The sequence below is a fragment of the Nocardioides pelophilus genome (genome assembly GCF_014180685.1).
Lineage (GTDB): Bacteria > Actinomycetota > Actinomycetes > Propionibacteriales > Nocardioidaceae > Nocardioides > Nocardioides pelophilus.
This window is the reverse complement of the sequence record NZ_JACEHF010000003.1, coordinates 55,814-103,120: the sequence shown is the minus strand read 5'-3', so window position 1 is coordinate 103,120 and position 47,307 is coordinate 55,814. Positions and strand designations below refer to the sequence as shown.

Sequence of the window (47,307 nt, the reverse complement as noted above, 5' to 3'; positions counted from 1 at the left end):
GGGAACCCCCCGCCCCCGCCGGGGGACGCGCCGTACGGCGTCTGCGGCGGCGGGTAGCCGGGCTGCTGCGGATAGCCGGGCTGCTGCGGGGGAGTGCCGCCGCCGGGCGCAACCTGGGTGGGAGGGAGATCGCCGGGCTGGCCGGGGTACGGGTTGCTCACGACAGGGAGCGTACGGCGCGCACACCCCCGCCGTGGTTGATTTCGGCGTGAACCGTCCTCAGGGATGAACGGACTGCGCACGGCGCCGCGGCCACAGCGAGACGCCGAGCAGCACCGCCGCGACCGCCACACTGCCGACGAGCGCACCGCGCGCCGCGTCGTCGAGCGTGGAGACCACCACCTCGATCACGAGCCGGGCCAGGTCCTGGTTGTCGGGGTCGGCCTGCTCGACGACCACGTCCGTCGCCGTACCGGTGGACAGCAGCACCAGGCCGCCGCCGATCGCCACGCCGATCGCGCACGCCGCGCCGGCCCGGAGCCGGCCGCGCCACCCGCGGGCCGCGAGCACGGCGACCAGGACCAGCCCGCCCCAGAGCAGCGGGACCCAGAGCGCGAGCGCGTCCAGCAGCTGGTAGGCGCCGCGGCCCTCCTCCAGCTTGGACTCGGGCAGGACCGGGACCGGCAACGGGGTCGACGGCACGAACCGGGCGGGGATGCCGAACTGCTCCACGAAGTCGGCGAGCACCTGGTCGAGCAGCGGTTGGAGGTCGACCACGACCCAGCCGTCGGCGACGACGTCCTCGTCGCGCTCGTGGACGATCGCGAGGAACTCGCGGTGCAGCTTGGCGTTGGCGTCGCGCCAGAACTCCGGGAACCCGGGGCTCTCGACGACGTCCTGGGTCGACCGGCGCACCACCGTGTCCAGCGACGACGGCAGGCCGACCGGCACGTTGCTCTGCAGGGCCGCGACCGCGGCGGTGGCCACCTCGTCGGCGAGCCGGTCGCGCAGCTCCTCGTCGTCAGCGAGCGGCTCGACCGTGTCGACGTACGCCGGCGTGCTGTCGACGCGCAACGACAGCCAGCTCGCGGTGATGCCGATCGGGACCAGCACGGTCGACAGCACCACCGCGAACGCTGCCAGGGCAAGCCGGCTCACGGAGCGGGAGGTCAGAAGATGCCGACGTTGTCGGACTTATCGGCGTCGACCTTCCACTCGCCGTCCTCCTTGACGAGGTAGATCGTGCCCTCGGTCTCCTCGGCGTCGTCGTAGTAGTCGGCGATGTCGTCGTCGTCGCCCTTGTACTCGGTGGTGCTGGTGAACTCGACCTCGGCGGTCTTGTCCTTCTCCTTGACGTCACCGATCTCGAACTCGGTCTCGAAGTCGTCGGCGTACTCGTCGAACTCCTCACCGTCGAAGTCCGGGTCGTCCTCGATCGCGTCGTTGACGTCGCCGCAGTCGTCGATGTCGTACTCGTCGAACGCCTCTTCGCGGTCGTCCTCGCTGACCAGCTCGCACAACCGCTCGAAGTCGAACTCCGCGGACGCCTCGAGGTAGTCGCTCGCCACGTCCTCGGGCCCGCCTCCGAGCACGACCCGGAACAGCACGAACAGCAAGATCACGATCAGGAGCACCGCACCGACGGCGCCGCCGATGATCGCGATGACCTTGCCCTTGCCACCGCCGGACCCGCCGGTGCCGCCGGTGCCGCCGGTGCCGCCGGCGTATCCCCCACCGAACGGCTGCTGGCCGAAGCCGGGCTGACCGACCGGCTGGCCGTAGCCAGCGGGGGCGCCGTAGACGCCCTGTTGGGGAGTGCCGGGCTGCTGGGGAGTTCCGGGCTGCTGAGCGGCCGGCTGGCCGTAGTCGGCTGCGCGGTTGGGGGCGACCTGCGTCGGCAGGTCACCGCCGGGTGCCGACGGGGCCGACGGTGCCGACGGGGCCGCAGGGGCTGCCGGAGCGGCAGGTGCCGCGGGCGTCCCGCCGCCCGCCGGAGGCTGGGTGTGCTCAGTCCACTGGCTGCCGTCCCACCAGCGCTGCCCGCCCTGGCCGTCGGGGTACCACCCGGGAGGGGTGGAGGGCTGGTTCGGGTCGGACATGCGCGCTCCTGGCAGTCGGTTCAGCCCGCGAGGTCAGCGGGCAGCAATGGCGGGAATCATTGCATGGTCGCGTTCGCGTCAAACGCCAACCGGGCGATGAAGTCCAGCTTGTCCAGCACCGGCTCGGGGATGACGAACGGATAGAGGTCGTCCTTGCCCATGCTCCGGTTGATCTGGTTGAGCGCGAGCGACAACGGGATCCACACCTGGCGGACCAGGTCGCGGAACGGGCCGTCCGCGGGGGGTGTGGTCGACAGCAGTCCCTGGGCCGCGGCGGTCTCGCAGGTGTCGGAGATGTGGAGGTAGTGGGCGAAGGTCTCGGCGAAGTCCTCGAACGGGTGGGTCGTGGCGTACGACGAGATGTACGACGTCCACCACCCCGCCGGCGGCCCCTGGGCGTAGTGGCGGGAGACCGCCGCCTGGTAGTCCTCGCGCTCGTCGCCGAACAGCTGCCGGGCCCGGTCGAGCCGCTCGCCGCCGGTCACCAGCCGAAGCTGCATGAAGTGGCCGACCTCGTGCCGCAGGTGGCCGAGCATCGTGCGGTAGGGCTCACCGAGCTCCTCCCGGATCTGCTCCCTGCGCGCGCCGTCGGCCTCGGCGAGGTCGATCGTGATCACGCCGCCGGCGTGGCCGATCGTGACGTCCTCGCTCGTGCTGGAGAGCATGTCGAACACCAGCCCGTCGGTCGAGAAGCCGCGGGCGTCCAGCTCGACCAGCAGGTGCCGCTTGGCCGCCTCCGCCTTGGGGAACTGGGCGAGCCCGGCGGAGTCGTCGTCGGACGGGCGGGTCCGGGTCAGGTCGCAGGCCATGCACTGGCCGCCTTCGAGCCGGGCCAGCCAGGTGCAACCGGACAGGTTCAGGTTGCGGCAGACGTGCCACTCCAGGCCGGCCCGGTCGATGTACCGCCCGCTCCCGTCGACGGGAACCAGCGCCCGCTCCTCACGGGAGAAGCCGAGGCCGGTGCCGCAGGTGAGGCACACCGAGTTCTCGAAGAACAGCTGGCTGGAGCAGTTCCGGCAGGAGAAGGACCTCATCCCCGCAGGATGTCACCCGGGTGGCTAGGGCTCAGTTGACCTTGCTGATGATGAGGACGAGGACCACGAAGCCGATCAGCGCGAAGGTGGTCAGCAGACCCATCAGCAAGCCGATCGTCCGCTTCGCGCTCGGCGGCGGAGGCGGGAGCGACGGACCGTACGAACCGGCCGGCGGCGCGCCACCGGGGGCACCGCCCTGGAGGTAGCCGGGCGGACCACCGGCCTGCTGCGGCGGATAGCCAGGAGCCGGCGGGTAGCCAGGAGCGGCCGGATAGCCCGGCTGCGGGGCCGCCGGCTGTCCCGGATAGGGCTGCGGCTGTCCTGGTTGGGGCGGCGGGGCACCGTACGGCGGCTGGCTCATGGCACTAAGCCTCTTGAGCCCAGCGGGTTCTGTCCACCGATTCGCGGGAATTGCCCCGAAGGGACGATGCTCTCGGCCGGCTCTCGGCCGGCTCTCGGCCGGCTCAGAGCGGCTGCACGTCGACGGACACGTCGAGGTTGGAGTGGCGCGCCTCGGTGAAGATCACGCCCTTGACGGGCGGGACGTCGCCGTAGTCGCGGCCCCAGGCGAGCGTCACGTAGCGGTCGTTCTGCCACTGCTCGTTGGTGGGATCGACGGCCAGCCACTCGTCGTCGCCGAGCCACACCGCGGCCCAGGCGTGCGAGGCGTCGGCGCCGACCACCCGGTCCCGGCCCTCGGGGGGCTCGGTGGCGAGGTAGCCGCTGACGTAGCGGGCCGCGAGGCCGTGCGAGCGCAGGCAGGAGAGCGTGAGGTGGGCGAAGTCCTGGCAGACCCCGGCCCGCTGGGCGAGGATCTCCGGCACCGTCGAGGTGACGGTGGTCGCCGTGTGGTCGTACTCGAAGTCGCGATGGATCCGGTGGATCAGGTCGGAGACGGCGTCGCCGACCGGACGGCCCGGCAGCAGCGACGCGGCGGCGTACTCCTTCGCACCGGGGTGGATCGGCACCGCCGGGCTGGCCAGTGCGAGATCGGTCGCCAGCCAGGCTCCGGGAAGCTGCGGCTGTTCCAGCGGGAGTACACCGTCCCAGGGCCGGTCCAGCCGCGCCGGGTCGACCACCGGGGCCACGACCTCGACCTCGCCGGTCCCGACGATGACCAGCGTCCGGTGCGGCTCGACGACCTGGAAGTAGGACAGGTGGTTGCCGTAGTAGTCGGCGTCGGTCGCGGTGTCGGTCGGGACGGGCGTGATGTCGACCCGGTAGTCGCCGACCTGCTGCCAGGGCAGCTCCCGCGGCACCAGGTAGGCGATGCCGAGGCTGTCGGTGACGTCGTCGTCGTAGGAGTACGTCGTGCGGTGCTCGATCCGGTACCTCATGGGACGGGCTCCAGCTCGGGGAGGGAGCCGAACGACCGTGGCGCCGGACCGGTCGCGAAGTGCAGGTCGGCGACGGCCGCGGCGAGCCGGTCCAGCTCGGCACCGGTGGTCGCCAGGAAGGAGACCAGGTTGGGCCGGTCGGCACCGCCGATCGCCACCAGGCCGGCCACCTTGGTCTCCTCGACCTGGCTCCCGAGGGCGGCCAGCAGCCGCTCCGGCCGGGTGGAGCCGGTCGAGGCGGGCAGCGCCGCGAGGTGCTCGGAGGCGCGGGCGACGCTGAACGCCAGCGAGCGCGGGTTCTCGGGGTCCTTCAGGAGCAGGTCGAGCACTCCGGCGGGGCGGACGAAGTCGCGGTAGCGACGGCGGTGCGTCACCGAGCTCTCGGCCGCGGCGAGCACCGAGGCGAGGATCTCGCGGTCCACGTCGAGACCGTGGCGCTCGGTCACGGCGGTCAGCAGGTGGCCGACCTGCTGGCTGCGCTCGAGGTAGCGGCCGACGCTGATCATGTGCCAGCCCGGGTCGCGGATCATGTTCGCCGTCACCCCCGCCAGCGACAGCACACCGGTGAGCATCCGGCCCGCCGACTCGGCGACCTGGTGGCTGTCGGGGTTGCCGGCCAGGGTCGCCTGGGCGCGGTCGACCACACCGAAGATCCGCCAGACGTCCGAGGACCACTGGTCGCGCACCCCCGACAGCGCGTCGCGCATCGCCTCCAGGGACTGGGCGACGGACCCGGCGCGGTCCTGGTCCAGGAGCAGGGAGCGGAAGTCCTCGTCGTAGTCGTCGGAGACCCGGCCGGCCAGCCGGGTGATCAGCCCGGTGACGACCGAGAGGCTGAGCCCGCCGCTGGTGCGGGGCCGGCTGCGGAAGTCCTCGACCAGCACGTGGGCCGCGAGCACCAGCCGCAGCAGGTCCTCGGCCCGCTCGGCGTAGCGGCCGACCCAGAACATGTCCTCCAGGACCCGCGGCACCGTCGCCGGCAGCGACCGGCCGCTGGTCACCGGCATCACCTCCGCCAGCCCCTGGTCCGGCTCCCCGGTCTCCGCCTTGAGCACCCAGACGTCCTTGCTGGCGACGGTCCGGCCGTCGCGCATGACGTTGCCCAGGCCGCCGAGCAGGGTCCGGTACGACGAGCCGTAGCGGACCGTGAACGCCCGCAGGGTCACCGGCCGCGGTTCCGCCCGGCCGCTGCCGGTGCCGAGCAGCGAGCGGCGCGGCTCGGTCCACGTCGGCGACTGCGAGAGCGGGAGCCGCTCCTGCGCGACGAACCGGTGCGGGGCGGCCTCGATCCGCCGGGCGAGGGCCTCGGGCCCGACGTCGAGCACCGCGCCGGGGACGGTGTCGACCATCCGCACCGACAAGGACTCCAGGTTGGCCAGCACGTGCGCCCGCGCGTCCGGGTCGCCGCACCACCAGGTGGCGACGGTCGGCAGCCGCAGCGACTCCCCGAGCAGGTGCTCGCAGATCGCGGGCGCATAGGCCAGCAGGGCGGGGTTCTCGAGCACCCCGGCGCCGAGCCCGTTGACGACCCGAACCCGCTCGCGTCGTACCGCCTCGGCCAGGCCGGCGACACCGAGCTGCGAGTCGCCGCGCAGCTCGAGCGGGTCGCAGAACGACGCGTCGACCCGGCGCAGGATCACGTCGACCCGCTCCAGCCGGCCGAGCGACTTCAGCAGCACCCAGCCGTCGCGCACCACGAGGTCGCTCCCCTGCACCAGCGGGAAGCCGAGGCTGGTCGCGAGCGCCGCCTGGTCGTACGCCGTCTCCGAGTGGGTGCCCGGCGTCAGCACGACCACCCGCGGGTCGGGCAGCTCGCCGTGGGCGGACTGCAGCAGCGCGGAGCGGAACGCCCAGAGGTACGGCGCCATCCGGTGCAGGTCCGCCTCGCGGTAGAGCTCCGGCAGCACCCGGCTCAGCACCTTGCGGTTCTCCAGCGCGTAGCCGAGGCCCGACGGTGCCTGGGTCCGGTCGCCCAGCACCCGCCAGGCGCCCGACGCGTCGCGGCCGATGTCGGTCGCGGTGGTCACCAGGGGGCGGGGGTCGTTGCGCGACCCGTAGGCCATGATCCGCGTGAAGCCGGGGTGCGCGAGCACCGCGGCCGCCGGCACGATGCCGTCGCGCAGCAGCGTGCGCCCGCCGTACAGGTCGACGAGCACGGCGTTGAGCAGCTCGGCGCGCTGCGCGAGCCCGACCTCCAGCTCCCGCCAGGAGGCGGCGTCGACCACCATCGGCACCGGGTCGAGCCGCCACGCCGTCGGTCGCCGACCGGCGCGGGAGTAGGTGACGCCGTCGTCGGCGAGGAACCGGACGATCTGCTCGTCGATCCGGCGGAGGTCGCTCGCACCGAGGCCGGACGCGACCGCGGCCAGCCGCTTCCACGACGGACGCAGGAGGCCGTCGGGACCGACCACCTCGTCGTACCGGGTCGGCCCGCCACCCAGCATCGGCTGGGTGAGTGCGGCGACGTACTCCTTCAACACCACGGCAAAATCCTCCCATGCGCCCGGGTTTGGCCGCGGCGCGCTCTGGACAGCCTCCGACCCATGGCTCTCGGCGGCGACCCGGACGATCTCCGGGCACTGGCCTCACGGTTGCGCACCCGCGCCGACACCCTCGACGACAGGGCGACGACGATGCGCACCCGGCTCGAGGACGTGCACTGGTCCAGCAACGCGGCACGGAGCTATCGCCGCCGGCTCGGCGAGGACGCGGCCGCGGTGACCGCGGTCGCCGACCGGCTCGACGAGCTGGCCCGCGACTTCGACGACCTCGCCGACACCCTCGAGCACCGTCAGCGGCTGGTCGGACTCCTCGTCGAGGCCGGGATCGAGAGCGCGCAGGAGGCCGCGGAGGCCGTCGCCGACGGGCTGCACGACTTCGCCGACTCCGCCGAGGACGTGCTCAAGGACATGGGCGAGAAGGGCAGGAAGCTGCTGGAAGGCCTGGGCGACGTCGTCTCGGCAGTGGTGCCCGGGCTATGACGACCACCCTCGAGCGCCGGCCGGGAGCGCTGCGCGCCGAACTGACCGAGCCGGAGTGGCGCGCGCTGGCCGGCTCCGCGGACCAGCTGCCCCCGCCGCTCCGGCCCCTGGCCGGCCTGTCCGTCGTGTCCGGGCGGGTGGCGGACCCGGCGGCGGCGCTGACCCAGGCGGTCGGGCTGCTGACGACTCCCCAGCCGTTCCGCGCAGTGGTCTCGTCGACGGTGACCGACGGTTCGTCGTACGGCCTGCTCGCTGCGATCGCGGCCGACGCGGCTGCGGGCGCGGCCGTCGTGCGGGCGCTGGTGCCGAGCCAGAGCGTTGCGGACCTCTCCGGCGACGGCCCCGTCGCCGCGGTCGAGGGGGTGCAGGTGCGGGCGTTCCGGCCGGACCGGCTGGTCGCCGAGACGCTGCGGCTGTTCCCGCCGGACCCCCCGATCGCGACTGCCGGCGCCGGAGCGGCGGACGACCGGCCGCGCTCCCCCGTCGTGTCGATCGCAGCGCCCGACGTCCGCGCGCTCGCCCGGGCCGTCGCCGACGACGACCACGCCCTGCTCGCGGGGGTCGCCGACCTCAACGGCTGGGACGAGGTCCCTCCCCTGCTGGTCGCGCTGGCCGAGCGGGTCCGGGCCACGGTCACCCTCTCGCTGCAGCAGGTGGGTCGACCGACGCTGCACGCGACCTGGCTCCAGTGCGACCTCGGGTGGGCGCACACCAGCGTGCGGGCCGGCCGGGTGCGGCACCAGCTGCGCACCCGCACCGAGATCGGTGACGACCTGACCTCGCTCTACGCCGGCGCCTACACCCTTGCCGCCCGAGCCGCGGGGGGCGTCTGATGGGCGACGAGGACCTCGGGCTCAGCGGCGGGAGCGGGAGCATCCAGGCCACCACCGACGACATCCGCGGCTACGCCGGCCAGATCGACGACGCCGGGGACGACCTCACCGACGCCGCCACGCAGCTCGCCGGGCTCCTGATCAGCGGCGACCTGGCCCAGGCCATCGTGCTCGCGCCGGTCGAGGTGGCGCGGCTCGAGGGCGACCTGACCGCCGCGTCGGTCAGCCCGAGCGGACCGGGCGCGACCGCGCTCCGGATGGAGGTCTCGGCGCGCCTGTGGCGGCTCGCGGCCGAGGGCTACGACCTGGTCGACGCGACCCAGCAGGTCGCAGCCGACCTCATCGACGCCGGGATCGACGTGCTCGCGTTCGTCGCCGGACCGGAGCTGCTGGCCGGCGCGCTGCTCGTCGCCGCCGCCAAGAACCCGGACCTGGTGGCCGCCCTGGCCAGCGGCGACAAGGACGCGATCCTCGCCGAGCTCAACGAGACCGCGTTCGAGGAGCCGTGGCTGCAGGAGCTGCTCACCCGGACCGCGGGCGGCACCGTCCAGGGCCTCGCCTTCCGGCTCGAGGCCCTGGTGCCGTTCGTCCCGCCCGGGACGCTGACCCTGCTCACCGGCGGCAGCTGGCCCTCGCTCGACTACGAGGACCAGGTCGCGGGGATCATCGCGCTCGGCAACCTGTTCGGCGCGTTCGAGGACTCCGGCGAGTTCGAGGTCGCTCCGTCCGGCGACGAGCCGATCGGCCTCGACGGTCGGCTGACCGAGGACCACTTCCTCGAGGACCTGCTGACCCTCCAGGGGCGGGTCAGCGACGTCGACCAACGGGTCGGCGTGATCCGCAGGTACGACGACGCGGGCAACGTCGTTGGCTACATCGTCCAGATCCCCGGAACCCAGGCCTGGGGCCCGGTCCGCGGCGACAACCCCGTCGACCTCACGTCGAACCTGCTGCTCGAGGCAGGCCAGTCGACCCAGACCCAGGCGCTCGTCATGGAGGCCTTGCGGCAGGCGATGGCCGCCGACGGCTACACCCCGGGACAGGACGGCCTGCCTCCGGTGATGGTGGGAGGTCACAGCCAGGGAGGGATCACGGCGGCCGCGATCGCGAGCAACCCCGACTACCAGGAGGACTTCAACATCACCAGCGTCTACACGGCGGGCTCGCCGATCGCGCGGTTCGACCTGCCCGAGGACGTGTCCGTGCTGTCGCTGGAGTACGAGGAGGACGTCGTACCCAAGCTCGACGCGCGGGACAACCCCAGCCGCTCCCACTGGCTCACCGTCACCGACTCCCTCGGCGACGAGGGCGTGCCGCCCGACGTCGGTGCCGCGCACACCGACTACTACGACGACCTGGGCGCCGACCTCGACGCGTCGAGCGCCGAGGAGCTGGAGCGCTGGCGCCGCGAGAACTCCGTATTCTTCGGCAGCGCCGAGAATGGCGGCGACGGTGGAGCCGACAGCACCTACTACGAGATCGTTCCGAAGTGAGGCAGGAAGCATGGGCACGAGGTTGACCGGCACCCTGCTCGTGGTGGCGATCGCGGTCGCGCTGATGACCGGCTGCCTGCCGGGCGGCGAGGACGACGACGCCGGTTACGAGCCCGTGCCGGACGAGGAGCTCTACGCGGAGATCGCCGCCCTCGAGGGCGTGCAGGAGGTCGACATCCGGTTCGTGGAGGGCTTCGGGCGCACCAACAACTACGGCGGCGAGCTCACCGTCGCCGATCCCGATCGGGCCCTCGAGCTGCTCGACCGCGCGATCGCGATCCTGTGGCAGGGCCGCGAAGGAGCGCTGGCGGACCTGCTGGTCCTCGGCCCGGACCGCCAGCTGCTCCACTACACGAGCGACCTCGGTCTGCGGAAGCCCGCCGACTACGAGGACCGCTACGGCCCCCAGCCGGGCACCGGCGAGCCGCCGGAGGGGTCGGTCGGCGAACCGCGCTGACCCTCCGGGCGGCCCAGGTGCGTCAGGGAGTGACCGTGAAGAAGTCGGAGAACTCCGAGAAGTAGTCGGACAGGTACGACTCGATCTCCGACGGGTCGGTCGGGAAGTCCGTGGGGAAGTCGGTCGGGAAGTCGGTCGGGAAGTCCGTCGGCAGATCCGTCGGGAGGTCGGTCGGCAGATCCGTCGGCAGATCCGTCGGAAGGTCGGTCGGCACCTCCGGCTCCTGGATCTCGTCGATCTTCCACTCGTCGTCCTCGATGACCATGTCGAGCGTGATCGTGGCGGCGTCGCCGCCGAAGGTGAGCGCGACCGGCACCGTCGCGGTTCCGGCCTCGTCGTCGATCGTGGCGGGCGCCACCGTGTGGGTGAAGTCGACCGGCATCTCCTCGACCTCGCAGGCGCCCTCCTCCTCGAGCAGCCGCTCGGTCACGAGCTCCTCGGCCGTCTCGCAGTCGTTGGCCTTCACGGCGAGCATGAACTGGTCGGCGACGTCCTCGGGAGAGGTGTCCGGCAGGCCGTCCTCGCCACCGGTCTCGCTGCTGTCGTCACCGCCCTTGTCGTTGTACTTCTTGTCGTCGTCGCCGCGGAGGAACACGGCCCACGACCCGACCGCGAGGACCGCGATCAGCACGACGGCTCCGACCACGCCGAGCACGATCAGCAGGCCCTTGTTGCCGCCGCCGCTGGACGAGGGGGGCGGGAAGCCGGGACCGCCCGGACCGCCCGGGCCTCCGGGGAACGACGGCTGCGGGACGGCGCCGTACGGCGAACCGGGCGCACCCGACGGCGCACCCGACGGGGGCGGGCTCGACGGAGGCGTGGCCGCCGGCCACCCGGACGGCTCGTTCGACTGCACGGGGAACTGCGCCGTCGGCGTCGGCCCGGAGGGGCTGACCTGGGTGGCTTCCGCGCCGATCCCACCGGATCCGGGCTGGACGTGGTCGGTCCACGACGCGCCGTCGAACCAACGCATCGTGCCGCTCTGGTCGGCGTACCAGCCGGGCTGGCTGGGGGTCTCTCCGGGCACCGCTACTCCTCGAGGCGTCAGGCAAAGTTGGGCCAACCGTAGCCATCCGCGGCGCTGCGGTCGATGGTCAGGCCGGCGGCCGGATGCTCTCGAGGATCCCGACCAACCGGTCGGTGGCCTCCGGCTCGCCGACGCTGACCCGCAGGCCCTCCCCCGCGAACGGGCGGACCGCGAGGCCGGCGTCACCGAAGGTGGCGGCCAGCTCGGCGGTCCGGTCCCCCACGTCGAACCACACGAAGTTGCCCTGCGGCTCGGGGACCGACCAGCCCGCGGCGGTGATCCCGGCGACCAGCCGGTCCCGCTCCGCGACGAGCGAGTCGACCCGCGCGAACAGCTCGTCGACGGCGGCCAGGGACGCCACCGCAGCCGCCTGGGCGACCGACGAGACGCCGAACGGCAGCGAGACCGCGCGCAGGGCGCCCGCCACATCGGCGTCGGCGACGGCGTACCCGACCCGCAGCCCGGCCAGGCCGTAGGCCTTGGAGAAGGTGCGCAGCAGCACGACGTTGGGGTGGCTGCGGAGCAGAGCGAGCCCGTCGACCGGGTCGGCCATCCGCACGAACTCGAGGTAGGCCTCGTCGACGACGACGAGCACGTCGTGGCTCACCCCGTCGACGAAGGCGGCCACCTCGGCGTGGGTGAGCGCCGGGCCGGTCGGGTTGTTGGGCGTGCAGAGCAGGACCACGCGCGTGCGCTCGGTGACCGCCGCCGCCATCGCCGCCAGGTCGTGGCGACCGTCGGCCGTGACCGGCACCTTCACCCCGGTCGCCCCCGACGCCGTGATCGCGATGGGGTAGGCCTCGAACGAGCGCCAGGCATGGACGACCTCGTCACCGGGCCCGCAGTAGGCGGAGAGCAGGTGGTAGATCAGCGCCACCGAGCCGGTCGCCGCGGCGAGCTGGTCGGTGCCGACCCCGAGCTTGGTGGCGAGCGCGTCGTAGAGCGCGACGCATCCCATGTCGGGATAGCGGTTCATCGCCGCGGCCGCCTGCTCGGCCGTGGCCAGCACCCCGGCCAGCGGCGGGTAGGGGTTCTCGTTCGACGAGAGCTTGTACGTCGTCAGCCCGGGTCGGGCCACCGGCAGCTTGCCCGGGACGTACGGCGGGATCTCCCGCACATGAGGCAGCGGTTCGACCATCACACCCTCCGTTGGTTGAGGAAGTCGCTCTGCGACTGTCTCGAAACCTACGCCGCCGGGTTCTCCCGTTCCGAGGGCGCCGCGACCACCCGGCCACCGATCACCGGCTCGAGCTCGCGCCCGAGCGTGATGTCGAGCGGGTTGGTCAGGCAGCGCACCGAGCCGCCGCCGAGGTGGAACTCCGACACGTCGACGAGCACGACCTCGTAGCCCCACTCCTCCAGCTGGGCGCGGACGCGCGGCGGGCAGGCCGGCATCACGACCGTCTGACCGACGACGACCGAGTTGGCGCCGAGGGTCCCGATCGCCTCCTCCTCGGTGATCAGGAGCGGCTCGGGCACCAGCGCGAGCAGCGCCTCGGCCGACGCCGGCTCGAGGGCGTCGGGGCAGACGATCGCGCGGCGGTCGTCGAGCGGGCAGAAGGCCAGGTCGAGGTGGTACATGCCCGGGTGGGTGATCCGCACGCCGCGGACCGTCACGCCGAGGTCGGCCGCGAGGTGCTTGAGCGCGAGCTCGTCGGTGCGCGGGCCGATGCCGACCACCAGGTCGCCGGCGTACGGGAAGGCGTCGCCGGCCTCGAAGTGAGCGCCGACGCCGTCGCGCCCGACGTACGACGTCGCGAACCCCTGGGTCTCGAACCAGCGCTGGGCGCTCGGGGTCTCGTTGCGCCGCTGCGCGAACCGCATGTGCGACATCACGACCGACCGGCGCCCGGGGCCCTCCCACTCGGGGCGCAGGACGGCCAGGCCCAGATTCATCGCGTAGACCATGTCGGGGCTGTCGGCCCGGCCCGGGATGACGTCGACGGTCGCACCCGCGCTGCGCAGCGTGTCGACCAGCGTGTGCCACTGGGCCTCGGCGCGTTCGGGGTGGGGCTGGACGGCCGGGTTCATGAACGGATTGATGGCGTACTCGATCCGAAACTGCGACGGCTCGACCATCGCGTAGTGCCGACCCCAACCCAGCGTCATCCTTGTTCCTCCCGACCGCAGATAGATTGTCAGACAATCTGACAATGAGACAGCATACAGCCACGGAGCCGATGCGTGACAATGGGTGGATGCCGACCAGCCAGCCCCGGTTCGAGACGCTCAGCGTCGAGCACGCCTCGACCGTCGAGCGGGTGACCGCCGAGCTGCGCCGCGCCGTCTTCGAGGGCGAGGTCGAGAGCGGAACGCCGCTCCGCGAGATCGCGCTCGCCGAGTCGCTCGGCGTCTCGCGGCCCACGGTGCGCGAGGCGCTGATGGCGCTGGTCGCCGAGGGGCTCGCGACCCGCGAACCCAACCGCGGCGTCAGCGTCGCCACGCCGCGGGCCGAGTCGGTGCGCGACGTCTGCGCCGCCCGATGGGTGCTCGAGGGCGCCGGCGTGCGCGCCTGGCCGACCGCGAGCGACGCGACCCGCAAGCGGGTGCGGCAGACCCTGGAGGCCTACACCAGCGCGGTCCGCAGCGGGAAGGCGTCGTACGAAGAGCTCAACGAGCGCCACCTCGCCTTCCACGTCTCCCTGGTGGAGCTCACCGGCAGCCCGCGGATGGTGCAGATGGCCGAGAGCCTGATGGACGAGCTGAAGCTCGCACTCGCCCAGGTCGACCGGGTGCGGCGCAACGCCCACGACCAGGCCGAGTCGCACGAGCCGCTGGTCCGCCTGCTCGAGGACGACGACCTCGACGGCGCCTACGAGTTCCTGCGCCGCCACATCGACGACGCGGCCGAGGAGATCGTCGAAGCACTCGCGCTGACCTGACCGCTCGCCGCTGGTTGAGGTGCGAGCGGAGCGAGCCGCCGCCGCTGGTTGAGGTGCGAGCGGAGCGAGCCTCGAAACCAAGGCGCCTTGGTTTCGAGGCTCGTCGCTAGCGCTCCTCGCACCTCAACCAGCGGCGACGGCCTGTAACACTGTCCGCATGGTCGCGTTCCTCGCCCGCTGGGCGATCACGGCAGTCGCCCTCTCCCTCGCAGCCCAGGTCATGGACGGCATCTGGTTCAGCGGCCCCGACCAGGGCCAGGCCGAGCTCGAGGAGAAGCTGCTCCCCCTGCTCGGAGTGGCGTTGATCCTCAGCCTGGTGACGGCGTTCGTGAAGCCGGTGCTCACGATCCTCTCGATCCCGTTCATCCTGCTGACGCTCGGCCTCTTCCTGCTCGCGATCAACGCGTTCCTGCTGGTGCTGACCGACTGGATCGCCGACCTGTTCGACGTCGGCTTCCACGTCGACGGGTTCTGGTCCGCGGTCGGGGGCGCGATCATCATCAGCATCACCACCTGGGTCCTCGACGCGCTGGTCGGCGTCGACGAGGACGAGTGAGCGTGGCGGTCCGCCTGCCCGCCCCGCGCGAGCCCGGGCGCTACCGGATCGCCCTGGTCTGCCTCGGCAACATCTGTCGCTCGCCGATGGCCCACGTCGTGCTCGCATCGCGGGTCGCCGACGCCGGCCTCGACGACCGGGTGAGCGTGGTCAGCTCCGGCACCGGCGACTGGCACGTCGGCCACCCCATAGACCGGCGGGCGGCGGCACTCCTCACCAGCGAGGGGTACCCGGCCGACGCAACCTCGGCCCACCGCGCCCAGCAGGTGCGTCGCTCGTGGCTGACCGAGCACGACCTGCTGCTGGCGATGGACTCCCAGAACCTGACCGACCTCCGCGCGCTCGGCGGCGACCGAGTCGACGGCGACCGGGTCCGCCTGTTCGGCGACTTCGACCCCCTCGACCCCGGCGCCGAGGTCCCCGACCCCTACTACGGCGGAGCCGACGGATTCGGCGTCGTCCTCGCGATGGTCGAGCGCACCTCCGACGCGATCACGGCTGCGCTGCGCGCGGAGCTGGGGTAGTCCCGAGGGCGGGTCGCGCCTCGACCAGAGCGGGGCCGTACCAGGTGAGGAGGCGGCCGGGGACGAGCCGGGTCGGGGTCCGCGCGAAGGCCTCCGGGCCGTCCTCGGCGGTGAAGAGGTAGGGCTCGTCCGGGAGCAGGACCAGGTCGAGGTCATCGCGGTCGAGGTCGGCGAGGTCGACCTTCGGGTAGCGCTCGACGCTCCCCGCGAAGGCGTTCTCCCAGCCGAGCCGCCGCACCAGGTCGCCGGTGAAGGTGCGGGCGCCGACCACCATCCAGGGGTCGCGCCAGATCGCCACCGCGACCCGCTGGGTCACCGCGGGCGGCGGTCCGTCCCAGAGCGCGCGGGCGCGGCCCAGCCACTCCGGGCGCGGCCAGCCGAGCGCCACCTCGTACAGCCGCTCCAGCGAGTCGAGCGCCTGCGGCACGGTCTCGATGTCGGTCACCCAGACCCGTACGCCGGCCTCCCGGAGCCGGCGTACGTCGAGCTCGCGGTTCTCCTCCTTGTTGGCGACGACCAGGTCCGGGGCCAGCGCTCGCACGGCCGCCAGGTCCGGGTTCTTGGTGCCGCGGACCCGGGGCACGTCCAGGTCGGAGGGGTGCGTGCACCAGTCGGTGGCGCCGACCAGCGCCTCCGGGCGGTCGGTCGCCAGCGCCTCGGTGATCGACGGCACCAGCGACACCACCCGCGCGGCGACGCGCGGGCCGTCGTACGGCGTGCCGAGGTCGTCCACCCTCATGGCGAGGACGTTACCCACCGGTCCGTCGGGAATTTAGTAGGACGTCCTAGCAATGAGATACTAGGACGTCCTACTATTGCGGTGGAGACCCCCGACGAAGGAGATCAGCGGTGCCTGACCTGCACAAGCCGACCAACCCGGTGCGCCTGGTGACCGCGTCGAGCCTGTTCGACGGGCACGACGCGGCGATCAACATCATGCGGCGCATCTTCCAGAGCCAGGGCTGCGAGGTCATCCACCTCGGGCACAACCGATCGGTCGCCGAGGTGGTCGAGGCGGCGCTGGAGGAGGACGCGCAGGGCGTCGCGGTGTCGTCGTACCAGGGCGGCCACGTGGAGTACTTCGAGTACCTCGTCGAGCAGCTGCGCAGCCGCGGGGCCGGGCACGTCAAGGTCGTCGGCGGTGGCGGCGGCGTGATCGTGCACGACGAGATCGACCGGCTCCGGAGGTCGGGCGTCACCATCTTCTCCCCCGAGGACGGCCAGCGGATGGGCCTGCCGGGGATGATCAACTCCGTCGTCCGCGAGTGCGACATCGACCTGCTGACGGTGCGCGGGGTGAGCGCCGACGAGGTGCTCTCCGGGGAGCGGGGCGCCGTCGCCCGCGCGATCACCGCCGCGGAGTCCGGCCGTCTCGACGAGGAGGTCCTGACCCGCCTGCGCAGCGCCGCCGAGGGCCGCAAGGTCCCGGTGCTCGGCATCACCGGCACCGGCGGCAGCGGCAAGAGCTCGCTCACCGACGAGCTGGTACGCCGGCTGCGGATCGACCAGCACGACAAGATCCGGGTCGCCGTGCTCGCCGTCGACCCGACCCGCCGCAAGGGCGGAGGCGCCCTGCTCGGCGACCGGATCCGGATGAACAGCCTCGACCTCAACGGCCCCGGCCTGGACCGCGACCGGGTGTTCTTCCGCAGCCTCGCCACCCGCGGCGCGCACGAGCTGCCCGACCACCTCGGCGACGTGCTCACGGTGCTGAAGGCGGCCAGCTTCGACCTGGTGATCGTCGAGACGCCCGGCATCGGCCAGGGCGACGCCGCCGTCGTCCCGTTCGTCGACACCAGCCTCTACGTCATGACGCCGGAGTACGGCGCCGCCTCCCAGCTCGAGAAGATCGACATGCTCGACTTCGCCGACGCGGTGGCGATCAACAAGTTCGAGCGCCGCGGCGCCGCCGACGCGATGCGCGACGTCGCCCGCCAGTTGGTGCGCAACCGCGAGGCGTTCGGCTCCTCCCCCGACGACATGCCCGTCTTCGGCACCTCCGCGGCGACCTTCGACGACGACGGGGTCACCGCGCTCTACCAGTTCCTCCGCGGGCTGCTGGCCGAGCACGACCTCGCGGTCGGTGCCGGCGAGCTCGCGCCGGTGACCACCAAGAGCTCGACCCGGATCCAGTCGGTCCTGCCTGCCGACCGGACCCGCTACCTGGCCGACATCTCCCAGACCGTCCGCGCCTACCACCAGCAGACCGAGTTGCTCGCCGAAGCGGCGCGGCGTGCCCAGCGGCTGGCCGAGGTCGCCGAAGAGATCGCGGGGTCTCGTGACGGTCGCAGAGCGACCTCCTCGACCAACGACGGGAGCGACGCGGGGTCTCGTGACGGTCGCAGAGCGACCTCCTCGACCAACGACGGGGGCGACGCGGGGTCTCGTGACGGTCGCAGAGCGACCTCCTCGACCAACGACGGGGGCGACGCGGGGTCTCGTGACGGTCGCAGAGCGACCTCCTCGACCTCCGACTCGACCTCCGACTCGACCGACGTCTCGACCGACGTCTCGTTGGTCGAGGAGCTTGCGCAGCAAGCGTCACGAGACCTGCCGGCCGAGCTGCGCAGCCAGCTCGACGCGTGGCCGGGGATCGTCGAGTCCTACACCGGCGACGAGCAGGTCGTGACGATCCGGGGCAAGGAGATCCACACGACGCTGACGAAGGAGTCGCTCAGCGGCAGCCACATCCCGCGGGTCGCCGTACCCACCTTCGTCGACCACGGCGAGCTGGTGCGGTTCTGGCGTAGGGAGAACCTCCCGGGCTTCTTCCCCTTCACCGCCGGCGTCTTCCCGTTCAAGCGCGACAACGAGGACCCGGCGCGGATGTTCGCCGGCGAGGGCGACCCGCTCCGCACCAACCGCCGGTTCAAGCTGCTCTCCGAGGGCCAGCCCGCCACCCGGCTGTCGACGGCGTTCGACTCGGTGACGCTCTACGGCCGCGACCCCGGCGAGCGCCCCGACATCTACGGCAAGATCGGCACGTCCGGCGTCAGCGTCGCGACGCTCGACGACATGAAGACGCTCTACGACGGCTTCGACCTGTGCTCGCCCACGACGTCGGTCTCGATGACCATCAACGGCCCGGCGCCGACGGTGCTCGCCTTCTTCCTCAACACGGCGATCGACCAGCAGGTCGACAAGTTCCGGGAGCGCGAGGGCCGCGAGCCGTCGGCAGCGGAGCGGGAGGAGCTGGCGGCGTACGCCGTCTCGACCGTCCGCGGCACCGTGCAGGCCGACATCCTCAAGGAGGACCAGGGCCAGAACACCTGCCTGTTCTCCACCGAGTTCTCGCTGCGGTGCATGGCCGACATCCAGGAGTGGTTCATCGAGCACGGGGTGCGGAACTTCTACTCCGTCTCTATCTCCGGCTACCACATCGCCGAGGCCGGGGCGAACCCGATCAGCCAGCTCGCCTTCACCCTGGCCAACGGCTTCACCTACGTCGAGTCCTACCTCGCGCGGGGCATGGACATCGACGACTTCGCGCCCAACCTGTCGTTCTTCTTCTCCAACGGCATGGACCCGGAGTACACCGTGATCGGCCGGGTCGCGCGCCGGATCTGGGCGGTCGCGATGAAGGAGCGGTACGGCGCCAACGAGCGCTCGCAGAAGCTGAAGTACCACGTGCAGACCTCGGGCCGCTCGCTGCACGCGCAGGAGATGGCGTTCAACGACATCCGCACCACCCTGCAGGCGCTGTGCGCGATCTACGACAACGCCAACTCGCTGCACACCAACGCCTACGACGAGGCCGTCACCACCCCCACCGACGAGTCGGTACGCCGCGCCCTCGCTATCCAGATGATCATCAACCGCGAGTGGGGGCTGGCCATGAACGAGAACCCGCTCCAGGGGTCGTTCATCGTCGACCAGCTCACCGACCTGGTCGAGGCGGCCGTGCTCGCCGAGTTCGACCGGATCTCCGAGCGGGGCGGCGTGCTCGGCGCGATGGAGACCGGCTACCAGCGCGGTCGGATCCAGGACGAGTCGATGGTCTACGAGCACCGCAAGCACGACGGGACGCTGCCGATCATCGGGGTCAACACCTTCCGCAGCCCGACCGCCGACGACGGCACGCCCGACCACGTCGAGCTCGCCCGCGCCACCGAGGACGAGAAGCGCGCCCAGCTCGAGCGGGTCGAGGCGTTCCGCGCGACGCACGTCGACGACGCCGAGGCCGCGATCACCCGGCTCAAGGAGGCCGCGACCAACGGCGACAACGTGTTCGCCGTACTCATGGACGCGGCCCGGGTGTGCTCGCTCGGCCAGATCACCGATGCGTTCTTCGAGGTCGGCGGCCAGTACCGCCGGAATGTCTGAGGCCAGCCGACAGCGAGGAACGAGCTGTCGGCGTCGGCCGAAGAGGTTGAGGGCGCGCGCGCCTGCGAGCTTGTGAGCAGGGGCGACCGCGCGTCTCGAAACCTAGGAGGCCAGCCGACAGCGAGGAGCGAGCTGTCGGCGTCGGCCGAAGAGGTTGAGGGCGCGCGCGCCTGCGAGCTTGCGAGCAGGGGCGACCGCGCGTCTCGAAACCTAGGAGGCCAGCCGACAGCGAGGAACGAGCTGTCACTGCCGACCCGGCTCGAACTCAGGCCCCAAACCCGCCGGCCCGGCTCCAACTTGGAGCCGGGTCGGCGGGTTTTCGAGACGAGTTGGAGCCGGGTCGCTAGTAGGTCGACTCGCTCAGCAGGTAGATGAAGCCGGCGCAGATGCCGCCGAGGACGATCATCGTCAGCGCGGCGCCGATCAGGGTGCCGACGCCCCACGGCCGGGTGTTGCGGTGGAAGAGGAACGGCACCGGGATGAGGAGCGGCGCGACGAGCCCGGCGATCAGGCCGATCGCGAAGGGCGTGTCGCTGTACTCGTCGCCGTAGGACGACGCGGTGCCACCGATCCAGATGCCGACGACCGGGCAGAGGACGGCCAGGGCCGGGCCGATCACGAGGCCACCGAGGACGTAGCCGAGCGTCTTGTTCGTCTTGTTGGACGAGCCGGTCGGGTCGCTCATGTCGTCTCCTTCATCGGATCCACCACCACGTCCCGGCGACCAGGCCGACCAGGAGCAGCACCGCCAGGGCCGTCGCCGTGATCCGCGTCCGGCACCAGTAGCGGTGCGCGCACACATCGCCCTCGGCGTCGTACGCCGGCGCCCGCTGGGGCTGGACCTGCCGGGGATCGCTCATCGGCCGGTCGCCGTCGACAGCCGGGTGCGCGCCAGCGGCACCCAGGCCTGCAGGGCGCAGAACGGCGCGCACTGGTGGGCGCCGGACTCCTCGTTGACGGTGGCGACGTGCACGCAGCACTGCGTGAGCCGCTCCTCGATCATCGTGTTCATGTCCATGAACGGCTTCACGGTGACCCGCAGCACCCGCTCGGCGAGCAGCGCGCGCAGCCGTTGCCGCTGCCCCGGGAGCCTGGACGCGGCCAGCGTGGCGAGGGTCCCGATGCCGAGGTCGCAGTGCTGGCAGACGTCGCGCCAGATCGACGCCATCGACGGATGGCTCAGGCTCGACTGCTCCGACAGCAGGTCGAGCAGCGAGTCCTTCACGATGGTGCGCATCGCGGCCGGGATCGTGTCGTCGGCGATCCGGTTGGCGAGCAGGTCGGGCTCGAGGTCGAGCCACTGCTTGAGGCGGTCGTGGCCGATGAGCGACACCAGCGATCGCCAGCTGCCGGCGTCGTCCTTGAGCAGGTAGCCGACCGAGCAGCAGTGCGGGTGGCTGCACGGCAGGGCGGTGAGGTCGCGCCAGGTCACCAGTCCGCCGGTCTGGTCCTCGAGCCGGGCCAGCACGCCGGTGTGGGTGAGCCGGTCGAGCGGGTCGATGCCGCTGCCGCGCCCGCTGCCGAACACCGGCTGGATGGTGACGCCGCCGACGTACGGCGTGTCCAGCGCCCGCTTGAGCACGAACCCGATCTCGTCGTCGTTGACCCCGAGGGCCGCCGTCATGGTCAACGTGGTGAAGATGCCGCGGGAGGACAGCCGCTCGATCGCGTCCTCCTTGAAGCGGCGGATGTCCGCGCCGCGGTGGTGCGTCGACGCCTCGGCGGAGTGGCCGTCGTACTGGAGGTAGACCTCGACCCGCTCCCGGTGCAGCGTCAGCAGGTCGAGCAGCGCGTCGTCGCGGGCCACCAGCAGGCCGTTGGTGTTGATCAGGATCCGCACCACGGGGCGGCGGGTGACCTCGTCGAGCAGCTCGGCCAGGTGGGGATAGAGGGTCGGCTCGCCTCCGGAGAGCATGAGTACGTCGATCCGCCCGTTCTCGCGCGCGAGGCGGGCGTCGATCGACGCGAGCACCTGGTCGAGCGGCGCCACGCTCGCCAGGGCAGGCGACGACTCGGCGAAGCAGGTCGGGCACTTCAGGTTGCAGTGGTCGAGGAGGTCCTCGAGCAGGATGCAGGTGTGCTGCGACTGCATCTCGGGCAGCCCGTCCTCGTAGGCCGCCGGCACCGGCTTGAAGTTCCCGATCCGGTCAGGGGTGTGCACCTTGGTGGGCGCGGTCCACTGCTCGAGGTAGGTGAGGATCTCGGGCGACTCGTCGTAGAGGGTGCGCACCAGGCCGTGCACCGCGCAGCCGCGCTCGAGCCACACCCGGTCGGCGTGGACCGACAGCCAGCCGGAGAGGCGCGGCACCTCGGCGAGCGGACGGTCGGGCTGCTCCTCGTGGCACAACGGGCAGAACGCGTTGACGTAGCGGTGGATGCGCCCTTCGCGCAGCGGCATCCCCGAGCCGCGGCTCTCGCTCATGCGGCCAGCCGCTCGGCGGGGGCCGGCCGCAGCCCGTCGTACGCGCCCTGCCGCCACTGCCAGGCGATCCGCGCCAGGAGCAGGGGGATCGTGCAGAGCAGGAAGAGCTGGGGCCGGGTCATCCCCAGCCACGCCACCTCGTTGCCGCGGACGATCTCGACGAGGAACCGGAAGACGCCGTACGCGGCGACGTACCAGACGAAGGTGGTGCCGGGCGGGAGGTCGGCGTGCCGCAGCCACAGCCAGAGCGCGAGGAACGCGGCGAGGTGGAAGGCGATCTCGTAGGCGAACGACGGGTGCCGCCCGTCGATCGCCCACGGTACGTCGGTGCGGGTGCCGGGCAGCTCGGTGAGCAGGCAGCCGATCCGTCCGACCGCCATGCCGAGCGCGACCGCGGGGGCGAACAGGTCGCCGGTCCGCAGCGGGTAGCGCGCGATCCGCTTGGCGACGTGCACGCCGAGCCAGGCCCCCACCAGCCCGCCGAGGATCGAGCGGTTGCCGTAGACCCACTGCTCGGCCAGGGACGCGTTGGCGCGCAGGTCGACGTGCTGGGCCCACGTGCCGAGCCGCATGAGCAGCGCCCCGCCGACGAGCGCGCCGGCGACGACGTAGATCAACCGCTCGTCGGTCTGCCCGCGGCGCCGCGCCTCGATCACGAAGACCACCACCGCCACGGCCACCCCGAGGCCCACGAACAGCTCGTGGGTCGGCAGCGGTCCGATCCGGGGCAGCATGCGCCACATCCTCACACGGGTCTGCCGTCATTCGGATGAGCCTGGCTGGTCCGGTCGTCGCGCCGGGTCGGCGTCACTCCTGGTCGACGAGGACCCGGATGCTGGGAAGCAGCGCGAGGGCATTGACGACGACGGAGAACGCGAGGAACAGGACCGCCCAGGTCTCGTGGTCCGAGTCCCAGAGGGCGAGCGCGGCCAGGCCGAAGACGATCACCTTGGCGACCGGGCGGACCACCGTGCCGCCGTACGGCGCCTTGGGCGAGGCGAGGAAGAACCAGGTCAGCATCGCCGCGAGCGGCAGCGACCAGACGAGCAGCCAGCGCGGGTCGTGGTCCCAGCCCCAGATCCCGAACGCCGCCATCGCGAGCAGTTCGTCGACGAACACCAGCCCGAGCACGATCCAACCGAAGACAGCCACGTGTCGATCAAACACCGCTCAGGTCCGTCATGCTGGCACCGTGCGGATCGGCGTGGTGGGTGCGGGGCTGGCAGGACTGGCGAGCGCGTGGTCGCTGCACCGGGCCGGCCACGAGGTGGTCGTGCTGGAGGCGCGCGACCGGGTCGGCGGGCGGACCTGGTCGGCGACGCTCCCGAACGGGGTCGTGGTCGAGCGGGGCGGCGAGTGGATCGACGCCGACCAGCACACGATCCGCCGGACCTGCGCCGAGCTCGGCCTGCCGCTGGCGCCGCACGGCGTGCGCTTCCACCGGCGTCGGGTGAACGGCGCCGTCCCGACGGTGGACGACCTCGAGCGCACCCTCACCGCGGTCGCCGCCCACATCCCCGCCGAGGACACGACGGTCGCGGCGGCGTTCGCTGCTGCGCTCGGTGAGGAGTACGACGGCGACCCGGCCTACCTGCGGATCGCGACATCGACCGCGGGCGACCCCCGGTCGGCCAGCGCCCGCTTCCACGTCGCCCGGGCGGAAGGGGCCCGCGTCGACGCTGCCGTGCGGGTGGTGGGCGGCAACCAGCGGATCGCCTCGGCGCTGGCCGCGTCTCTCGGGGACCGGGTCAGGCTCGGGACGCCGGTGACCGGCGTCGCGATCGACGGGGCGCGTGTCCTGCTGACCACGGATCGCGAGTCGCTGGCGGTGGACCGGGTCGTGGTCGCCGTACCCCTCTCCCTGCTCGACGAGCTCGCCTGGGAGCCCGGCTTTCCCGAGGTGTGGCAGGAAGGCCTCGAGGGCGTCGCCACCGGCACCGCCGTGAAGCTGTCGGTCCCGACGACCGACCGCACCCGGCCCGCCGGCGTCCAGCACCCGGCCCTCGCGTGGTGGGCGTGGAACTCGCTGGACCCGGCCGGCGACGCCGGGGTCCCCGCGGTGTCGTGCTTCGCCGGCGGCGACGCGGCCCGCGAGCGGCTCGCCGTCGCCGACGGACCCGACGCGTGGCTCGCCGCGCTGGCGGCGCTCCGCCCGGACCTCGAGCTGGTCGTGGGCGATGCGCTGCTCACCGACTGGACCAGCGACCCGTGGACGCGCGGCGGCTACTCCTACGTGCTCGCCGGCCGCTCCGCCAGCGCCGCCGAGGCGCTCCAGCGACCGGTCGGTCCGCTGGTCCTCGCCGGTGAGCACACCGCCGGACTGCACTCGGGGACGATGGAGGGCGCGCTGCTCAGCGGCCTCCGGGCGGCACGGGCGATCAGCCGCTAGCGACGCCCTTGTCCCCGGTCGCCTGCGCGAAGGCCGCGTCCACGACCTCGTCGACGAGGTCGAGGAAGATCGGCTTCCACCGGTCCAGGTCGAAGACCAGCGACGCGTGACCGCCGGGCGACTCCCGCACGATCGCGCCGGGGATCCGGGCGGCCAGCCGTCGCTGTCGCTCGGTCGGGATCGCCCGGTCGTGCCCGGTGACCAGCACCCCGGTCGGCACGTCGACGTCCTTGATCCACGCGGTCGCGTCGAACTTCCCGAGCTCGGACATGACCACCGGCAGCGACCAGAGGCTGGTCGAGCGCAGCTCGGACATGCACCAGGCGCGCAGCCCGGCCAGCGCCGCATCCTCGGCCGGCGGCGGGAGCGTCTCGGCGTGCACGCGGACCTTGTCGGCCGCGATCGAGAGCAGGCCCTCGTTGGCGACGCGGAGCATCAGGAAGAACACCCGCTCGCCCATGTGGCCCTTCCACCGGGCGGCGGTCGAGCAGAGCACCAGACCGGCGACCCGATCGGGGTGCCGGTGCCACAGCACCTGGGCGCTGGCCCCGCCCATCGAGTAGCCGACCACGACCGCACGGTCGATGCCGAGCGCGTCGAGCACGGCGACCGCGTCGTCGGCGCAGTCGTCGAGCGTGAACGACTCCGACCGGATCCCCCGCCCGTGCCAGCGCTGGTCGAACGTCACCACCCGGTAGTGCTGCTGCAGCTCCTCGAGCACCGAGAACCACGTGAGCGGGCCGGTGGTCGCGATCCCGTGCATGAGCAGCAGCGTCGGCGCACCGGGCGTCGGACCGGGCAGGTCGAGCACGTGGGTCGTGCCGCGACCGGGCAGGTCGAGAGCACGGCCCTGCGGGGGCACGGGTACGTCGGGCACGGCCCCGTCGCCGAGCTTCCGCAGCCCGATGACGAGCACCTTCGCGCCCACCCGTGCCGCACCCCGGCCGGCCTTCACCGAGTACCTGCCGATGGTCCTGTAGGTCATGCAGACTCCTGGTCTCCGTGCGGGTGGTCCCCGTGCTGGTCGTGCCGGTCGTGCTGGTCCTGCCGCGCCTGGCCCTCCGGGACGGCCTCGGCCGCCTCGTCCGGTTCGGGCTCCCCGAGCAGCTCCGCCAGCGCGTCCGGGAAGAACGACGCCAGCACCTCCACGTCCGGCAGCAGGTCCGGGCAGGTGAGGAGCGAGAAGTTCATCCGGTCGACGTACGACCAGACGGTGACGTTGAGGCCGATCCCCTCGGTCAGCGGGCCGACGCTGAAGACGTCGGCGAGCTGCGCGCCCGCGATCTTCACCCGTTCGCGGGGTCCGGGCACGTTGGAGACGATCACGTTGAACGCGGACGCGTGGAGCCGCGCGCCCCGCAGCCGGGAGTAGGCGCGCACCAGCGCGGCGAAGGGCGCCGGCGGCGTGAACTGCGACCACTCCATCAGCGCGGCTCCCAGCCTGTGCGAGATCGCCTTCGCGTGCCTGGTCGTGGTCGAGATCTCCTGCAGCCGCGCGGCCGGGTCGTCGATGTCGGTGGCGAGCGTGGTGAACAGGTTCGAGACGTTGTTGCCGATCAGCCGCGGCTCGATGTCCGCCGCATCGAGGCCCACCGGCACTCCTGCGGTCAACGAGGACCGCGGGTGCTCGTCGTGGAGGTCGAGCCACCGCCGGAGCGCGCCCGAGGTCACGGCGAGCACCACGTCGTTGAGCGTCAGCCCCTCGATGTCGGCGTGCACGGCGCGCACCCGCTTCAGGTCGGCGAGCGGCATGGTCACGGTCGCGAAGCTGCGGCGCGGCGTCAGCGGACGGTTGAACGACGTGCGCGGCGCGTCCTTGACCGGCAACGGCACCGATCCGTCCATCCGGCGGCGGTAGCGGACGACGGCCGCGAGCCGCCGCACCGTGCTGGCGACGAGCCGCGGGAAGTCGAGCAGCTGGCGGGCGCCGTCGCGGAGCGCGTGCCGCACGAGCAGGCTCCTGCTCGGGTCGTCGACGCCCTCGGTCGCCTCCGTCCGCACGGAGGTCCGCAGGTCCGTCGAGCTGACGTCCATCACGTTGGCGAGCATCGCGTTGGCGGCGAGCCCGTCGGCCATCGCGTGGTGGATCTTCCCGACGATGGCGACCTTCCCGTCGGCGAGTCCCTCGCACAGGTGGAGCTCCCACAGGGGAACGCTCCGGTCGAGCGGCGTGCTGCAGATCTCGCCGATCAGGCGCTCGAGGTCGCGCATCGTGCCCGCCCCGCCGATGTCGTGGCGGAAGAAGTGGCGGGCGGGATCGATCTGCCGCTGGGTGACGAGCACGGGGTGGTGGAGCGCGAACGGCACGGGTACGACGCGGCGGCGCATCGGAGGGAGCAGCCGCAGCCGCTCGGTCATCATCTCGATCAGTCGTTCGAAGGTGTTGTCGGAGGACGGTTCGAGAACCGCGATCTTCAACGTGTGCATGTGGGTCGACGGGGTCTCCATGTAGAGGAACCCCGCGTCGCCACCAGCCATCCGACTGATCGAGCTCATCAGGTCACCCCGGGCAGGTCGCGCGCGACCACCTTGCCGGACGCGTTGCGCGGCAGCTCGTCGAGCAGCACCACGTCCCGCGGCACCTTGTAGCCCGCGAGCCGCGCCTTCACGTGGGAGCGGACGACGTCGGGGTCGACCGCGTCCGGCTGCGCCGGCACGACGTACGCCGCCAGCCGCTGGCCGAACGCCTCGTCGTCGACGCCGACGACCACGACCTCGCGCACCCCCGGCAGCTCGCCGATCGCGCGCTCGACCTCGACCGGGTAGACGTTCTCGCCGCCCGACACGATCATGTCGTCGTCGCGACCGACGACGTACAGCCGGCCCTCGGCGTCCATCCGGCCGACGTCGCCGGACACCATGAACCCGTCGAGCGACGCCTTCGTGTCGCCGGCGGTGTAGCCGTCGAACTCCGACGCACCACGCACCAGGATCCGGCCGACCTCGCCCGTCGGCACCTCCCTGCCGTCGTCGTCGACCAGGCGCACCGTCGTACCGGTGACCGGCCGGCCGGCGGTGTCGGAGGCGTGCCGCAGGTCGGCGGGCGCGGCGACGCTGATCTGGCCGGCCTCGGTCGCGTTGTAGCTGTTGTAGACCTTGTCGCCGAACCGGTCCATGAAGGCGACGACCGCCTCGCCCCGCATCCGCGAGCCGCTCGCGGTGACGAACCGGACGCTGTCGAGCGTGTAGCGGTCGAGCACCTCGGCCGGGAGCTCCATGATCCGCTCGAGCATGACCGGCACCAGCGCGATGCCGGTGGCGTGGTGCTGGTCGGCGAGCGCGAGCGTCGCCTCCGGGTCGAACCGGCGGCGAAGCACGATGGTGCACGCCATCGTCGCGCCGATCACGAGCTGCCCGAAGCCCCACGCGTGGAAGGTCGGCGCCGCGACGACGACCGTCTCCCCGCCGTGCCACGGGATCCGCTCGAGCATCGCGGCCAGCTCCTCGGGCCCGCCGCCGCTCCGGGTGGCGCCCTTGGGCGTGCCGGTGGTCCCCGACGTCAGGAGTACGACGCGCCCCGGGCGGCTGTGCGGCGGCTGCTCGCCCCGGTGGGCGTCGATCAGCCGATCACCGGTCGGGAGCTCACGGGTCGCGGTCTCGTCGTCGACCCAGCTCAGCACCTCGGTCAGGCCGGGGATCCGGTCGCGGGCGTCGGCGACCAGGCCGGCGAACTCCTCGTCGTACACGATCAGCGTGGCGTGCTCGCGCTCGAGCACCTCGGCGAGCTGCGGGCCGGAGAACCCCGTGTTGAGCAGCAGGCCCGGCACCCCGAGCCGGCCGGCGGCGAGGAACGCGTCGACGAACCCGCGGTGGTTGCGGCACAGGATCGCGACCGAGGTCGGGGGCAGGTCGCTCACCGAGGCGAGGCCGACGGCGAGGGCGTCCGCGCGGTCCTGGATCTCCTGCCAGGTCAACGAGCCGCGCTCGTCGATCAGCCCGATGCCGTCGGGTCGCCGGTTGGCCGCGAGCGCGAAGCCGGTGGTCGCGTGCGGGCCGTAGCGGCGCAGGATCCGCGTCATCCCGACGTACCGGTCCGGCCGCATCGGCCCGATCATCCTGCTGCGGAGCAGGTGACCGGTCGCCCACAGCTGGGTCCGCAGCTTGCCGCGTGCCTTCGTCGGGGCAGTCATCCCAGCACCGGGAACCTTCGCTCGTGCGCCAGCTGGTCGAGGGCGTCCTGCATCCGCGTGCGCACGACCTCGTCGACCTCGGCGATGCCATCGGTCTCAGCGTCGGGCCCGAACTCGGCCACGATCTCGGCCGGGTGGATCGGCTCGAGCACCTGGGTCACGATCTTGGTCGGCAGCGGGATGTTGCCGACGCCGGCCGGCACCAGGCCGAAGGGGAAGCCGATGGTCAGCGGCATCAGGTCGGTGCGCATCACCTTGCGCAGCGGCGACAGCCGGCCGAGCCACTGGCCGCGGGTCAGGTGGAACTGGGCCTCCTGCCCGCCGATTGACACGACCGGAACGATCGGGACGCCGGCCGCGAGCGCGGTCCGGACGTAGCCCTTCCGGCCCTCGAAGTCGATGACGTTGGCCTTGAGGGTCGGGCGGAACGTGTCGTAGTCGCCGCCGGGGAAGACGATCGTGACCGCGCCCGAGGCGAGCACCTCGCCGGCGCTCGCCCGGTCGGCGGGCACGAAGCCGAACTTGCGGAACAGCGGGCCGGCCGCACCGGTGAACAGCATGTCGTGCGCCAGGCAGTAGAGCGGCCGGTCGGGACCGAAGGTCTCGGCGAAGGCCACGGCGATGACGGGCACGTCCATCGCCATCAGGCCGCCGGAGTGGTTGCCGACCATCAGTGCGCCGCCGTCCGGCACCCGGTCGATGTCGCGCACCTCGGACCGGAAGTAGCCCTTCATGGCCAGCTTCAGGAACGGGAGGACCTTCGCGATGTACGCCGGGTCGCGCTGGTCGAGGTCGCCGCTCATGGCCGTGCCCACTTCCGGGTCAGGGCCTCGCGCCAGGAGAAGTCCCGCCAGTTGTCGGGGTCCTGGGACAGCCGGTCGACCACCACGTCGAGGACCAGTGGGTTCGCGACCATCCCGACGTGGCTGCTCAGGACGGCGACGTTCTCGGCCGGCGGGTGGGTCGCCGGGTCCACGGCGCACCCGCGCCACGGCACGATGCCGTCGCTCTTGGAGTAGACCGCCGTGCACGGCACCGGCACCGGCCCGCGCAACAGGTCGACCATCGGGCGCGCCCGGTCGGAGATCCCGTGCTTGCGACGGGACCGCTCGAACATCCCGGTCGCCCGGGTCTTCTCGCCCTCGGCCCGCCACGGCGAGCCGAGGCACACGATCTGGCGGACGTCGCCGGGGTAGGTGTGGGCGAGCCACCGCGCGAGGACGCCGCCGAAGCTCCAACCCACCAGGCTGACCGGCTCGTCGTACTGCTTGCGGATGGCCTCGAAGCGATCGATCAACCCGTCGATCTTGCTGTCGGTGAGGCCGATGTTGGAGCCCAACCCCCAGCCGTGGACCCGGAAGTCGTGGCGCTTGAGGTGGCTGCGGAGGCGTCCGGTCATCCCGTCGGTCGCCGAGAAGCCGGGGATCACCAGGACCGGCCGCCCGTCACCGCTGGGGCGGCGCGGAGCCACCAGGTCGACCGCGTGCGACGCGGCGAGCTCGCCCGCCACCCGGGGCAGCTCGAGGAACAGCAACCCGCGGTGGGGACCGCCGGCTGCCCGGCCTGCGTCGGAGCCTTGCTCGTCTTGGAAGTCGTACACCCGGTCCCCCGTAAATCTAGAACACGTTCTACTCTTGGTCCGAGTATGCGGCTCAGCGCGCCGACACGCCAAGCCCCGGACCTGTGACCTCCGTCCCGCGCGTGCGTCCTTTGGCGAATGTAATGACAATCACGGGCCGTGACACCGGGTTGTAACCACTCGTTCGTTGAAACTGCAGTTTCGGTGGGCACTCTTGGTGACATGAACGAGACGACCACTTCTGAGACCCAGACGGGCCGTCGCATCGCCTCGAGCAAGCCGGCCGACACCGTCGACCGGAGCCTCGAGCGCCGCGCCGCCCTCCGCGACCGCCACTCCCAGGGCCTGACCCGGCTGATGGAGCAGCGCACCGACCTGCGTGGGGTGCACGCCCTCGCCGACTTCGTCGACGACTCGGTGCGCTGGACGGCCTGACCACCGCGTCCGGCGGGCCCCTGACCCCCGGTGCCTAACGGCGGGCGGCGCCGAACATGCCGCGCACGATCTCGCGGGTCGCTGTGCGCATGAAGTCCTTGAACGCCGAGGACTTCACGACCTCCTTGACGACGCCGCCCGCCCCACCGGACGACCGGCTGGACGACTTCGATCCCTTCGGAGCCGCCTTCGCCTCGGACGCCGCCTGCTCCTCGGCCTTGCGGGCGCCCTCTTCCAGCCGCTTCGCGAGCAGCTCGCGGGCGGACTCGCGGTCCACGACCTCGGAGTACGACGCGAAGCGGGGGCTGGCCTTGACGGTGGCCTCGATCGACTCGGGCGAGCTGGGCGCCATCAACGACTCGGGGGCGCGGAGGCGCGTCCACGCGACCGGGGTCGGCGCTCCCCTCTCGCCCATCACGGTGACCACCGCCTCCCCGATGCCGAGGTTGGTGATGACCTCGCCGAGGTCGTCGTACGCGCTGTTGGGGTAGGTGTTGACGGTCGCCTTGAGCGCCTTGGCGTCGTTGGGGGTGTGCGCCCGCAGCTGGTGCTGGATCCGCGACCCCAGCTGAGCCAGCACGTCGTCGGGCACGTCCGTCGGACTCTGCGTCACGAAGAAGACCCCGACCCCCTTGGACCGGATCAGCCGCACCGTCTGCGCGATCTGGGCGAGGAACTCCTTCGACGCGTCGTCGAAGAGCAGGTGCGCCTCGTCGAAGAAGAAGACCAGCTTGGGCTTGTCGATGTCGCCGACCTCCGGCAGGTCGTGGAAGAGGTCGGCGAGGAGCCACATGAGGAACGTCGAGAAGACCGCCGGCCGGTCCTGGAGGTTCGGCAGCTCGAGCAGGGAGATCACACCGCGTCCGTCGGCTGCCGTCTGCAGCAGGTCGGCGGAGCTGAACTCGGGCTCGCCGAAGAACGCATCGGCCCCCTGGTCGGAGAACGCGATCAGCTCCCGGAGGATCACACCGGCCGTCGCGGAGGACAGGCCGCCGAGCGCCTTGAGCTCGGGCTTGCCCTCCTCGCTGGTCAGGTGCTGGACCACCGCACGGAGGTCGGCGAGGTCGAGCAGCGGCAGGCCCTGCTTGTCGGCGTAGTGGAACACCAGGCCGAGGCTGGACTCCTGGGTCTCGTTGAGACCGAGCACCCGGCTGAGCAGGAGCGGTCCGAAGGCGGAGACGGTGACCCGGATGGGGATGCCGGTGCCCTCGCCGCCGATCGCGTAGTACTCGACCGGGAAGCCGGTCGCCGTCCACTCCTGACCGACCGACGTCGCCCGGGCGGTGATCTTGTCCGCGACCTGGCCCGGGGTCGCGAGGCCGGACAGGTCGCCCTTGATGTCGGCGGCGAAGACCGCGACGCCGGCGGTGCTGAGCTGCTCCGCGAGCAGCTGGAGGGTCTTGGTCTTGCCGGTGCCGGTCGCGCCCGCCACCAGGCCGTGCCGGTTGAGCATCGCCAGCGGGATCCTGATCCGGGTGCCGGTCAGCGTGTCCGCGTCGGCCATGAGACCGCCGAGCTCGAGGGCCGGGCCCTCGAACGTGTAACCGGGTCCGACCTGTGCCTCGAGCGAGGTCTCCTCCGTCATGGCCGGAACTGTAGGAGCAACCGGCCGCCGCCGATACTCCCCCGGCCGCTCTGGGGTGGCGCCTTAGACTCATGTCCCGTGATCTTCAAGCGCGTCGGGACGGACCGTCCGTACCCGGAGCACGGCCTGGGCTCGCGGGAGTGGGCCTCCGTGCCGCCGCGCCAGGTGCGCCTCGACGAGCTGGTCACGACCAAGGACACGTTGCAGCTCGCCGCCCTGCTCGACGAGGACTCGACGTTCTTCGGCGACCTCTTCGCCCACGTCGTGCTCTGGCGCGACGAGCTCTACCTGGAGGACGGGCTGCACCGTGCGCTCCGGGCGGCGCTCCAGCAGCGGAACGTCCTGCACGCCCGCGTGATCAGGGTGGAAGACTGACGGCGTGGACGCAAAGGCAACGACCCGGTCGGCGGTGACTCTCGCGGTGCTCGCCCTGGTGTTCGTGATCGGCGTGGCCTGGGCGTGGTCGTCGGTGACGGAGCCGTTTCCCGAGGCGGAGGAGCAGCCGGCCTGCATCGAGACGCCGGTCGCGGCCGGCGACCGGGTCACGCCCGGTTTGGTGCACGTCAACGTGCTCAACGCCAGCGGCACCGACGGCCTGGCGAGCGAGACCATGGAGGCGCTCGCGCGCCGCGGCTTCGCGGAGGGCGCGACGGGCAACGCCGCGGCCCCCACCGGAGAGATGGGCGCCGTGATCTGGACCGACGACCCGGACGGCGCGGCCGCCAAGCTGCTGCAGTCCTACTTCGTGAGCGCCCAGATCGTCGAGCAGGCGACCGCGGAGCCCGGGATCACCGTGGTCGTCGGCGAGGGGTTCCCCGGCATCAAGGCCGGCCGCAAGGGCGTCAAGGCCGAGACCGACGGCTTCGTGTGCAGCCCGCCCGACCTGGTCGCGTCGTGAGCCTCGGGCGCTAGCGTCCGGTCGCGGTTCAGCGAGCGCGCTCGTCGTCGTTCGAGTCGGCACCGAGCCACTGGGCGAGCCGCCCTCCGGCGCTCACCTGGCGGAGGCGCCGCTCCGTCGCCTCCCGCAGCTTGTGCGGCGTGACGATGAGCATCTCGTCGCCGTGTCGCAGCACGGTGCGGCGCTCGGGCACCAGGGTCTGCCCCTCGCGCACGATCAGCGTGACCGAGGCACCCTCCGGCAGCCGCAGCTCGCCGATCTCGACGCCGTGCAGGCGCGACCGCGGACTGATCGCGACCTGGATCATGTCGGCCGCGACCCGGCCGAGCGGGGCCACCTCGAGTTCGATGTCGCGCGGTTCGGACCGCCGAGCGACCCGCAGCACCTTCGCCACCCACGGGAGCGTGGGACCGGTGAGGACGGTGTCGATGACGACCAGCACGAACACGATGTCGAAGAGCAGGTCGGCCTGGTCGACCTCGGCGGCGAGCGGGATCGTGGCCAGGACGATCGGCACCGCCCCCCGCAGGCCGGCCCACGAGACGAAGGTCAGCTCCTGCCACGACATCCGTTGGACCAGCGAGCTCACCAGCACCGACAGCGGCCGCGCGAGCGCGGTCAGGATGAAGCCGGCTCCGATCGCCATCGCCAGGGTCTCCCAGGTGATCCGTGACGGCGACAGGAGGAGGCCGAGCATGACGAACAGCCCGATCTGCGCGAGCCACGCGAGCCCCTCGGAGAAGGACCTCGTGACGGTGCGGTGCGGGAGATCGGTGTTGCCGAGCACGAGCGCGGCGACGTACACCGCGGCGAAGCCGCTGGCGTGGACAGCGGCCGCGGCGCCGTACCCGAGCATCGCCAGGCAGAGCACGGCGATCGGGTAGAGGCCGGACGCCGGGAGGGCTGCGCGGCGCATGATCCACGCCCCGCCGAAGCCGGCGCCGAGACCGATCAGGACGCCGGCGGCCAGCTCGAAGACGATGATCCCGGCCAGGGCGAACGGGCCGTGGTCGGCCGCGGCGCCGCTGGAGATCAGGGTGACCAGCACGACCGTCGGGGCGTCGTTGAAGCCGGACTCGGCCTCGAGGGCACCCGTGATCCGGCGCGGCAGGGGCACCACGCGGATCACGGAGAAGACCGCGGCGGCGTCGGTCGGCGAGGTAACTGCGCCGAGCAGGACGGCGAGCTCCCACGGCAGGCCGAGGAGGTAGTGGGCGCCCACCGCGACCACGCCGACCGACACCGTCACGCCGATCGTCGCGAGCGCCACGCCGAGCCGGACCGAGCCCCGGGTCTCGCGCCAGTTCGTCGTCAGACCACCCTCGGCCAGGATCACCGCGAGCGCACCGAACCCGAGGGCGTGCGCGAGCTCGGCGTTGTCGAACCCGATGCCGATCACGGACTCGCCCAGGAGGACGCCCATCAGCAGGTAGACGAGGAGGCTCGGCAGGCCGGCGCGCGAGGAGACGCGCACCGCGAGCACGGCGAACAGCGTGACCGCGGACCCCACCAGCAGAAACGTGTCGAGCTGGTGGACGTCGAAAGTCATCTCACCTCGGCTGGCCTGGTCGGGGCGGCGGATTCGCAGTCTAGTGCGTCCGCCTCCCGCCGCACGGGTCGCCCCAAACTGGAACGTGTTCTACATTTGTCCCATGACCGAGCCTGCCGGACTGGCCATCCCCGCCACCGTCCCCGCCCACGACGTCCCCGCGGACGCCCCGACCTTCGACGTGGTCGTGGTCGGCTTTGGCATCGCCGGAGGTTGCGCGGCGCTCGAGGCGGCGCGCGACGGCGCTCGGGTGCTGCTGCTGGAGAAGGCCGCGATCCACGGCGGTACGTCGAGCATGTCGGGCGGCCACTTCTACCTCGGCGGCGGCACCGCCGTGCAGCAGGCGACGGGCCACGAGGACTCCGTCGACGCGATGACGCGCTACCTGATGGCCAGCACCAAGGACCCCGACGAGCAGAAGATCCGCGCCTACTGCGAGGGATCGGTCGAGCACTTCGACTGGCTCGAGGCGCTGGGGTTCCAGTTCGAGCGGTCGTACTTCCCCGGCAAGGCGGTCATCCAGCCGGGCACCGAGGGCCTGATGTACACCGGCAACGAGAAGGTGTGGCCGTTCCGCGAGGAGATCCCACCCGCCCCGCGGGGGCACAAGGTGCCCGTGCCCGGTGACACCGAGGGCACCAAGATCGTGATGGACCTGCTCCGCGACCGGGTCGAGGAGGCCGGGGTCGAGGTCTGGTTCGAGACCGGCGCGACCAACCTCGTCGTCGACGACGACGGCGCGGTGACCGGCCTCGCCTGGAAGAAGTTCGACGAGACCGGTGTCGTCCGCGCCGGTGCCGTCGTCATCGCCGCCGGCGGCTACGTCATGAACAACGACATGCTGGACCGCTACACACCGGCGATGCGGCACAAGCTCTTCGTCCTGGGCGGGACCTACGACGACGGGCTCGGGATTCGTCTCGGCCAGTCGGTCGGTGCCGCGCTGGAGAACATGGACGAGCCGTTCATCACCGCCCCGTTCTACCCGCCGTCATCGCTGGTGAAGGGCCTGATCGTCAACAAGCTCGGCCAGCGGTTCGTCGCGGAGGACAGCTACCACGCGCGGACGTCGTACTTCGTGCTGCAGCAGCCCGACTCCGCGGCGTACCTCATCGCCGACAGCGACCACATGGAGGAGCAGCGGATGCCGCTGGTCCCGCTCAAGGACGGCTACGAGACGATCGAGGAGATGGAGGCGGCGCTCGAACTGCCCGAGGGCTCGCTGGTCGCGACCATGGCTCGCTACAACGAGTACGCCGCCCGCGGCGAGGACCCCGACTTCCACAAGCACCCCGACTGGCTGGCTCCGCAGACCACCGGACCCTGGGGCGTCTACGACCTCACCCTCGGCACCGCGCTGTACGCCGGGTTCACCCTCGGCGGCGTGCGCACCGGCCTCGACGGCGAGGTGCTGCGCGAGGACCGGACCGCGATCCCCGGCCTCTACGCCGCCGGCGCCTGCGCCTCCAACATCGCGCAGGACGGCGCCGGTTACTGCTCCGGCACCCAGCTCGGCGAGGGCTCCTTCTTCGGCCGCCGGGCGGGCAAGGCCGCCGCGCGCCGGTCCGTCGACGTCGTCGCTGGCTGACCCGCGCGGCCGCCCGACGTCGTCGCTGGTTGAGGTGCGAGGCCGCCCGCGGCCGAGCCTCGAAACCACCGACAACTCCCCAACCCCGGGCCTCCGGTGGTCGAGGAGGTCGCGCAGCGACCGTCACGAGACCCCCTGGCATGCCCGAGGCGCGCCAGAGCAGGTTCAGGTGTGCGAGCGCCCTGTCCGGTGGTCGAGGAGGTCGCGCAGCGACCGTCACGAGACCCCCGGGCATGCCCGAGGCGCCAGAGCAGGTTCAGGTGCGCGAGCGCGCTGTCCGGTGGTCGAGGAGGTCGCGCAGCGACCGTCACGAGATCCCCGGGCATGCCCGGGGCGCCAGAGCAGGTTCAGGTGCGCGAGCGCGCTGTCCGGTGGTCGAGGAGGTCGCGCAGCGACCGTCACGAGACCCCCGGGCATGCCCGCGGCGCGCCAGAGCAGGTTCAGGTGTGCGAGCGCGCTGTCCGGTGGTCGAGGAGGTCGCGCAGCGACCGTCACGAGACCCCCGGGCATGCCCGCGGCGCGCCAGAGCAGGTTCAGGCGTGCGGGCGCCTTGGTTTCGAGGCTCGCTGCGCTCGCACCTCAACCAGCGGCCGCCCGACGACCCCACACCCGCCTTGGTTTCGAGGCTCGCTGCGCTCGCACCTCAACCAGCGGCGGGCTGTGCTTGCGCTCGCACCTCGACCTGCGACGCACTGACACAATCGGCCTGTGACCTCCCGCCTGGCGGCCGCGCAACGCGCGAACGTGCCGCCGTTCCACGTGATGGACCTGCTCGCGCTGTCCGCCGAGCGGCAGCGCACGCACGGCGACCTGGTCAACCTGCTCGCGGGCCAGCCCAGCAGCGGGGCGCCGCAGCCGGTCAACGCGGAGGCGGTGCGGCTGCTCGGCTCGGGCGACCCGCTCGGCTACACGCCGGCGATCGGGATCGTGGAGCTGCGGGCGGCGATCGCCGACCACCACCGGCGCCGCTACGGGATCGACGTCTCCGCCGACGACGTGGTGGTGACGACCGGCTCGAGCGGCGGCTTCCTGCTCGCGTTCCTCGCGGCCTTCGACGCCGGCGACCGGGTGGCGATCGCCCGGCCGGGCTACCCCTGCTACCGCAACGTGCTGGCAGCGCTCGGCTGCGAGGTGGTCGAGATCGCGACCGGGCCGGAGACCCGCTTCCAGCCGACCGTCGAGCAGCTCGCCGAGCTCCACGCCGCCGGTCCGATCGCCGGCCTGGTGGTCGCCAGCCCGGCCAACCCGACCGGCACCATGCTGCTGCCCGACGAGCTGGCGGCGATCGCGCGCTGGTGTGAAGAGACCGGCGTGCAGCTGATCTCCGACGAGATCTACCACGGGATCGAGTACGGCGAGCCGACGCTCAGCCGCTCCGCCTGGGAGACCAGCCGCGAGGCGATCGTGTTCGGCTCGTTCTCGAAGTACTTCTCGATGACCGGCTGGCGGCTCGGCTGGATGCTCACCCCCGCCCGGCTGACCCGGTCGGTCGACGTCCTCACCGGCAACTTCAGCATCTGCCCGCCCGTGCTCGCGCAACGCGCGGCATTGGCCGCGTTCGACGCGGCGTCGTACGCCGAGCTCGACGGTCACGTGCGCCGCTACGCCGGCAACCGGGAGCTCCTCCTCGCCGGCCTGGAGCGGCTCGGCATCGACCGGCTCGCTCCTGCCGACGGCGCGTTCTACGCGTACGCCGACGTCGGCCACCTCACCGACGACTCGATGGCCTTCGCGCGCGACCTGCTGGCACGGACCGGTGTCGCGGTCGCCAGCGGCATCGACTTCGACACCGCGGAGGGCGGCCGCTTCCTGCGCTTCAGCTTCGCCGGCACCGCCGCCGACATCGAGACCGCGCTGGACCGGCTGGACGGCGCCCTGTAGCCGTCAGTGCGCGAGGTCGTGGATGAACTCCTGCAGCTGGGTGAGGTTGCGGCACTCCACCATCGACACGATCTCGCGGTAGGTCCTGGCGGCCGAGTCGCCGGCGCCCCAGCTGCTCTCGGGCTCCGGGTTGAGCCAGTACGACCGCCGGACCGCCCCGGCCAGCCGGCGGAGGGTGGCGTCCTCGAGGTCGCTGTAGTTGCTGCGGGCGTCGCCGAGGATCAGCAGGGTCGTCTTCGGTCCCAGCGCGTCGGCGTGCTTCTCCTCGAACTTCGCGAATGCGCGACCGTAGTTGGTGCGACCCCACAGCGCGGCATGGCTGCTCGCGGCCGCGAGCTTCTCCATCACCTCGACCGGGTCGGCGCCCGGCTGCAGGTGCTCGGTCACCTCGTGCACGTGGTCGATGAACGTGAACGCGCGCATGCTCTGGAACACCTCGCGCAGCGCGAACACGAAGAGCAGCGTGAACTGGGCGAAGTTGGCCACCGAGCCGCTGACGTCGCAGAGCACGACCAGGTCCGTGCGGTGCGGTCGCTTGGGCCGGTGGTGGGTGGTGAGCGGGACGCCTCCGGTCGCGATCGACGCGCGGACGGTACGGCGGAAGTCGAGCGCACCCCGGCGGCGGGCGTGGTGCTCCTTGGTCAGCCGGGTCGCGAGGCGGCGGGCGAGCGGGAAGACCTCCCGGCGCATCTCCTCCAGGTCGGTCCGCCGGGCCGCGGTGAACGCGAGCTTGTCGATGCTCGGCCGGATCGCGACATCGGCGACGTGGTCGGGCCCCTTCTCCTCGGCGATCCGGCGCCGGGCGTCGTCCTCGACCATGGTCGTGAACGCACCGACCCGGCGGTTGGCGAGGCGTCGTACCTCGGTCTCGCGGGCCTCGTCGTCACCGTCGCCGAGCAGCCCGGCCACGATCCGGTCGATCAGGCCCTGCGGCGCGACCCGCTGCAGGGCCGTGTAGGCCGACCACGACGACAACCCCGGACCGCGGCCGGGCATCGCCCCGAACGTCCCGACCATCTGCGCGGCGAGCTGCCGCAGCTGCTGCTCGTCGCCGCTCTCGAGCGCCTCGGCGAGCTGGTCGCGGAACGCCTGCAGCGCCGCGGCGTTGTCGCGGACCCCCGCCTCGTCCGCGCTCGTCCCCTCCTCACCGCCGGCCCGCACCCCGTCGCCGACCAGCGCCGGGAAGTAGACGTCGAAGAGCGCGTCGAAGGTGGTGCGCTGCGCCTGCTTCTTCAGCAGGGTCGCGGCGAGCACGTCGCGCACGTGCGACCGGTCGCCCCAGCCCACGGCACCGAGCGCGGCGACCGAGTCGAGGTCCTCGGCCAGCGACACCGACAGGCCGGCGCCCCGGAGCGCCTCGATGAAGGAGAGGTGTCGGTCCAGCAGGCCGGAGGTCTCACGCGTCATGGCCGTCACGCCCGCTTCAGGCGGAGCTCCTTGACGGCGCGGTCCTGGTCGGAGGCGTGCTTGAGCACGGCACCCAGGGTGTCGGCGATCGCCTTCTCGTCGAGGTCGCGGATCTCCAGCGCGATCAGGGTGCGCGCCCAGTCGACCGACTCGGCGATCGAGGGCGCCTTCTTGAGCTCGAGGTCACGGAGCTTGCCCACCGTGGCGACGAGCTGCTCGGCGATCCGGTCGTCGAGGTCGGGCACCTGCGCCTGCAGGATCGCCCGCTCCCGCTCGGCGTCGGGGTAGTCGAGGTGGAGGTACAGGCAGCGCCGCTTGACCGCCTCGGAGAGCTCGCGGCTCGCGTTCGAGGTGAGGACGACGTACGGCCGGCGGGTCGCCGCCACCGTGCCCAGCTCGGGGATCGTCACCTGGAAGTCCGAGAGCACCTCGAGCAGCAGGCCCTCGACCTCGACGTCGGTCTTGTCGACCTCGTCGATCAGCAGCACCGTCGGCTCGTCGCGTCGGATGGCGGCGAGCAGCGGCCGGGTCAGCAGGAACTCCTCGGTGAAGATGTCGTCGTGGGTCTTGTCCCAGTCGACGCCGTCCCCGGACCCGGTCTGCGCCTGGATCCGCAGCAGCTGCTTCTTGTAGTTCCACTCGTAGAGGGCCCGGGCCTCGTCGAGCCCCTCGTAGCACTGCAACCGCACCAGGTCGGCCCCGGTGGCGCGGGCGACGGCCTTGGCGAGCTCGGTCTTGCCGACGCCGGCCGGGCCCTCGAGCAGCAGCGGCTTCTCCAGCGCACCCGCCAGGAAGGCGGTCGTGGCGGTCGCCGCGTCCGCGAGGTAGCCCGCCTTCGTCAGCTGTGCTGCGGCGTGCGACGGCGAGGAGAACCAGGTCATGCGGCCCATCCTGCCCGACGTTCAGCGACGCAGGTCCCCCCGAGTCCGGGCACGAAGGGTCGTGACCCGATCCGGTCCTGATCGTTGAGGTGGCATCGACCGGCATCGGGGCCCGGTTCGGACCTCCTCGGCCATAACCCGGCCAGTCGCTGACGCATTTTTGTGAAGGGGAACGACGTTGGACGCTGTCCGCATCTCATGGCTGCGCACCGCTGTCATGTCGTTCCGTACGGCGATGACGGCTGCCGCTCTCACGCTGCTGATGGGGCTCGGCGCGGCCAGCTTCCTCGACTCGCCGGAGCCGCCCGCCGACCACCTGGGCCTGTCCGTGCAGGACGAGGCCACGAGCCGGCTGCTCGAGCGCAACAACTGCTCGACCACCGGTTTCGAGCCCGACGTCATCCCGTCGGCGGCGGTGATCCGCGACCGTGCGGGGCGCGCCAAGGTGGTGTCGTTCGACCACGGCTGGGCCGTGTTCAACAACGAGCGACCGGGCGAGCTGGTCGCGGTCTGCCTCGGTCGCCCGACCTCCGCGCGCCGCTGACCGTCCCGCGGGCACCCTCCCCCGCCGGCCGGTCAGCCGGCCGCGACGGCCCGCATCGCGGCGGTGTCGGTCAGCTTGACCCGCACCCGGTCGGTCGCGCGCCCGGCCGTGCGCTCGTGCTCGTCGATGGCCCGCCAGCCGGCGAGGTCGACCGGCGCAGTCGGGCGCGGCCGCGTCGGAGGTGACAGCCGGCCGGCGTCCAGGTCCTCGAACACCCGGGCGGCGGTCTCCTCCGCGCAGGACCGGTTGGTCCCGATGAAGCCGCGCGGGCCGCGCTTGATCCAGCCGGCGACGTACACCCCCGGCTCGACCCGGCCCTGGTCGCTCGGCACCCGGCCCGCCTGGTGGTCGAACGGCAGCCCCTCGACCGGCCGTGCCCGGTAGCCGATCGCCGCGACGACGGCGCCGGCTGCGATCTCCTCGGTGGCGCCGTCGCGGCTGACCGCCATCCCCTGTACGTGGCCGGCGCCGAGGACCTCGACCGGCGTGGTGCGGAAGCGCAGCACGATCCGCCGCCGCCCCTCGGTCGCCTGCCGCTCGGCGAGCGCCGCCAGCACCTTGGTCTTCTCGGTGGTCGCCTCGACGGGGCCGCCGGCGTCGACGACGACGTCGACCTCGGTCAGGCCCGCGAGGCCGACCAGCTCGGGCAGCGAGAACGCCGCGTCCGCGGGGCCGCGGCGCCCGAGCACGACGACCTCGCGGACCGCGCTGCCCCGCAGCGCGGCGAGCGCGTGGTCGGCGATGTCGGTCCGCGCCAACCGGTCGGGATCCGCGGTGAGGATCCGCGCCACGTCGAGGGCGACGTTGCCGTTGCCGACGACGAGCACCCGCTCGGCGTCGAGCGAGATGGGCAGCTCGCGGTGGTCGGGATGGCCGTTGTACCAGGCGACGACGTCGGTCGCGGTCACGCAGTCGGCCAGGTCGCTGCCCGGCAGGTCCAGGGTGCGGCCGGTCCCCGACCCGCTCGCGTGCACCACGGCGTCGTACGCCGCGCGCAGCTCCTCGTGCGTGATGTCGGTGCCGACCTCCACGCCGAGCACGTAGCGGAAGCCGGCCTGGTCCTCGATCCGCTCGAACAGCCGGGTGACGTCCTTGGTGCGGGCGTGGTCCGGGGCGACGCCCGCCCGCACCAGGCCGTACGGCGTCGGCAGCCGGTCGAAGACGTCGACCTCGATGTTGTCCTGGCGGAGCAGCTCGTCGGCGGTGAACAGTCCCGCCGGGCCGGCGCCCACGACGGCCACCCGCACCGGTCGGCGCGCGGTCACCTTCGGCAGCGGCCGGACGGGAGCGAGCGGCGGCCGGTCGTCGTGGGGGTGCTCGCGGTAGTAGGCGGCGTTCAGCTCGAGGAACGGGAGCTCGTGCTCGCCCAGCGCCGTGTGCGGCACGACCGCGCCGACGGGACATGCGGTCGTGCACGCGCCGCAGTCCATGCAGGCGACCGGGTCGACGTAGAGCATCTCCGCCTCGGCGAACCCAGGCTCCCCGGGCGCGGGGTGGATGCAGTTGACCGGGCACGCGGTGACGCACGAGGCGTCGCTGCAGCAGGACTGGGTGACGACGTAGGTCATGAGAGCTCCTTCGGGTCGCGGCGGCTCAGGCCGCGGCGCGCACCGGTTCGCTGCGGTAGCGCGAGGTCGGGCCGGCGATGCCGAGCAGCTTCCAGACCCGGCGCGAGACGGGGTTCATCAGGCCGGTCTCCTCGGCGAGGGCACGGACGTCGCCGAAGAAGTCGCGCAGCATCCGCTGCGCGTCGTCGCTGCGCCAGTAGGCGTCCTTGACGACCTTCCGCGGCACGCCCATGTCGGTCGTGAGCTCCTTGCCGGGCACCACGATCAGGTCGCAGGCGACCCGCATCGTGATCGGGTAGAGCACCGACAGCAGCGCCGTGCGGACCGGGCCGAGCTCGGGCACCCGCTGCTGGAGGTACTCGTGCGCGAAGGAGATGTGGCGCGCCTCCTCCGCGACGTGGATCTGCATGATCCGCTCGAGGAGCGGGTGCAGCTCGTCGCTCGAGCGCAGGATCGACTTCTGGATGTGGTCGATCGGCTCCTCGCCGGCGAGCACCATCGTGAAGAACCACTCCGGGAAGATCGAGGCGACCCAGGGGATGACCGGGCTGGCGGCCCGGATCAGCAGCCGCATGCCGGGCACGTCGGCACCCGAGCGGTTGACGAACTCCTGGAACATCTGGGTGTGGTGGGTCTCCTCGGTCGCCTCGTGGGTGAGGTAGCGGAACTCCGGCGAGCCGTTGGGGAGCGAGAAGACGTACTGCATGATCCCGCGGATCAGGATGTTCTCGAACTGCAGGCCGACCTTGGCGACGTTGGCCTGGCGCCACAGCCCGATCTCGATCCGACGCTCCTCCGGTAGCGCCTGGTACCACGGGTGCGCACCGAGCGCGTCGACCGTGGGCAGCGACCACCGCGGGTCGGTCTTGTCGATGGCGTACGCCGGGTCGTCCCACGGGATGTCGACGAACGCGTCGAAGCTGCGGCGCACGGACCCCTCGGACAGGGTGTGCAGGGTGTCGTCGTAGCTCAGGGCTGGCGCTGCGGTCATGACTCCTCCTGGAGTTATCTGTACAGGCTGTGCAGGGTATTTGGAGATGGGTGTGCGAAGCCGGGGCGTTGCCGCGCGACTACTTGTCGGGAGAGGGGGAGACGGCGAGCTGGTCGAGCGGGACCGTCGGGTCGATGACGACGCCGAGCTCGCGGGCCTGACCGTCGATCTGGAACCAGATCCACCGGCTCAGCTGCGCGGTGAGCGCCCGGGTGCTCAGGGTCCGCACGGGACGGCGTACCCACTGGTTGACACTGCCGCGGACCTGCCCGATGAGGCCGACGACGAGCAGCTCGAGCATGGCCGTCTGGTCGTCGTCGAGGACGGTGCCGAAGAGGGACGACGCCGCCGACAGCAGCGTCGTGAGGTCACGGCTCAGCTCGTCGATGGCGCGGTCGAGCTCACCCGGCTGGCCGTCGCCGAGCTCGCGCTCGGCCATGTCGTGCAGCTGGGGGTGGGCACCGACCCACTCGACGTACGAGCCGACGATGCTGCGGACGATCTGGTCGGTGCTGCCGCTCAGCTCGAGGGTCGCGTTGAGCTCGCTGCGGACCATGCCCACGACGTGCAGCTGGACGGCCCGGTTGAGGTCGGCCCGGCTCTTGAACAGCCGGTAGACGACCGTGCGCACCAGGCCGGCCCGCTCGGCGATCTGCTGCACGTGCAGCTCGGTGCCGGACGGGTGCTCCTCGAGCAGGTCGACGGCGGCCTGCAGCACCTGCTGCCGGCGCTCCTCGTTGTGGTTCTCCCACCGCAGCTGGCGCCCGTCGATCCGCGGCACCCGCGGCATGTCGATCCGCGGGACCCGGGGCACGTGCGGCATGGCTCGCACTGTAGTCGCGCGAGCCCCCGAGACCACGCGTCCGGCGAGGCCCTGCGGCGCGAGCCCGCCGGCCGGCATCTCTTCGATGATCGGGTCAGCCGACACCGGCACCGACCCCGTCACCTGAGGCGGCCGGCGCGGCGGCCGGCGCCGGGCCGTCGGAGAACTTCAGCTCCGGCGTCGCGATCCTCGCCCGCCGCAGCACGGGAGCGTCGCGGAAGTAGTCGTTGCGGATCTTCCACGGCGCCTTCTTGCCCTGCCGCGGCATGATCGCGTCGCCGCGCTGGATGTAGCCCGACCGCATCGAGTCGCCCATCATCGACACCTCGTCGCGGTCGTCCGCGGCGGCGACCGGGACCACCTGGGTGTGCCCGTTCGCGTCCATGTGGTTGATGAGCCGGCAGAAGTACTCGCTGGCGAGGTCGGCCTTCAGCGTCCAGGACGCGTTGGTGTAGCCGATGACGAACAGCGCGTTCGGGACGCCCTCCATCAGCACGCCCTTGTAGAGCAGCTGGTCACGGGTGTTGATGCGCTGACCGTCGACCTCGACCTCGGCGCCGCCCGCGAGCTGGATCTGCAGGCCGGTCGCCGAGACGACGATGTCGGCCGGCAGCTCCTCGCCGGACTTCAGCTTGATCCCGGTCGCGGTGAAGTGGTCGATGTGATCGGTCACGATCGACGCCTGACCGCGCCGCAGCACCCGGAACAGGTCGCCGTTGGGGACGACGCACAGCCGCTCGTCCCACGGGTCGTACGACGGCGTGAAGTGCTTCATGTCCACGTCGGGGCCGAGCTGCGCCCGGATCGCGGCCAGCAGCACCTTGCGCGCGAGCGCCGGCTGCTTGCGGCACAGCTTGTAGATCGCCTGCTGCAGCACGATGTTGCGGGTGCGCCCGCTCCGGTACACCGCGTTCACGGGCACCCGCAGCTTCGACAGCGGGACCGCGACGGGGTCGTGCGCCGGCACGGCCATGATGTACGACGGCGAGCGCTGCAGCATCGTGACGTGGCCCGCGGCCCCCTCGCCGGTCGACATCGCCGGGATCAGGGTGATCGCGGTCGCCCCGCTGCCGATCACCACGACCTGCTTGCCGGCGTAGTCGAGGTCCTCGGGCCAGAACTGCGGGTGCACGATCTGTCCGCCGGCCGCACGGAAGTCCTCCTGGCCCGGGAAGGTCGGGGCGTAGCCCTCGTCGTAGTTGTAGTAGCCACTGGCGCCGACCAGGAACTGCGCCGAGTAGACCTCGCGCTCGCCGTCGACCTCCGCCTCGACCGTCCACCGGCCGGTCTCGGACGACCAGCTCGCCTTGACGACCCGCCGACCGAACCGGATGTGCTCGGTGACGCCGTACTCGGTGGCCGTCTCCTCGACGTACTGCTTGATGTGCGGACCGTCGGCCAGCACCTTGGTGCCGACCCACGGCCGGAAGTTGTAGCCGAAGGTGAGCATGTCCGAGTCGGACCGGATGCCGGGGTACCGGAACAGGTCCCAGGTGCCGCCGATCGCGTCGCGGCGCTCGAGGACGGCGAAGGTCTTGCCCTTGGTCTCGCGGACCAGGTGGCAGGCGGCCCCGATGCCGGAGAGGCCGGCACCGACGATGAGGACGTCGAGCTCGGTGGGCCCGGTGGACTCGGTCTGGTTCACGGACATGGTCACTCCCGGGTCAGGCGACGTGCGCGGTGATCGAGCGCAGGCCCTGCGAGGAACCCTGCAGCAGGACGTCGACGACGCGGTCGACGTCGTCGGACATCGGGACGTGGCCACTGCCGTCGAGCCAGATGTGCTCGGCGTCGGGGAGCTGGCGACGGGCGCGACCGGCCTGGTAGGGCAGGAGCACCCGGTCCTTGTCGCCCCACGCGATCGTCACCGGGATGTCGGCGTGGATCTCGCCCTCGAAGGGCACCCCGCCCTTGATGATCCGGCGCAGTGCGTCGCGCGCGGCGAGCATGCTGTTCAGATCACCGAGGACCCGCTCGGCGTCGAGCCGGTGGCCGTGGACCATGAGCGAGGAGAGCATCAGCCGGCGCCCGTGGTGGGACCGGGCGAGGTGCGCCGCGACCGGCGAGCTGAGCTGGGCCGCGGCCAGCAGTACGGCGAAGTGGGCGCGGATGTAGGCGAAGTCGAGGTCGTTCTTCCAGAAGCCCGCAGGTGCGAGCGCGGTCGCGCTGCTCACCAGGCCGTCGGCGGCCGCCTCGAGGGCGATCCGGCCGCCGAGCGAGTTGCCGGCGATGTGCGGCTGCTCGAGGTCGAGCTCGGCGAAGAAGTCGATGAGGTGCTCCTGGAGCACGTCCTTGACCGGACGTCCGTCGCTCGGGAGGTCGGGGGACTCGCCGTGGCCGGGGAGGTCGAAGAGGATGACCTCGCGGTGCTCGGCCAGCCGCTCCGCCACGGGGTACCACGCCTGCCGCCGGTGGCTGATCCCGTGCACCAGCACGAGGGGCTCTCCCGATCCGAATCGCTCGTAAGCCAGCATCCGCTCGACCACCTCACCCGGGCAACGCTGCCCATAGTTAGCTGTACACGCTGTACAGATATAAGTGAGATGTCTACCGGTTGAACCTACTGGCGGCGAGGTTTTGTGATCCAGGCCACGTGCGTGTCGGCGCACAACAGGGCCAGCTCGAGCTCGCGCCGGCGCTCGGTGATCGGGTGGCCGAGCAGGCCCTCCGCCTGGTGCAGCCGGTAGCGCACGGTGTTGCGGTGGATGGCCAGCCGGGCGGCGGCGCCCTCCATCCCCACCTCGAGGTAGGCCAGAGCGGTGGCGCGGAGCCGCGCGGTCGCGGCGTCGTCGGCCGCCAGGTCACCGAGCTCGCGGCGTACGAACGTCTCCATCGCCGACCGGTCGCGCGACAGCAGCGAGACCACCTCCACGTCGGCGTAGGCCACGAGCGGGTCGGGCAGCACGTCCGCCAGGGCGCGGGCGGCCACCGCCTCGCGGTGCGAGTCCCGGAAGCCGGCCACGCCGGGGGCGGTGACGCCGACCGCGACCCGGACGCCGGGCGTCACCTCCGCGCTCCACCCGCCGGCATCGGGCGGCCGGTCGGTCGCGAGCCAGGCCCAGACCTCCGCCGGCCCGGCCTGCAGGACGAGCGGCCGGGGCGCCGCGCACCGCGCCGCGAGCCGGGCCGCCTCCGCCTCCAGCCGCGGGAC

At 72.1% G+C, this 47,307-nt stretch carries 45 protein-coding genes (1 of these 45 running past the window's edge); 15 read left to right on the top strand and 30 right to left on the bottom strand.

What is annotated here, in order from left to right; all coding sequences use genetic code 11:
- Positions 1–219 precede the first annotated feature (219 nt).
- The 6 genes from H0488_RS01990 to H0488_RS01965 all read right to left on the bottom strand — a co-directional run bounded on the left by H0488_RS01990 (position 220) and on the right by H0488_RS01965 (position 6,893).
- A complete protein-coding gene (locus H0488_RS01990) occupies positions 220–1,098 on the bottom strand; it encodes a hypothetical protein (RefSeq protein WP_183097593.1) in 879 nt (292 codons plus the stop codon).
- Positions 1,099–1,109: 11 nt separating this feature from the next.
- The gene (locus H0488_RS23580; protein ID WP_220794099.1) at positions 1,110–2,039 is read right to left on the bottom strand and encodes a DUF2510 domain-containing protein; all 930 of its coding nucleotides are present in this window, start codon (positions 2,037–2,039) and stop codon (positions 1,110–1,112) included.
- Between the two features lie 56 nt (positions 2,040–2,095).
- Positions 2,096–3,073 (bottom strand): zinc-binding metallopeptidase family protein, encoded by a 978-nt coding sequence (locus H0488_RS01980; RefSeq protein ID WP_183097592.1) that lies wholly within the window; start codon positions 3,071–3,073, stop codon positions 2,096–2,098.
- Between the two features lie 31 nt (positions 3,074–3,104).
- Entirely contained in the window at positions 3,105–3,434 is a 330-nt protein-coding gene (locus H0488_RS01975; protein ID WP_183097591.1) for a hypothetical protein, read from the bottom strand.
- A gap of 103 nt (positions 3,435–3,537) precedes the next feature.
- Positions 3,538–4,410 carry a transglutaminase family protein gene (locus H0488_RS01970; RefSeq protein ID WP_183097590.1) on the bottom strand — a complete coding sequence of 291 codons (873 nt, stop codon included), beginning with the start codon at positions 4,408–4,410 and terminating at the stop codon, positions 3,538–3,540.
- Complete coding sequence (locus H0488_RS01965; RefSeq protein WP_312856170.1) at positions 4,407–6,893, bottom strand: circularly permuted type 2 ATP-grasp protein; 2,487 nt, start codon at positions 6,891–6,893, stop codon at positions 4,407–4,409. The genes H0488_RS01970 and H0488_RS01965 overlap by 4 nt, the downstream gene beginning before the upstream one ends.
- A 60-nt stretch (positions 6,894–6,953) precedes the next feature.
- On the opposite strand from H0488_RS01965, the gene H0488_RS01960 reads away from it, so the two are divergent.
- From H0488_RS01960 to H0488_RS01945, 4 genes are read left to right on the top strand one after another with little or no spacing between them, the layout of a single operon-like run.
- The gene (locus tag H0488_RS01960; RefSeq protein ID WP_183097589.1) at positions 6,954–7,391 is read left to right on the top strand and encodes a WXG100 family type VII secretion target; all 438 of its coding nucleotides are present in this window, start codon (positions 6,954–6,956) and stop codon (positions 7,389–7,391) included.
- Positions 7,388–8,224, top strand: a complete 837-nt coding sequence (locus H0488_RS01955) for a hypothetical protein (protein WP_183097588.1) — start codon at positions 7,388–7,390, stop codon at positions 8,222–8,224. Before H0488_RS01960 ends, H0488_RS01955 begins: the two co-directional genes overlap by 4 nt.
- Positions 8,224–9,717 (top strand): hypothetical protein, encoded by a 1,494-nt coding sequence (locus H0488_RS01950; protein WP_183097587.1) that lies wholly within the window; start codon positions 8,224–8,226, stop codon positions 9,715–9,717. The genes H0488_RS01955 and H0488_RS01950 overlap by 1 nt, the downstream gene beginning before the upstream one ends.
- Positions 9,718–9,727: 10 nt before the next feature.
- Positions 9,728–10,174 carry a hypothetical protein gene (locus tag H0488_RS01945; protein ID WP_183097586.1) on the top strand — a complete coding sequence of 149 codons (447 nt, stop codon included), beginning with the start codon at positions 9,728–9,730 and terminating at the stop codon, positions 10,172–10,174.
- Positions 10,175–10,196: 22 nt separating this feature from the next.
- Here the strand turns inward: H0488_RS01945 and H0488_RS01940 are convergent, their stop codons facing one another.
- From H0488_RS01940 to H0488_RS01930, 3 genes are all read right to left on the bottom strand, one after another.
- On the bottom strand, positions 10,197–11,201 hold the full coding sequence (locus tag H0488_RS01940; RefSeq protein WP_183097585.1) for a DUF2510 domain-containing protein: 1,005 nt from the start codon (positions 11,199–11,201) through the stop codon (positions 10,197–10,199).
- A 67-nt stretch (positions 11,202–11,268) separates the two neighbouring features.
- Positions 11,269–12,339 carry a histidinol-phosphate transaminase gene (hisC, locus tag H0488_RS01935; protein ID WP_183097584.1) on the bottom strand — a complete coding sequence of 357 codons (1,071 nt, stop codon included), beginning with the start codon at positions 12,337–12,339 and terminating at the stop codon, positions 11,269–11,271.
- A gap of 47 nt (positions 12,340–12,386) precedes the next feature.
- The gene (locus tag H0488_RS01930; RefSeq protein ID WP_183097583.1) at positions 12,387–13,310 is read right to left on the bottom strand and encodes a dimethylarginine dimethylaminohydrolase family protein; all 924 of its coding nucleotides are present in this window, start codon (positions 13,308–13,310) and stop codon (positions 12,387–12,389) included.
- Positions 13,311–13,399: 89 nt separating this feature from the next.
- On the opposite strand from H0488_RS01930, the gene H0488_RS01925 reads away from it, so the two are divergent.
- The 3 genes from H0488_RS01925 (at position 13,400) to H0488_RS01915 (ending at position 15,163) form a co-directional block, all read left to right on the top strand.
- Positions 13,400–14,083, top strand: a complete 684-nt coding sequence (locus tag H0488_RS01925; RefSeq protein WP_183097582.1) for a GntR family transcriptional regulator — start codon at positions 13,400–13,402, stop codon at positions 14,081–14,083.
- 157 nt (positions 14,084–14,240) lie between these two features.
- Positions 14,241–14,639 (top strand): phage holin family protein, encoded by a 399-nt coding sequence (locus tag H0488_RS01920; RefSeq protein ID WP_183097581.1) that lies wholly within the window; start codon positions 14,241–14,243, stop codon positions 14,637–14,639.
- A gap of 2 nt (positions 14,640–14,641) precedes the next feature.
- Positions 14,642–15,163: a low molecular weight protein-tyrosine-phosphatase gene (locus H0488_RS01915; protein WP_312856169.1), complete on the top strand. Its 522-nt coding sequence runs from the start codon at positions 14,642–14,644 to the stop codon at positions 15,161–15,163.
- Here the strand turns inward: H0488_RS01915 and H0488_RS01910 are convergent.
- The gene (locus H0488_RS01910; RefSeq protein ID WP_183097580.1) at positions 15,132–15,902 is read right to left on the bottom strand and encodes a helical backbone metal receptor; all 771 of its coding nucleotides are present in this window, start codon (positions 15,900–15,902) and stop codon (positions 15,132–15,134) included. The genes H0488_RS01915 and H0488_RS01910 overlap by 32 nt on opposite strands.
- A gap of 110 nt (positions 15,903–16,012) precedes the next feature.
- Between H0488_RS01910 and H0488_RS23820 the strand changes: the two genes are divergently transcribed.
- Positions 16,013–19,486: a methylmalonyl-CoA mutase family protein gene (locus tag H0488_RS23820; RefSeq protein WP_312856168.1), complete on the top strand. Its 3,474-nt coding sequence runs from the start codon at positions 16,013–16,015 to the stop codon at positions 19,484–19,486.
- A gap of 343 nt (positions 19,487–19,829) precedes the next feature.
- On the opposite strand, the gene H0488_RS01895 is transcribed toward H0488_RS23820, so the two are convergent.
- The 5 genes from H0488_RS01895 to H0488_RS01875 all read right to left on the bottom strand — a co-directional run bounded on the left by H0488_RS01895 (position 19,830) and on the right by H0488_RS01875 (position 23,060).
- Entirely contained in the window at positions 19,830–20,171 is a 342-nt protein-coding gene (locus H0488_RS01895; protein ID WP_183097579.1) for a hypothetical protein, read from the bottom strand.
- A gap of 10 nt (positions 20,172–20,181) precedes the next feature.
- Positions 20,182–20,346, bottom strand: coding sequence for a hypothetical protein (locus tag H0488_RS01890; protein WP_183097578.1), 165 nt, complete (start codon positions 20,344–20,346; stop codon positions 20,182–20,184).
- Positions 20,343–21,908 (bottom strand): radical SAM protein, encoded by a 1,566-nt coding sequence (locus H0488_RS01885; RefSeq protein WP_220794098.1) that lies wholly within the window; start codon positions 21,906–21,908, stop codon positions 20,343–20,345. The genes H0488_RS01890 and H0488_RS01885 overlap by 4 nt, the downstream gene beginning before the upstream one ends.
- Positions 21,905–22,642: a prolipoprotein diacylglyceryl transferase gene (locus tag H0488_RS01880; protein ID WP_183097577.1), complete on the bottom strand. Its 738-nt coding sequence runs from the start codon at positions 22,640–22,642 to the stop codon at positions 21,905–21,907. Before H0488_RS01880 ends, H0488_RS01885 begins: the two co-directional genes overlap by 4 nt.
- 73 nt (positions 22,643–22,715) lie before the next feature.
- The gene (locus tag H0488_RS01875) at positions 22,716–23,060 is read right to left on the bottom strand and encodes a YrdB family protein (RefSeq protein WP_220794097.1); all 345 of its coding nucleotides are present in this window, start codon (positions 23,058–23,060) and stop codon (positions 22,716–22,718) included.
- 40 nt (positions 23,061–23,100) lie between these two features.
- Here H0488_RS01875 and H0488_RS01870 point away from each other — a divergent pair, with 40 nt between their 5' ends.
- A complete protein-coding gene (locus tag H0488_RS01870; RefSeq protein WP_183097576.1) occupies positions 23,101–24,297 on the top strand; it encodes a flavin monoamine oxidase family protein in 1,197 nt (398 codons plus the stop codon).
- Here the strand turns inward: H0488_RS01870 and H0488_RS01865 are convergent.
- From H0488_RS01865 to H0488_RS01845, 5 genes are read right to left on the bottom strand one after another with little or no spacing between them, the layout of a single operon-like run.
- Entirely contained in the window at positions 24,287–25,282 is a 996-nt protein-coding gene (locus H0488_RS01865; protein WP_183097575.1) for an alpha/beta fold hydrolase, read from the bottom strand. The two genes, H0488_RS01870 and H0488_RS01865, sit on opposite strands and share 11 nt — an antisense overlap.
- The gene (locus tag H0488_RS01860) at positions 25,279–26,793 is read right to left on the bottom strand and encodes a WS/DGAT/MGAT family O-acyltransferase (RefSeq protein WP_183097574.1); all 1,515 of its coding nucleotides are present in this window, start codon (positions 26,791–26,793) and stop codon (positions 25,279–25,281) included. The genes H0488_RS01865 and H0488_RS01860 overlap by 4 nt, the downstream gene beginning before the upstream one ends.
- On the bottom strand, positions 26,793–28,427 hold the full coding sequence (locus tag H0488_RS01855) for an AMP-binding protein (RefSeq protein ID WP_183097573.1): 1,635 nt from the start codon (positions 28,425–28,427) through the stop codon (positions 26,793–26,795). Before H0488_RS01855 ends, H0488_RS01860 begins: the two co-directional genes overlap by 1 nt.
- Positions 28,424–29,230, bottom strand: a complete 807-nt coding sequence (locus H0488_RS01850; RefSeq protein ID WP_183097572.1) for a lysophospholipid acyltransferase family protein — start codon at positions 29,228–29,230, stop codon at positions 28,424–28,426. Before H0488_RS01850 ends, H0488_RS01855 begins: the two co-directional genes overlap by 4 nt.
- Entirely contained in the window at positions 29,227–30,027 is an 801-nt protein-coding gene (locus H0488_RS01845; protein WP_183097571.1) for an esterase/lipase family protein, read from the bottom strand. Before H0488_RS01845 ends, H0488_RS01850 begins: the two co-directional genes overlap by 4 nt.
- Positions 30,028–30,228: 201 nt before the next feature.
- Here H0488_RS01845 and H0488_RS01840 point away from each other — a divergent pair, with 201 nt between their 5' ends.
- Positions 30,229–30,441, top strand: a complete 213-nt coding sequence (locus H0488_RS01840; protein ID WP_183097604.1) for a hypothetical protein — start codon at positions 30,229–30,231, stop codon at positions 30,439–30,441.
- A 34-nt stretch (positions 30,442–30,475) separates the two neighbouring features.
- Here H0488_RS01840 and H0488_RS01835 read toward each other — a convergent pair whose 3' ends face one another.
- The gene (locus tag H0488_RS01835) at positions 30,476–32,026 is read right to left on the bottom strand and encodes a helicase HerA-like domain-containing protein (RefSeq protein ID WP_183097570.1); all 1,551 of its coding nucleotides are present in this window, start codon (positions 32,024–32,026) and stop codon (positions 30,476–30,478) included.
- A 78-nt stretch (positions 32,027–32,104) separates the two neighbouring features.
- On the opposite strand from H0488_RS01835, the gene H0488_RS01830 reads away from it, so the two are divergent.
- Together H0488_RS01830 and H0488_RS23815 are read left to right on the top strand one after the other, a co-directional pair.
- The gene (locus H0488_RS01830) at positions 32,105–32,401 is read left to right on the top strand and encodes a type II toxin-antitoxin system VapB family antitoxin (RefSeq protein WP_183097569.1); all 297 of its coding nucleotides are present in this window, start codon (positions 32,105–32,107) and stop codon (positions 32,399–32,401) included.
- A 4-nt stretch (positions 32,402–32,405) separates the two neighbouring features.
- Positions 32,406–32,924 (top strand): LytR C-terminal domain-containing protein, encoded by a 519-nt coding sequence (locus H0488_RS23815; RefSeq protein ID WP_183097568.1) that lies wholly within the window; start codon positions 32,406–32,408, stop codon positions 32,922–32,924.
- A gap of 28 nt (positions 32,925–32,952) precedes the next feature.
- Here H0488_RS23815 and H0488_RS01820 read toward each other — a convergent pair whose 3' ends face one another.
- On the bottom strand, positions 32,953–34,473 hold the full coding sequence (locus tag H0488_RS01820) for a potassium/proton antiporter (RefSeq protein WP_183097567.1): 1,521 nt from the start codon (positions 34,471–34,473) through the stop codon (positions 32,953–32,955).
- A 103-nt stretch (positions 34,474–34,576) separates the two neighbouring features.
- Between H0488_RS01820 and H0488_RS01815 the strand changes: the two genes are divergently transcribed.
- Positions 34,577–36,061: an FAD-binding protein gene (locus H0488_RS01815; RefSeq protein WP_183097566.1), complete on the top strand. Its 1,485-nt coding sequence runs from the start codon at positions 34,577–34,579 to the stop codon at positions 36,059–36,061.
- Positions 36,062–36,769: 708 nt separating this feature from the next.
- Positions 36,770–37,942, top strand: a complete 1,173-nt coding sequence (locus H0488_RS01810) for a pyridoxal phosphate-dependent aminotransferase (RefSeq protein WP_312856167.1) — start codon at positions 36,770–36,772, stop codon at positions 37,940–37,942.
- Positions 37,943–37,945: 3 nt separating this feature from the next.
- On the opposite strand, the gene H0488_RS01805 is transcribed toward H0488_RS01810, so the two are convergent.
- Complete coding sequence (locus H0488_RS01805) at positions 37,946–39,349, bottom strand: vWA domain-containing protein (RefSeq protein ID WP_183097565.1); 1,404 nt, start codon at positions 39,347–39,349, stop codon at positions 37,946–37,948.
- A 5-nt stretch (positions 39,350–39,354) separates the two neighbouring features.
- Entirely contained in the window at positions 39,355–40,230 is an 876-nt protein-coding gene (locus tag H0488_RS01800; RefSeq protein ID WP_246371314.1) for an AAA family ATPase, read from the bottom strand.
- A gap of 235 nt (positions 40,231–40,465) precedes the next feature.
- On the opposite strand from H0488_RS01800, the gene H0488_RS01795 reads away from it, so the two are divergent.
- Positions 40,466–40,774: a hypothetical protein gene (locus tag H0488_RS01795; RefSeq protein ID WP_220794096.1), complete on the top strand. Its 309-nt coding sequence runs from the start codon at positions 40,466–40,468 to the stop codon at positions 40,772–40,774.
- Positions 40,775–40,806: 32 nt separating this feature from the next.
- On the opposite strand, the gene H0488_RS01790 is transcribed toward H0488_RS01795, so the two are convergent.
- The 6 genes from H0488_RS01790 to H0488_RS01765 form a co-directional block, all read right to left on the bottom strand.
- Entirely contained in the window at positions 40,807–42,342 is a 1,536-nt protein-coding gene (locus tag H0488_RS01790; protein ID WP_183097562.1) for an FAD-dependent oxidoreductase, read from the bottom strand.
- Between the two features lie 25 nt (positions 42,343–42,367).
- A complete protein-coding gene (locus tag H0488_RS01785) occupies positions 42,368–43,333 on the bottom strand; it encodes an AurF N-oxygenase family protein (RefSeq protein ID WP_183097561.1) in 966 nt (321 codons plus the stop codon).
- Between the two features lie 79 nt (positions 43,334–43,412).
- The gene (locus H0488_RS01780; protein WP_183097560.1) at positions 43,413–44,156 is read right to left on the bottom strand and encodes a TetR/AcrR family transcriptional regulator; all 744 of its coding nucleotides are present in this window, start codon (positions 44,154–44,156) and stop codon (positions 43,413–43,415) included.
- Between the two features lie 94 nt (positions 44,157–44,250).
- Complete coding sequence (locus H0488_RS01775; protein ID WP_183097559.1) at positions 44,251–45,807, bottom strand: flavin-containing monooxygenase; 1,557 nt, start codon at positions 45,805–45,807, stop codon at positions 44,251–44,253.
- A 13-nt stretch (positions 45,808–45,820) separates the two neighbouring features.
- Positions 45,821–46,630, bottom strand: coding sequence for an alpha/beta fold hydrolase (locus tag H0488_RS01770; RefSeq protein WP_183097558.1), 810 nt, complete (start codon positions 46,628–46,630; stop codon positions 45,821–45,823).
- An 86-nt stretch (positions 46,631–46,716) separates the two neighbouring features.
- Positions 46,717–47,307, bottom strand: partial view of a PucR family transcriptional regulator gene (locus H0488_RS01765; RefSeq protein WP_183097557.1) — the 3' end only. Its footprint extends 639 nt past the window's final position; the window shows 591 of its 1,230 coding nt (coding positions 640–1,230); the start codon falls outside the window, past its right edge — the gene reads right to left on this strand; the stop codon is at positions 46,717–46,719.

Bases quoted from the DNA above. Each gene is read 5' to 3' on its own strand.
- H0488_RS23580 (WP_220794099.1), bottom strand. From the start codon at position 2,039: ATGTCCGACCCGAACCAGCCCTCCACCCCTCCCGGGTGGTACCCCGAC.
- H0488_RS01980 (WP_183097592.1), bottom strand. From the start codon at position 3,073: ATGAGGTCCTTCTCCTGCCGGAACTGCTCCAGCCAGCTGTTCTTCGAG.
- H0488_RS01975 (WP_183097591.1), bottom strand. From the start codon at position 3,434: ATGAGCCAGCCGCCGTACGGTGCCCCGCCGCCCCAACCAGGACAGCCG.
- H0488_RS01970 (WP_183097590.1), bottom strand. From the start codon at position 4,410: ATGAGGTACCGGATCGAGCACCGCACGACGTACTCCTACGACGACGAC.
- H0488_RS01960 (WP_183097589.1), top strand. From the start codon at position 6,954: ATGGCTCTCGGCGGCGACCCGGACGATCTCCGGGCACTGGCCTCACGG.
- H0488_RS01955 (WP_183097588.1), top strand. From the start codon at position 7,388: ATGACGACCACCCTCGAGCGCCGGCCGGGAGCGCTGCGCGCCGAACTG.
- H0488_RS01950 (WP_183097587.1), top strand. From the start codon at position 8,224: ATGGGCGACGAGGACCTCGGGCTCAGCGGCGGGAGCGGGAGCATCCAG.
- H0488_RS01945 (WP_183097586.1), top strand. From the start codon at position 9,728: ATGGGCACGAGGTTGACCGGCACCCTGCTCGTGGTGGCGATCGCGGTC.
- hisC (WP_183097584.1), bottom strand. From the start codon at position 12,339: ATGGTCGAACCGCTGCCTCATGTGCGGGAGATCCCGCCGTACGTCCCG.
- H0488_RS01930 (WP_183097583.1), bottom strand. From the start codon at position 13,310: ATGACGCTGGGTTGGGGTCGGCACTACGCGATGGTCGAGCCGTCGCAG.
- H0488_RS01925 (WP_183097582.1), top strand. From the start codon at position 13,400: ATGCCGACCAGCCAGCCCCGGTTCGAGACGCTCAGCGTCGAGCACGCC.
- H0488_RS01920 (WP_183097581.1), top strand. From the start codon at position 14,241: ATGGTCGCGTTCCTCGCCCGCTGGGCGATCACGGCAGTCGCCCTCTCC.
- H0488_RS01910 (WP_183097580.1), bottom strand. From the start codon at position 15,902: ATGAGGGTGGACGACCTCGGCACGCCGTACGACGGCCCGCGCGTCGCC.
- H0488_RS01895 (WP_183097579.1), bottom strand. From the start codon at position 20,171: ATGAGCGACCCGACCGGCTCGTCCAACAAGACGAACAAGACGCTCGGC.
- H0488_RS01890 (WP_183097578.1), bottom strand. From the start codon at position 20,346: ATGAGCGATCCCCGGCAGGTCCAGCCCCAGCGGGCGCCGGCGTACGAC.
- H0488_RS01885 (WP_220794098.1), bottom strand. From the start codon at position 21,908: ATGAGCGAGAGCCGCGGCTCGGGGATGCCGCTGCGCGAAGGGCGCATC.
- H0488_RS01880 (WP_183097577.1), bottom strand. From the start codon at position 22,642: ATGCTGCCCCGGATCGGACCGCTGCCGACCCACGAGCTGTTCGTGGGC.
- H0488_RS01865 (WP_183097575.1), bottom strand. From the start codon at position 25,282: ATGACCTACAGGACCATCGGCAGGTACTCGGTGAAGGCCGGCCGGGGT.
- H0488_RS01860 (WP_183097574.1), bottom strand. From the start codon at position 26,793: ATGAGCTCGATCAGTCGGATGGCTGGTGGCGACGCGGGGTTCCTCTAC.
- H0488_RS01855 (WP_183097573.1), bottom strand. From the start codon at position 28,427: ATGACTGCCCCGACGAAGGCACGCGGCAAGCTGCGGACCCAGCTGTGG.
- H0488_RS01850 (WP_183097572.1), bottom strand. From the start codon at position 29,230: ATGAGCGGCGACCTCGACCAGCGCGACCCGGCGTACATCGCGAAGGTC.
- H0488_RS01840 (WP_183097604.1), top strand. From the start codon at position 30,229: ATGAACGAGACGACCACTTCTGAGACCCAGACGGGCCGTCGCATCGCC.
- H0488_RS01835 (WP_183097570.1), bottom strand. From the start codon at position 32,026: ATGACGGAGGAGACCTCGCTCGAGGCACAGGTCGGACCCGGTTACACG.
- H0488_RS01820 (WP_183097567.1), bottom strand. From the start codon at position 34,473: ATGACTTTCGACGTCCACCAGCTCGACACGTTTCTGCTGGTGGGGTCC.
- H0488_RS01815 (WP_183097566.1), top strand. From the start codon at position 34,577: ATGACCGAGCCTGCCGGACTGGCCATCCCCGCCACCGTCCCCGCCCAC.
- H0488_RS01805 (WP_183097565.1), bottom strand. From the start codon at position 39,349: ATGACGCGTGAGACCTCCGGCCTGCTGGACCGACACCTCTCCTTCATC.
- H0488_RS01800 (WP_246371314.1), bottom strand. From the start codon at position 40,230: ATGACCTGGTTCTCCTCGCCGTCGCACGCCGCAGCACAGCTGACGAAG.
- H0488_RS01795 (WP_220794096.1), top strand. From the start codon at position 40,466: ATGACGGCTGCCGCTCTCACGCTGCTGATGGGGCTCGGCGCGGCCAGC.
- H0488_RS01790 (WP_183097562.1), bottom strand. From the start codon at position 42,342: ATGACCTACGTCGTCACCCAGTCCTGCTGCAGCGACGCCTCGTGCGTC.
- H0488_RS01785 (WP_183097561.1), bottom strand. From the start codon at position 43,333: ATGACCGCAGCGCCAGCCCTGAGCTACGACGACACCCTGCACACCCTG.
- H0488_RS01780 (WP_183097560.1), bottom strand. From the start codon at position 44,156: ATGCCGCACGTGCCCCGGGTCCCGCGGATCGACATGCCGCGGGTGCCG.
- H0488_RS01775 (WP_183097559.1), bottom strand. From the start codon at position 45,807: ATGTCCGTGAACCAGACCGAGTCCACCGGGCCCACCGAGCTCGACGTC.
- H0488_RS01770 (WP_183097558.1), bottom strand. From the start codon at position 46,630: ATGCTGGCTTACGAGCGATTCGGATCGGGAGAGCCCCTCGTGCTGGTG.